The sequence below is a fragment of the Caldicellulosiruptor sp. F32 genome (genome assembly GCF_000404025.1).
Taxonomy (GTDB): Bacteria; Bacillota; Thermoanaerobacteria; order Caldicellulosiruptorales; family Caldicellulosiruptoraceae; genus Caldicellulosiruptor; species Caldicellulosiruptor saccharolyticus.
In genome coordinates this window covers 1-42,217 of sequence record NZ_APGP01000069.1, presented here as the reverse complement: position 1 = coordinate 42,217, position 42,217 = coordinate 1, and the positions used below count along the sequence as shown (strand labels likewise).

The following is a 42,217-nucleotide window of genomic DNA, read 5'->3' as shown; positions in this document are numbered from 1 at the left end:
TAATCTCAGGAAGAAAGCTTGCAATTGTCCCAATTTTGAGAGCTGGGCTTGGCATGGTTGACGGGCTTTTGAAACTCATTCCTGCAGCAAAAGTGGGTCATATTGGGCTTTACAGAGACCCACAGACTCTAAAACCTGTCGAGTATTATTGCAAGCTTCCTCAAGATGTGCATGAAAGAGACATAATTGTGCTTGATCCAATGCTGGCAACAGGAGGGTCTGCTTCTGCTGCGTTTGATTACATCAAAAGGTACAATCCACAGAGCCTGAAACTTATGTGCCTGATTGCAGCACCAGAGGGGATTGAAAGGTTGACAGCTGACCATCCCGAGGTTGAAGTGTACTGTGCAGCAGTTGATGAGAAGCTAAACGACCATGGATATATTGTACCAGGGCTTGGAGATGCAGGGGATAGGCTCTTTGGTACAAAGTAAAAAACAGAAGTTGGAGGAAATACAATGAGACCTACATGGGATGAGTACTTTATGCAGATTGTTGATATTGTGAAGGAAAGGTCAACGTGTTTGAGACGAAAAGTTGGAGCACTAATTGTTAAGGACAAGAGGATTTTAGCAACAGGCTACAACGGTGCACCAAGTAATCTGCCTCACTGTGAAGAAGTAGGTTGCTTAAGAGAAAAGCTTAATGTCCCATCAGGACAAAGACATGAGCTTTGCAGAGGACTTCATGCTGAACAAAATGCGATAATCCAAGCAGCTAAAATGGGCGTAAATATCGACGGCAGCGTTATTTACACAACAACCTATCCATGTGTGATTTGTGCTAAAATGATAGTGAATGCTGGTATCAAAAAGGTGATTTACAAAGGCTCATATCCAGATGAGATGAGCCAAAAGATATTTGAAGAAGCTGGTATAGAAGTTGTAAAATTTGAGGAAAATGAAAAAAGGTGATGGAAAATGAGCAAGAAAAGTACGTTTATAATTTTAGCTGCTGGCGAAGGAAAGAGAATGAAATCTAAATATTCCAAGGTTGTCCAAAAGATTATGGGAAAGCCCATGATACTTTATATAATAGACGAGATTGAAAAAAACTTTGAAGATGGTAAGATTGTGGTTGTTGTAGGAAATAAAAAAGAGGATGTGTATAAGGTTTTAGAAGGAAGGAATGTAAAGTTTGCATATCAAGAAAAACAGCTTGGCACAGCACATGCTGTGATGTGTGCTATGGATTATGTCTCAGATGATTCGAAGGATGTATTTGTTTTATATGGTGATGCACCTTTTATAAAGGCTGATACTTTAAAGAGGCTTTCTCAAAAGAGAGAAGAGGAAGCTGCAGCACTTTGTCTTCTGACAGCTATTTTTGAAAATCCATACGGTTATGGTAGGATAATTGCAGATGAAAATGGCAATGTAATAAAGATTGTTGAAGAGAGGGACGCAACTGAAGAACAAAGAAAAATAAGGGAGATAAATCCCGGATTTTATTGCTTTGAAAAACACGAGCTTGTGAATGTTTTGAGCAAGATTGACAATAAAAATTGCCAGAATGAGTATTATCTAACAGATGCCATTGAGATACTAAATAGAAGTGGCAAAAAGGTTGTAAAAGTAACTGTAGAAGACAATTTTGAGGTTATGGGAATTAACTCAAGGTATGAGCTTTTTGTTGCTGAGCAGGAGTTAAAACTCAGGATAAATAAAGAACATCTCTCAAGAGGCGTGCAGATAATAGACATATATAATACCTATATTCATCCAGATGTTCAAATTGGAAAGGATACAGTAATTTATCCGGGTACGTTTATCCTTGGCAAAACTTCAATTGGGGAGGACTGTGTAATTGGTCCACAGTCTTACATTGTAGACTCAAAAATAGGAAATAACTGTCATATCCAGTTTTCTGTGATAGAAAATTCTGAAATAAAGGATAATGTCAAGATAGGACCATATGCGCACTTGAGACCAAACAGCCTCTTAGAAGAAGGAGTAAAAATTGGAAACTTTGTTGAGGTAAAAAATTCTAAACTTGGCAAGAACACAAAGTCAGCCCATCTTACATACATTGGGGATGCTGATATTGGCGAGAATGTGAATTTAGGCTGTGGAACAATATTTGTAAACTATGATGGATATAAAAAACACAGAACAGTTGTGGAGAACAATGCCTTTATAGGTTGCAATTCTAATCTCATTGCGCCAGTTAAAATTGGAGAAAATGCCTACATTGCAGCAGGTTCTACAATAACAGAGGACGTGCCAGCAAATGCGCTTGCAATTGCGAGAGAGAGGCAGACAAACAAAGAGGGTTGGGTACTGAGACGAAAACAAATGTATGAGAGCAGGTAATTTTTTAAAGATGAAAAAAAATTTAAAAATATTTTAAAGATGGATTATTTTTTTGTGTTATAATATAGATTGCGCATAAAAGATGTTTAAATTAACTTTTGTGCTGGGGGTAAAAAAAGTGATAACACATGGCAAAGAGATAAAGATATTTGCTGGAAATTCTAACAGAGAGTTAGCAGAAGAAATAGCCAAAAAGCTCAACAAAAAACTTGGCGATGCAGAAATAGGCAGGTTTTCAGACGGTGAGATTTCAGTTAAGATTAATGAAACTGTACGTGGGGCGGATGTGTTTGTTGTTCAGTCAACATGCCACCCTGTCAATGAGAATCTCATGGAACTTTTAATTATGATTGACGCTTTTAAAAGAGCCTCAGCCGGAAGAATAACAGCTGTCATTCCTTACTATGGATATGCAAGACAAGACAGAAAAGCCCGAGCTCGTGACCCAATTACTGCAAAGCTTGTTGCGAATTTGATTACATCTGCAGGAGCAGACAGGGTACTTACCATGGACCTTCATGCGCCACAGATTCAAGGATTTTTTGACATCCCTCTTGACCATTTGATTGGTGTTCCGATATTGGCAAAATACTTCCTTGAAAATGTCAATCTTGAGAATGCAGTTGTTGTATCACCCGATTTGGGAAGTGTTACAAGAGCTCGCAACTTTGCAACAAAGCTTGATTTGCCGCTTGCTATCGTGGACAAAAGACGCCCCAAGGCAAATGTCGCTGAGATAATGAACATTATTGGTGATGTGAAGGACAAGACTGCCATAATGGTTGATGATATGATAGACACAGCAGGGACAATTGTTGCAGCAGCACAGGCTCTCATGGACTATGGCGCAAAAGAGATTTATGCTTGCTGTACACACCCGGTTTTGTCTGGTCCTGCTGTTGAGAGAATCCAAAACTCGCCAATTAAAGAGCTGATTGTGTTGAACACTATTCCTCTGCCACCTGAAAAGAGAATAGACAAAATTAAAGAGCTCTCTGTTGCTGACCTGTTTGCTGAGGCAATTAACCGAATATATGAAGATGTTGCAATTTCGACTTTGTTTGATGAATACATCAGCACAAAGCCAAATAGATAACTTATATAGAAAGATTTTCTGTAATAAAATGAATCTAAAGGCTGTCTTTTGCTCAAAATTTGAAAGGCAGCCTAATTTTTATAAAGAAGGAGTGAATTTGAGTTTGGATTACATCATTGCTGGGCTTGGGAATCCTGGAGAGAGATATACTTTTACACGCCACAACGCAGGTTTTTTGGCAATTGATTATTTAGCACAGGCCTTCAACACAAAAGTGGACAGAATAAAGTTCAAAGGACTTATTGGAAGTTTTGAGTATGCTGACAAGAAAGTACTTCTTTTAAAACCCATGACATACATGAACTCAAGTGGTGATAGTATTGTAGAGGCAGTAAACTTCTACAAAATAAAGCCTGAAAAGCTAATTGTCATCTACGATGACATTGCATTTGATGTTGGAGTTGTTAAGATGAGAAAAAAAGGCTCAGATGGTGGGCACAACGGTGTAAAGTCTATCATCCAGCGCCTTGGCACAGAAGAGTTTCCAAGGATTAGAATTGGCATTGGAGTGCCAAAGGAGGATATGGTAAAATATGTACTGTCAGAATTTGAAGATTTTGAGAAACAAAAGATCTTCAAAGCTATTGAAAAGGCAGCACAAGGTATTAAGATTTTACTCGAAAGTGGCATTGACAGAGCTATGAACTATATAAATGGAGATGTGGTGGTGTAGATTTGCTTAAAATTTTTGAAAAACTTGATGAATTTTTGAAAGTTGAGGAAGCAATTTTAAAAAAGCGCCTTCCCATACTTGTCACAAACCTTGGCGAAATGGGGAAGGCCCTCTTGGTCCATGCAATATGTCAAAAATTTAACAAAAAGGTTCTCTTTATAACGCATCAAAAAAGCAAAAGTGAGTGGGAAAAGAGGTTTAAAAATCTTTTTGACAAGGTAATAGTTTTACAAGAGAGAGAAAATCCTCTTATAAACTCATTTGCAAAGAGCAAGGACTCTGAGATCCAAAGGGCGGAGGAGTTTGTCAGAATTTTTGAAGAAGGATTTGATGTGCTTATTTTAAGCCCTCAAAATTTGCTTGAAAAGTATTCTGATTTTAAGTGTGAGTCTCTCATCCTTGAAGAGAACAAGGAGTTAGGCTTTGAAGAATTTTTAACCACACTTCCAAGGTATGGTTATGAAAGAGTTAAGGTTGTTGAGAAAAAAGGTCAATTTTCTCAAAAAGGTGGAATAGTAGATATATACCCTATTTTCAGCAAATACCCTGTTAGAATAGAATTCTTTGGTGATACAATTGACACTATAAGGTATTTTGACGTTGAGACTCAAAAGTCGTTTGAAAGGGTCTCTTGTGTAAAGATTTATAAAGCTTGTGAATGGGATTTAGGTATTGACTTTTCAGATGGTATTAAAAAGATAGTAGCAGATTTTAAAAAACTTCAAAACAAACTCAAAGGTGACGCAAGAAAAAACTTAGAAGAAAGTTTCAAAGATGTAATAGACAGAGTTGAACTAAAAATTGATAAACTATATCCTTACTATTACCAAAATTTTAGGTCCATTTTTGATATTTTCGGCGATTGCTTTGTTATAATTGACGAGTATACTCAGGTTTACAGCAGCTTGAAAACTTTTGAAGAGCAGACTGAAGATCTTTACAAAGACCTTTTAGAAAAAGGATATGTTCTGCCAAAAATGGCAGAGTGCTATTTCAAAGTCTATGATATATTGGAAAAACTTTCCTCTTCAATTATCCTTCAAACGTTTGCGCAAAGCATAAAAGAGATTCAAGTAAAAGATATCTTTTCTTTTAATAATCTCCGGGAGATTCCTTCGTACAATGGCCAAAAAGAACTTTTAATAGAGGATATAAGGTATTACCAGTCAAAGGGTTATTTGATAAATGTCTTTGCTGGAAGTGAGACTTCACTTGAGGATTTAAAATCAGAACTTGAAAAGGATAGAATAGAATTTAACGAAACAGATGAGGTTTCAGCAGGTAACCAGGGAGTTTATCTTCTTCCACGGTCGATTGAAAAAGGGATTGAAATACAAAACTTAAAATGGGTTTGCCTTAGCTTTTTCAATGTGGAAAAGAAAAAAGGAAGAGATGTCAAAAAAAGACCAAAATCAAAAAAAGAAACGTTTTATACAATTGAAGACTTAAAATACGGAAGCTATGTTGTTCATAGGACATATGGTATAGGAAAATTTTTGGGATTTGAGAAGATCACTGTTGAGGGTGTGACAAAAGAATATTTGAAACTTGAATACGCTAATAACTCTTACTTGTATGTGCCAACCACTAACTTGGATGTAATTGAGAAATATATAGGTACTGATGATTCAGAACCCAAACTCTCAAAGCTTGGAACTTTAGATTGGCAAAAACAAAAACAAAGAGTTAGAAAATCGCTTGAGGTTGTGGCAAAAGACATAGTTGAGCTGTATGCAAAAAGGCAGCTCAAAAAAGGTTTTAAGTTCTCGCCTGACACCATTTGGCAAAAAGAGTTTGAGGAAAAGTTTCCATACACCGAAACAGAAGGTCAGCTTCAGGCAATTGAGGAGATTAAAAAGGACATGGAATGCGAAAAGCCTATGGACAGGATACTTTGTGGTGATGTTGGATATGGCAAGACAGAGGTTGCAATGCGCGCAGCATTTAAAGCTGTGATGGACTCAAAGCAGGTAGCGGTGCTTGTTCCAACTACAATCTTGGCTCAGCAGCACTATATGACATTTGTACAACGGATGAAGGATTTTCCAATAACAATTGAAGTACTTTCGCGTTTAAAAAGTGAGAACCAGCAAAAGAAGATATTAAGAGGGTTAAAAGACGGTACAATTGATATAATTATTGGAACTCATAGACTTTTATCAAATGATGTAAAGTTTAAAGACTTAGGGCTTTTGATTATTGACGAGGAGCACAAATTTGGAGTTGAACACAAGGAAAAGATAAAAAAGTTGAAAGAAAATGTGGACGTTTTGACTCTTACAGCAACACCAATTCCAAGAACACTCAATATGGCGCTGTTGGGCATAAGAGATTTGAGTGTCATTGAAGACCCTCCAGAGGATAGGTTTCCTGTGCAGACTTTTGTCATGGAGTACAATGAAAAGGTGATAAAAGAAGCAATCTTAAAAGAGGTTTCAAGAGGAGGGCAAGTATTTTACCTTTACAACAGGGTAAAAGGTATAGAAGAAGTGGTAAATAGGCTTCAAGCACTTTTAGGGGAAGACGTCAAGATTGCATATGCGCATGGTCAGATGGATGAAAGACAATTAGAAGAGGTGCTTATTGACTTTATAAACGGTAAATATGATGTACTTGTCTGCACAACAATAATTGAATCAGGTGTTGATATGCCAAATGTTAATACACTCATTGTGGAGGATGCAGACAGACTTGGTCTTGCCCAGCTTTACCAGCTTCGTGGAAGGGTTGGGCGATCAAATAAGCTTGCGTATGCATATTTCACATTCAGAAAAGACAAAGTGCTTTCTGAGGAGGCTGCAAAAAGGCTTTCTGCTATAAAGGAGTTTACAGAGCTGGGCTCAGGTTTTAAGATTGCAATGAGAGACCTTGAAATAAGAGGTGCAGGCTCAATCGTGGGGAAGCTCCAGCATGGGCACATTAATGCTATTGGTTATGACATGTATATAAGACTTTTGTCAGAAGAGATTAGAAGGCTCAAAGGAGAAGATATCCAGCCGGAGATTGAGCCGCAGATAGATATAAAGGTAAATGCTTATATTAGTAGTGAATATATCGATGATGACAAGGAAAGAATTAACATGTACAAGAAGATTTCTTCTATTGATACAAAAGAAGATGTTCAAGAAATCTATGATGAGCTTATTGACCGATTTGGAGATATTCCAAAAGAGGTTGACAATCTCATAAAAATTGCTTATATTAAGTTCCTCTGCAAAAGATTAGGAATTCTCTCTATTTCACAAAACGATAGTGAAAAGGTTAAGTTGCAATTTGGGGCACAAGAAAACGTTACTTTGATCAAGACCTTGCTTTGTGAAAAAGGTATTTTGTACAGCGAAGGTAAAGATGGCACATTGATATTTTCTTTGTCGAAAGATTCTTTGGACTTTTTAGTAAATCTTTTGGAAGATTTAGCTGAAAAAGTTTGCTGAGGAACAGGTGCTTTAAAATAATCCTTCATTGTTTTATAATATTGTTATTATCAAAAAATACTTTAGACAAAGGAGAAGAGATAGATGACCAAAAAAACAAAGATTGCGATTTTTGCATCTGTGGCTGTTGTGCTACTGATAATCCTCATTGCCGTAACTCCAGAGATAGTAAAGTACATTGATGAGAACAGAGCTGTTGCCATTGTAAATGGTGAGAAGATTACTAAAAAGGAATTTTCTATCAACTACAAGTCTCAAATTGATTACTATGGACTTGACAAAGCTTTTTTGGCGCAGAAGGTTGGTAGCAAGACTTATGAGGAGCAGATAAAGGAGAATGTACTCGATGGTCTTATTGTAAGACAGATAGAACTTCAGCAAGCTAAAAAGAGAAATATCACATTAACTGCTCAGGAGAAAAAGGCAATAGAAGACCAAATTAACCAGTATAAAAATGACTCACAAAACGGACTGCAGTTTAAACAATATCTTCAAACCATTGGCGCAACAGAGGATGAGTACAAAGACCAGATTATAAAATCACAGATTGTCTCAAAGCTTTTTGATGAGCTAACAAAAAATCAAACAGCCTCTATGTCTGAGATAGAAAGCTACTATAATTCACATAAGTCTGATTATATCCAGGTAAAGGCAAGTCATATTCTATTTAAAGTTTCAGACTCAAAAGAGGAAGCTACAAAAAAGAAAAAAGCAGAAGAAGTTTTGCAGATGATTAAAAATGGGCAGAACTTTGAAAAACTTGCTAAAAAGTATTCTGAGGATGAGAATACAAAACAAAAAGGAGGAGACCTTGGGTATTTTAGAAAAGGTGAGATGGTAAAAGAATTTGAGGATGTAGCATTTTCTCTTGGCATTGGCGAGATAAGTGGAATTGTCAAAACAAGCTATGGGTTTCACATTATAAAGGTGACAGATAGAAAACAGCTTGCTTTGAACGATGTAAAGGACGAGATAAAATCAACAATAGAAACTCAGAAAAAACAACAATATTTCCAAAGCTTGCTTGAAAAGTGGAAAAAAGAGGCAAAGATAAAGAAGTTTGAAAATGTCCTAAAGAGCGTTTCTATATAAAAATCTTTTTAGAGGTTTGTGTTTGAGGTGCTTTGAAAGTGGACTTTTTAGAAAAGGTAAGATGGACAATTGAAAAACATAATATGCTCAAAAAAGGCGACAAGGTTTTAATTGGCTGTTCTGGTGGAATTGATTCAATGGTGCTTTTGGATTGTATTTACAGATTAAAGGATGAGTATGAACTTGATATTACTGTTGCGCACCTTAACCATATGCTAAGACAAGAGGCAATAGAGGATGAACTATTTGTAATTGATACTTGTAAGAGGTATAATATTAAATGTATAACAAGGTCAATTGATGTTAGAAAGATCAAGGAAGAACGAAAACTTTCAGAAGAGGAAGCAGGAAGACTTGCAAGGTACAATTTTTTTTATGAACTTGTAAATAGTTTAGGACTCAGCAAGATTTTATTAGGACATAATAAAAATGATGTTGTTGAAACCTTCTTTTTGAATCTATTCAGAGGAAGCGGACTTGATGGTCTTGCATCAATCCCGCCTGTGCGCGATATTGTTGCAAGACCACTTATATATATGTCAAGAGAAGAGATTGAAGAGTATGCGAAAGAAAATGGCATAAAGTATGTCATAGATAAGACAAACTTTTCATCAAAGTATAAGCGAAATGTCGTAAGAAACCAGATTTTACCGGTTATAAGAGAAAAATTTGGGGATGGAGTAATTGATACTATTTTCAGGACAATAAATATAATAAGAGATGAAAATATCCAGATAAATGAACTTGTTGAAGACGCTTTTAATGAGTGTGTCAGGAAAGAAGATTTTTACTATGTCCTTGACATAAAACACGTAATCACCTTACAACCTTTTTTACAGAGAAGACTTGTAAAAAGGACTCTCAAAGAGTTTGACATGCCAATTTCAGTTGAGATAGTTGAAGACGTATTAAAGCTCTTTTCACTTCCTTCTGGTAAAAAGAAGGTATTTGATGATTTGATTGTTGAGAAGCAAAATGAAGCTATTGTATTTTACAAAAAGGCAGAGGAGAAAACCTTTTGCTTTGAAATTCCATTAAAAGAGGAGTATGATATAAGATATAGAAATTTTGAATTCAAACTTAAAGTTACAAATGAAAAGGAAAAAGAAGATAGCATTTATATTGATGCTGAGCAAATAGTTGATGGGAAACTATTTTTCAGAACAAGAAGAGATGGTGATTTTATACAGCTAAAAGTGGGTAAGAAAAAACTAAAAGAATGGTTTATTGATAAAAAGATTCCGAAGCGTTGGCGAGATAATATTCCACTTATTACCAAAGACAGTGAAGTAATTGTCATATTTGATATATATTCAAATGCAGTAACAATAAATCAAAAATATAAAGTAAAACCACAAACAAGGCAATTTTTAAAGATAAAATTCACAAAACTGGAGGGAGTTTGATGGTAGTGAAAGACATAACAATGAAAGTAAAAGAGATTTTGATAACAGAAGAGCAGATTCGTCAAAAAGTAAAAGAGCTTGGTCAGAAAATATCTGAGGACTATAAAGACAGTGATGATTTCTTGATGGTGTGCATATTAAAAGGCGGAGTTGTGTTCATGGCAGATTTGCTGAGGCAAATAACAATTCCTGTTAAGATAGAATTCATGGCTGTTTCCAGCTATGGTAATTCAACCTCTTCGTCAGGTATAGTCAGAATACTCAAAGACCTTGACACGAGCATTGAAGGAAAGGACGTTTTACTTGTTGAGGACATTGTTGACACAGGCCTTACTCTAAAATACATCACGGAATACTTAAAAGGGAGAAGACCGCGAAGTCTCAGGATTTGTACCATGCTTGACAAACCAAGTAGAAGGAAGGTTGATGTAGAGATACATTATAAAGGGTTTGAGATACCAGACAAGTTTGTTATAGGGTATGGTCTGGATTATGCAGGTCTTTATAGGAATCTACCTTATATTGGTGTTTTAGAGTGAGAAAACCTTAAAGTTTAACTTTATAAATTGAAAGGAGTGCCTATCTACAATTGAGGAACTTATTCAAAACAGCAACAATTTACATTTTAATTGCTTTGGTAATTTTATTGCTGGTTGACATTTTAAGTGGTGGGCTTAGTTACAACCAGCTTTGGAATATGAGTGAAAAGAGAAACGTCATTTACTCAGAGTTAATAAATGACATCAATGATGGAAAAGTCTCACGAATAGTACTTAGTTATAACAATGTCTCTGGCCAGTATAAGGATGGAACAAAGTTTGACAATGTATTTGTGCCGTCACCTGACAAGTTTTTAGACCAGATACAGCCAGCAATTGAATCAAAGAAAGTAGAGATTGTGACAAAAGAACCTCCTCAGGTTCCATGGTGGCTATCAACGTTTTTACCAATGTTGATTTTTGCAGGACTTATGATTTTTGTATGGATCTTTATGCTCCAGCAGACACAAGGCGGCGGCAGTAAAATAATGTCTTTTACAAAGTCAAGAGCAAAGACCATTCAGGACTTAAAAAAGAAAGTGACATTTGCTGATGTTGCAGGTGCTGATGAAGAAAAGGAAGAGTTAAAAGAGGTTATAGATTTTCTCAAAAACCCGAGGAAGTATATAGAGCTTGGTGCAAGGATTCCAAAGGGTATTTTACTTGTCGGACCACCTGGCACAGGTAAGACGCTTTTAGCAAAGGCTGTTGCGGGTGAGGCAGGTGTTCCGTTTTTCAGCATATCTGGTTCTGACTTTGTTGAGATGTTTGTTGGTGTTGGTGCTGCAAGGGTAAGAGACTTATTTGACCAGGCAAAGAGAAATGCACCTTGTGTTGTATTTATAGATGAGATAGACGCAGTTGGTCGTCACAGAGGAGCAGGGCTTGGCGGAGGTCATGACGAAAGAGAGCAAACTTTAAACCAGCTTCTTGTCGAGATGGATGGTTTTGGAACAAATGAGGGAATAATTGTCATGGCAGCAACAAACAGACCCGACATCTTAGACCCTGCGCTTTTGCGACCTGGTAGATTTGACAGGCAGATTGTTGTAAACATTCCAGATGCAAAGGCAAGAGAAGAGATTTTAAAGGTCCACGCGAGAAACAAACCACTCGGGTCTGATGTTGACCTTTCTCAAATAGCAAAGATAACAGCAGGCTTTACAGGTGCAGACCTTGAGAACCTTTTAAATGAAGCTGCGCTTTTGGCTGCGCGAAAGAGCAAAAAACAAATCAACATGGAAGAAGTCCAAGAGGCTGTTGCAAAGGTTTTGATGGGTCCTGAAAAGAGAAGCAGAGTGTACACAGAAAAAGAAAAGAAACTTACAGCATACCATGAAGCAGGTCATGCGATTGTAAGAACCATGATTCCTGATGCAGAACCTGTTCATGAAGTTTCAATTATACCACGAGGATATGCTGGTGGGTACACAATGTATCTGCCAAAAGAGGATAAGTTTTATGCATCAAAGTCTGATATGATGAGGGAGATTATTACTCTTCTTGGTGGAAGGGTAGCAGAAAAACTTGTTTTGGAGGATGTATCAACTGGAGCATCATCAGACATAAAGCGTGCAACCAAAATTGCAAGGGATATGGTTACAAAGTATGGCATGTCTGATAAACTTGGTCCTATGACATTTGGGACAGAGCAGGAAGAGGTATTTTTAGGCAGAGACCTTGCACTTGCAAGAAATTACTCTGAGGAGGTTGCAGCTGAGATAGACAGAGAAATCAAGAGCATAATTGAAGAGGCTTATAAAAAAGCTGAAGAGATCCTCAAACAAAACATTGACAAACTACACAAGGTGGCGAATGCACTTTTAGAGAAGGAAAAACTAACAGGCGAAGAGTTCAGAAGGCTTGTATTCGAAGATGCACAGCCACAGCCTGCGTAATGTATAAGGTTTAAAGATATTTTGAGGTGGATAGAGTGAGTATGAAATTTAAAAATAGATATTGCAATTTTATACTGAATGTAATATAATAATGAACGTGAGGACAAAGGCGTTCTCAAGTGGAGTGGGATGCCTTTGTCCTTTTTTGTTTATAGAATCAAAAAAATCTAATAAATGGAGGGGAAGGTCGGATGAAGAACTACACCAAGGAAGACATTATTCGCATCTGCAAAGAGCAGGATGTTAAATTTATCAGACTCCAGTTTGTAGACATTTTCGGTATTTTAAAGAACGTTGCTGTTCCAGTTGAGCAGCTGGAAGCTGTACTGAACAATGAGGTTATGTTTGACGGCTCATCAATTGAAGGGTTTGTAAGAATTCAAGAATCAGACATGTATTTAAGACCAGACCTAAATACATTTACAATCTTTCCATGGAGACCAACACCAAACAAGGTCGCAAGACTTATTTGTGATGTATATCTACCAGATGGTACACCATTCCCTGGCTGTCCACGTGGTGTTTTGAAGAAGATGCTCAAAAAAGCAGAGGAAATGGGCTTTAAATTCTATGTTGGTCCAGAGATTGAGTTCTTCTTGTTCTTGACAGACGAAAATGGCAATCCAACTTTGCAGACACATGACAAAGGCGGATACTTTGATTTGGCCCCGGTTGATTTAGGCGAGGATGCAAGAAGAGATATGGTTTTGACATTAGAGGAAATGGGATTTGAGATAGAGGCATCTCACCATGAGGTTGCACCTGGCCAGCACGAGATTGACTTCAAATATGATGACGCACTCTACACAGCTGACAACGTTGTTACATTTAAACTTGTTGTAAAGACAATTGCACAAAGACATGGGCTTCATGCAACATTCATGCCAAAGCCAATATTTGGTATTAACGGTTCTGGTATGCACACAAATATGTCTCTTGCAAGGGTTTCTGATGGCAAGAATGCGTTCTTGGACCCAAATGACAAGCTTCAACTTTCAAAAGAAGCATACTATTTCATTGGTGGTCTTATGAAACACGCAAGAGAGTTTGCACTTGTTACAAATCCGCTTGTAAATTCATACAAGAGACTTGTGCCAGGTTATGAAGCTCCTGTTTACATTGCATGGTCACCAAGAAACAGAAGCCCACTTATAAGAGTTCCAGCAAAGAGAGGTCAAGCAACAAGAGTTGAGCTGAGATGTCCAGATCCATCAGCAAATCCATACCTTGCATTTGCAGCAGTTTTAGCAGCAGGGCTTGATGGAATAAAGAATAAGATTGAGCCACCAGAGCCAATTGAAGAGAACATCTTTATTATGACCGATGAAGAAAGGGCAAAGCGTGGCATTGGTAGCCTGCCAGGAAGCCTTGAGGAGGCAATTAAAGAGTTTGAGAATAGCCAGCTCATGAGAGAAACTTTGGGTGGCCATATATTTGAAAAATACTTGGAAGCAAAGAAACTTGAATGGGACGACTACAGAACAAAGGTACATCAATGGGAGATTGATGCATATCTTACAAAGTACTAATTACACACAAAAACGGGTGGAAACTGGAAGCAAGGTTGCCACCCGTTTTTTTATTTCCTTTCTTTGGTTTTTAAATAGTTGTCGGTGCTTCATGGTACCTTTTTAATCATTGCTATTTACAGATATCTTTGAAAATACCCTGTAAAGATTCAACAGAATGCCAACAGGATAGAAACTTTGGGTCAAACAAAAAAGTTTTGGTGCATATAATCCTAAGTAGAAAGCAATTTTGGAGGACAAGGTTTTGAAAGAGGATATAGAAAAAAGGGCGCTTTTAGCAGCTGAACTTTTAATTAGGTACAATTCAACTGTTAGAAAGGTTGCTAAGGTCTTAGGTGTGTCAAAGTCAACAGTTCACAATGATCTTACCTACCGCCTTAATAAAATAAACAAATGGCTTTATAAGCAGGTAAGAGCAATTCTTGAGAAAAACAAGCAAGAAAGACATATTCGAGGTGGTGAAGCGACAAAGAAGAAGTATTCTGCAAAAAAAGAGCAGCTTGTATCAAAAAATAGTGGTATAATATAACGTATAAATACCAAAGCACCTTTTAAATGTAGAGGAGAGAAATTAAAATGAGAGCAAACTTTGAAGAACTAGTCAAAATAATGGACATTCTTCGTGAGAAGTGTCCATGGGATAGACAGCAGACGCATAAAAGCCTAAAAAAATACCTGATTGAAGAGACATATGAGGTTATTGAGGCGATAGATGAAAATGACTACAGTAAACTTAAAGAAGAGTTGGGAGATTTGCTTTTGCAGGTTGTCTTCCACGCAAAGATAGCTCAGGAAAGAGGCGCTTTTGATATTTACGAGGTAATCTATGATATATGCCAAAAAATGAAAAAAAGACACACTCATGTGTTTGGAGAAGATAATTTTAAAACTGCCGATGAGGTTTTGCAAAATTGGGACAGAATAAAAAGTAAAGAGAAAGAAATCAAAACAGTGAGTGAGGCAATGCAAAGTATTCCAAAACACCTTCCTGCTCTTATGCGAAGCTATAAAGTTCAAGAGAAGGCAGCGAAAGTTGGTTTTGACTGGGAAGATTACAAAGATGCTTTAAAAAAGGTATATGAGGAACTTGGCGAGTTTGAGGAGAGTTTGTCGAAAAATAGCGCTCATGACAAGTTGGAAGAGGAACTTGGTGATGTTCTTTTTGCGGTTGTAAATGTTGCAAGGTTTTTTAACATAGATCCTGAAGAAGCACTTTCCAAAACAATACAAAAGTTTATAACCAGATTCTCTTATGTAGAGGAACAAGCAGAAAAACAAGGTAAAAAATTGAATGAGATGACGTTAAAAGATATGGACAAATTTTGGGAAGAGGCAAAAAAAATTTAAAAAAGGCTTGAAAAAAGAAGGATTTTTGATATAAATATAGAATAGAAAGATTTAGAACATTACAAAATACGCGAGGAGGTAAGAAGTAATGAACAAAACAGATTTAGTATCGGCAATGGCAGAGAAGAGTGGGCTTACCAAAAAGGACGCAGAAAAGGCACTCAATGCGTTTGTAGATGCTGTTACAGAGGCACTCTCTAAGGGGGAAAAGGTTCAGCTTGTCGGATTTGGTTCATTTGAAGTAAGAGAAAGGGCAGAGAGAGTTGGAAGAAACCCACAGACACAGGAAGAGATTAAGATTCCAGCAACTAAGGTTCCTGTATTCAAAGCAGGCAAGATGTTAAAAGACGCTGTTGCAAAGTAAGATTTTTAAAGAGGGGCTGTGAATTTTTAGTGTTAAGGCTGCAGCAAAAATGAGAAAATAAGAGCTGCAGCCCTAAATTTTTGTGTACAAAAAAGGGTGAGGGTTTGCAAGAATGCGGATAGACAAATATCTAAAAGTGTCGAGAATTATCAAAAGAAGAACGCTTGCTCAAGAAGCATGCAATAGTGAAAGAGTTTTTGTAAATGGCAAGGTGGCAAAACCTTCGACAGAGGTAAAGGTTGGCGATATTATTGAGGTGCGCTTTGGTGATAAGATTTTTAAATGCAGGGTTACAAGTGTGGATGAAAAGGTTCAAAAAAATCTTGCGAGCAATATGTATGAGGTGATTGAGTAGATTTGGGTCATATTTTGATAGTAAAGAGAATATAGTTTATTATGTAACTTGTATGTGTTTAAAAGGAAAATCAAAATGGTAGCTGATGATAGAAAAAATGTAAAGTCAAAGTTTCACAATGTTCTTATAGAGAACAGAGAAAAGATTACAATAAACGGCGTTGACGATGTTGAAAGCTTTGACGATAATAACGTCATGTTGGTGGTTGACGAAGAACTTCTCATCATCAAAGGATTTGATTTGAAGATAAACAAAATCAATACAGAGACAGGAGAGGTATTTATAGAAGGTCAAGTTTATTCACTTGAATATGGTGAGCCGCCCAAAAAAGGACTGATTGGAAGACTTTTTAAGTAAAGAGGCTGAAAAAATGCAGGGCGTTTTTGATCAGCTTTCAGACTTTCTTTCTTGTTTGATTATTGGGGCGGTAGTTGGATTAATATACGATACCTTCTTTTTCAAAAAAACCTTGAAAAGGCGCAAAAGAGATTTACTATTTTTTATGTCTTCTACTTTATCCACTATTGCAGTAATTTCATGTTTGTATTTTATAAACTACTATACTATTAGATGGTATACATTTTTGGCTATCGTGTGTGGTTTTTGGCTCTACAAAAATTCAATATCTTTTTTCTACAAAAGTATTTTAAGAAGCGTGAACAAAGTTTTATCTTTTACCAAGAAATAATTTGTGATAAAATATAACTACACTTTTTGGAATACTCAAAAGGAAGACAAGCTGTGAAAAAGATTTTTAAAGTAGTAAAAAGGCTTTTTGTACTTGCATTTGTAATACTTTTTTTAATATATTCTGTGACAACAGTTGTAAAACAACATATGATTTTACAACAGGTAAAAGCGCAGCAGTATGAGACAATCAAGCAAATTGAAAAACTGAAAAAAGAAAATGAATATTTAAGAAGACTTGCCCAGTATGTCCAGACAAAAGAATACATCCAGCAGGTTGCACGAGAGAAACTTGGGCTTGTAGGAAAGGATGAGATTGTGTTTATTGACAAGAATAAAAAGAGAAAGCAATAAAGGAGGCTTTTTTGTGTCGGTTAAAAAAGGCAGTATAGCGCAAGGCAAAGACAGCAACCAGAGACTTAAGTGAGTACAGTAGACGATTTGATGGCAGAAGAAATTAAAAGCCTGTTTTGAATTTAAAACAGGCTTTTAATTTAAGAAGGTATGTCAAAAAAATATCAAAGAGGATGAGGAGGATAAAAATTGTTTAAAAAAAAGAACGTCTCTCTTGCGGTTGTAAGAAGACTGCCAAGGTATTTGCGGTATGTAGAAGATTTGTTGAACCATGACATTACGAGGATTTCCTCATCAGAGCTAAGCCAAAGGATGGGGTATACAGCTTCTCAGGTAAGACAAGATTTCAACAATTTTGGCGGGTTTGGTCAGCAAGGGTATGGTTATAGCACTCAGGTTCTCTATGAGAACCTTGTTAAAATATTAGGGCTTGATAAAAACTTCAAGATGGTAATTGTTGGTGTAGGCAATTTGGGACAAGCTTTAGCAAATTACGCCAACTTTTATAAAAAGGGTTTCAGACTTGTGGGACTATTTGATGTCGACCCTCAAAAGGTTGGAAAAAGTATCAGGAATATAAAGATACAGCATATTGATGAGCTCAAAGATTTTATAAAGAAAAACGATGTTGACATTGGAGTTTTATGTGTGCCGTCAGAGGTTGCTCAAGAGGTTGCAAACCTCATGGTTGAAGGCGGCATAAAAGGAATCTGGAATTTTACTACAAAAGAGATTGAGGTAAAAGATGATGTTGTTGTGGAAAATGTCCATTTGATAGACAGCCTGATGGTACTATCGTATAAGTTAAATGAAAAACTGCTTGAAAAGCAGGAAGCAAGTCAAAAATAAATTCTATTGAGGTGGCAAAACATGGAGTTTGTGAGTACGCGAGGAGACCAGAAGGTGCTCTCAAAAGAAGCAATTTACCATGGAATAGCAAACAATGGAGGGCTTTTTACCCCAGTTAGTATACCAAAAATTGATTTTGAGCATTTAAAAGAGCTAAATAGTTACAAAGAAATTGCAAGGTGTATCTTTTCACTTTATCTTACTGACTTTTCTAAAGAAGAGATTGATGATTGCATAGAAAAAGCATATGCAACTGGTAAATTTGATACAAAAGATGTAGTTGAGCTAAAGAAGCTTGACGGTAACCTGTTTGCACTTGAACTTTGGCATGGGCCAACTTATGCTTTTAAAGATGTTGCGCTACAAGTGCTGCCACACCTTTTGATAAGGTCGATGCCAGATAGCTATAAAAAAGCACTCATATTGGTAGCAACATCAGGCGATACAGGAAAGGCTGCCCTGGAGGGTTTTAGAGATGTCGAGAAGACCAAGATTGTAGTCTTTTATCCTTCTGAAGGTGTGTCTGACGTACAAAAAAGACAGATGACAACTCAGGAAGGCAAGAACACTTATGTTGCAGGGATAATAGGTAACTTTGACGATGCTCAAAGTGGTGTAAAAGAGATCTTTACAAATCCAAGATATATAGAGACAATCAATAAAATGGGCTATTTCTTCACATCAGCAAACTCTATAAACTTTGGACGACTTTTGCCTCAGATTGTCTACTATATCTGGAGCTACTTAGAACTTTTGAGAAAGGGATTTATAAAGGAAAGCGAAAAGGTAAACTTTGTTGTGCCAACAGGGAATTTTGGGAATATCTTGGCTGGGTACTTTGCAAAGCGTATGGGCCTTCCAATAAATAGACTTATTGTTGCATCAAACATAAACTCTGTTGTTTCCGATTTTATTAAAACAGGTATTTATGACAGACGAAGAGAGTTTTACAAAACAATCTCACCATCTATGGATATATTGGTTGCCAGCAATTTAGAAAGGCTTTTGTACTTGGTCACAGGCAACTTTGAGATGGTGAAAAAATACATGTTAGATTTGAGAGAGAATGGGTATTTTAAAGTTGAAAATGATGTTTTAAAGTCAATACAATCAGATTTCTGGGGAGATTTTTCAACAGATATTGAAACTAAAAAGGCAATAAAACGAGTTTACAAAGAGTTTTCTTATCTTATTGACACGCATTCAGCAGTCGGATTTGATGTTTATAGAAAATACCACGATAAAACTTCTGATGTGACAAAGACAGTAATTTTGCAGACTGCAAACCCATACAAGTTTGCCAAGGATGTTCTCAACGCCTTGTTTGATGATGAATATAATAATATTGATCCGTTTGAAGCAGTCGAAGTTCTGTACCAAAAAACAAAGGTCGAGATTCCAGAGGGAATAAAGAGGCTTTTGTCAAAAGCAGTTTTGCACCCTGATGTGATTAAGAAAGACAAAATGTTTGACTTTATATTAGAGAAAATAAAAGATAACTGAAGATAGTTTAAAAAAAGTGTACAAAAATATAAAAATTTAAGCTAAAAAGGGTTGAAAAACGAATTTTTTGTGCTAAAATAGAAGTTGAAAAAAGTGAATATTGCAAAAATATCTCGGTAGGCGAGGCTCCTACAGGGATATAGGCTGCTGCCGCGAAAGATTGGAGACAATCTGAGCTGGTAAACAGGTTTTGCCGAATCCAAGGCATAACCTAATGCAGCTTTTTATGCCGTGTAGTGCCAAAGCTTGTACGAGGTAGCTAAAAAGGGTAAAGTGTGCTTTCACCTCGTTTTAAGCTTTGGGTGAAAGCACTTTTTGTTTGTATGCAAAATTTAAACTAGCCTCTAAAACTTTATGATTAAAGGAGATGAGAGGACAGATGGATTCTGGTCCTGTGAGTAGACAGGATTGGAGAAAGGAAAAAGTAAAAAGCTCTTTTTCAAAAGAGTGGAGGGGTGCTAACTTGTTGATTTGATAGTCGAAAGCAAGTAAACGAGGGCTTTTTGTCCCTTTTTGCAATAGATTTTGAAAACCTATTTAGCACCCCTCCACAAAAGGAAAAACTAATTTAAAAGGAGGGGTGCTAAGATGGCTAATGTCACAAGTTTTTACCTCAGCAGAGTTATTGGCAACAAGGTATACTCAGAAGACAAAAAAGTTCTGGGAAGACTCATGGACCTAATTGTTGACGCAAAGAACATCAGGCCCAAAGTAATTGCTGCAAAAGTAAAGAGAGGAAAGAGTATCCAAATAGTAGATTTTTCGTTCTTTATAATTTACAAGGAAAAAGGGCAATATGTAATTGAAACCAGGAACTTAAAGCCGATTGATGTTCAAAAAGAAGATACGATAATGCTTGTAAAGCATATCCTTGACAAGCAGATAGTTGATATGAACGGCAGAAAGGTTGTAAGGGTAAATGATATAAGACTTGCAATTTTATCAACAGGCGTTTATGTAATTGCAGTTGATATTGGATTAGAAGGGTTGTTGAGGAGGCTTGGCCTTGCAAAGCCTCTCAAAAAGGTATTAAAGCCTCTTGGCAAGAGCATCCCATCTCGACTCATCTTATGGGATGACGTTGAGCCTCTTGCATCACCGCACTCGGATTTAAAACTTTCAACCACATACTCAAAGCTCTCAACTTTGCATCCGTCGGATTTAGCAGATATCATTGAAGAGCTTGACAAAAAGACTCAAGCATATGTATTTTCAACTTTGGACGAGGAAAAGGCAGCAGATGTTTTGGAAGAGCTTGATGTTGAGGCACAGCGAAATGTCCTCGAAAGTCTTCCTGTTGAAAAAGCTGCAGATTTGCTTGAAAAGATGCCAGCAGACGAGGTTGCAGATATATTGGATGAAATAAAAGAGGAAAGAGCAGAAGAGCTTTTGAACGAGATGGAAAAAGAGGCATCAGAGGAAGTAAAAGAGCTGATGGATTATCCCGAGAATACTGTTGGAAGTATTATGACAACAGATTTTATCGCGTTCAAGACCCACTTTACAGTTGAGCAAACAATAGAAGAACTAAGACGTTTAAAGCCAGAGCCAGATGAGATTTACTATTTATATGTGATTGACAATGAAGAGAGGCTTTGTGGTGTTGTGTCTTTGCGCGACTTGGTAATTTCTGAGCCACAAACTCCACTTTATGAGATTATGAGTAGAAATGTTGTGTATGTAAAAGATATGGACAATGTAAACTCTCTTGTGGAGATTATTTCAAAATACAGCTTATTGGCTGTCCCTGTGGTTGATGATGACAAAAGACTAATTGGTGTTGTGATAATAAATGACATAGTTTATGAACTACTCAAAGTACGAAAAAAATTAGTATAGCCAAAGTTATTGACGGCAAATGAGGTGATAGAAGATGCCACAGATAGCAAAAGAGCAGCGTCTTAAAAGGATACTTTTCATATTAAGTGTTATTGGACCGGGGCTTGTGACTGCAACTGCTGATAATGACGCATCTGGAATTGCGACATACGCAATGGTTGGTGCAATGTTTGGCTATAAGATGCTTTGGGGATTATTTTTGATAACAATAAGTTTAGCAGTTATCCAAGAAATGGCTGCACGGATGGGCGTTGTAACAGGGAAAGGTCTTTCTGACCTTATTAGAGAACACTTTGGTGTCAAGATGACATTTTTTGCAATGATTACTCTGCTTATTGCTAATCTTACAACAACAATTGGCGAATTTGCAGGTATTGCAGCAAGTCTTGAGATATTTGGAGTCTCAAAATATATCTCTGTTCCTTTAACAGCTATTTTTGTGTGGTATATTATAAACAAAGGTTCATATAAGAAAACAGAGAAATTTTTTCTTGCTCTTATGGTAATATATATAAGCTATATAATTTCAGGTTTTTTAGCAAAGCCGGAGTGGAAAGAGGTATATAAAAATACATTTATTCCTTCTTTCAGTTTCAATTCAAGTTTCATTTTAATTTTTATTGCAATGATAGGAACCACAATTACTCCTTGGATGCAATTTTATCTGCAATCATCCGTGGTTGATAAAGGTGTTGATGTAAAAAACCTCAAATACCAAAGATGGGATGTGTTTTTAGGAGCGTTCTGGACAGATTTTATTGCATTTTTCATCATTGTAGCAACAGCAGCAACCTTGCACAAACATGGGATTGTGATTGAAACAGCAGAAGATGCAGCAAAAGCTCTTCAACCATTTGCAGGAAAATATGCATCAGCACTTTTTGCAGTTGGACTTTTTGGTGCATCACTATTGGGAGCTCATATTTTACCTTTATCTACTGCATATGCTGTAACTGAGGCTTTTGGGTTTGAAAATGGACTGAACAAGAAGATGAGAGAAGCGCCTGTTTTTTATGGTTTAATACTTTTGTTCATTGTCATAGGAGCAGGTGTTATTTTACTTCCAAATATTCCTTTAATAAAGCTTATGATAATCGCTCAAGAAATAAATGGTATATTGCTACCAATAATCTTGATTTATATGTTAAAGCTGACAAATGACAAAGAGATTATGGGGGAGTACGTAAATTCGAGGACATTTAATATAATTGCGTGGATAACAGTTGTATTTATAATAATTCTCACATTAATACTGCTTGTCGAGCCTTTCTTAGGTGTGTTAAAATAAATCAACATTTGATTTTTAAACTATTACACAAAACAAAAATGGCGGAGAGAGTGGGATTCGAACCCACGGTACCGCTTTTGGCGGTACGCGCGATTTCGAGTCGCGTGCCTTCGACCACTCGGCCATCTCTCCGCCTCTTTTTATTTTTGCACTATCGATTATAATCTATCTTTTGCTCATTTTCAAGACAAAGATTTTCATTTTGCAATTGACAATTCCACAAAATAGAAGTAATATATTTATTAAAGTGAATAATGTGAACAAAATTGTGCACCATAATAAAGTACTAATACATGAGAGACTTTATTACCCAACTTTAAGGAGGATGTTCACGAGAGGTTTATTTTAAATAAGGAGAGATTTTTGCAAAAGACATATAAAAAGGCAAGGTGATCTTGTTTGAAAAGCACATCAAAACTACAAGAGATGAAGTTAAAAAATATTACCGAGATAGCAGAAAGTGTAGGTCTGAGCGAAGATGACATTGAGCTTTATGGAAAGTACAAAGCAAAGATAAGTTTAAATGTTCTAAAGCGAAAACCCCAGCAAAGAGAAGGTAAAGTAATTTTGGTCACATCAATAAACCCAACGCCATACGGTGAGGGCAAGACAACAACAGCAATTGGTCTTTCGATGGCTATAAACAGGCTTGGATTTAAATCAATTGTAACACTGAGAGAGCCTTCCTTAGGACCATATTTGGGAATTAAAGGTGGAGCAACAGGGGGTGGAGTTGCTCAGGTTTTGCCGAGCACTGATATAAACCTTCACTTTACAGGCGACATTCATGCGGTAACAAGTGCAAATAATCTACTTTGCGCCGCGGTTGACAATCACATCTACCATGGAAATGAGCTAAATATCAATCCAAAAGCTGTAATGGTAAAAAGAGCAGTGGATATGAATGATAGGGCTTTAAGAAATATTGTCATTGGGCTTGGAGATGGGCAAAGAGGTGCTGTGCGTGAGGACGGATTTATCATTTCTGTAGCTTCAGAAGTGATGGCAATACTTTGCTTGTCAAATGATTTAGAAGACTTAAAAGAGAGGCTTGGGAACATCTTAGTAGGTTTTTCTTATGACAAAAAGCCTATATACGCCAAGGACTTGAAGGTTCATGGGGCAATGGCGCTATTGTTAAAAGACGCTATAAAACCAAATCTTGTTCAGACATCAGAAGCTACTGCTGCAATAATTCATGGAGGGCCGTTTGCAAACATTGCACACGGCACAAACAGCATAATTGCAATTAAGATGGCACAAAAGCTTTCAGATTATGTTGTTGTTGAAGCTGGATTTGGAGCAGACCTGGGTGCTGAAAAGTTTGTCAATATAGTATCAAGAAAAAGTGGTATATACCCATCAGCTGCAGTTATGGTTGTGACTACAAAAGCGCTAAAATACCATGGCAGCATGGGGGCAAAAGAGAATTTGACAAGTGAAAATATAGATACGCTAAAAAAAGGCTTTAAAAACTTAGAAAAGCACATAGAGAATTTAAAGCTATTGGGGCTTGAGACTATTGTAACTTTAAATAGATTTTCACATGATACTCCTGCCGAAATTTCAGAGATAGAATCTTTTTGCAACGAGTGCGGAGTTGAATTTGCTGTCTCCGAAGCCTATGAGCTTGGGTCAGAAGGTGCTTTGGATTTAGCACAAAAAGTTATTGAGGCAGTGAGCAAAAAAAGAAAAATAAACTTTGTTTATGAGGATTCAGACCCTGTTGAAGAAAAGATAAGAAAGGTTGCAAAGACAATTTATGGTGCTGCGGATGTGCAGTTTTCAAAATCAGCACTTTTGGGTTTAGAACTAATCAAAAAGCTCAATATTGATCATTTTCCCATTTGCATGGCAAAGACCCAGTATTCCTTGTCAGATGACCCAAAACTTTTAGGCAGGCCAAAGGACTTTGTTTTGAATGTGAATGAGATAAGGATTAACAATGGTGCACAGTTTATTGTAGTAATCTGTGGTGACATAATGACAATGCCAGGACTTTCAAAAGACTATGCTGCACTTCATCTTGACATTGATGAAGATGGAAATGTGGTGTGGGTGTGAATATTAATTTTTTAAACAATGTATGTGCACAAAATTGTGAGCAAGGAGGTTGAGATTGATATGATTGACACAACCAAATTTTCACTTGCTGATTTTATGAAGAGTGAAGACAAGAACATAATGGAGCTTGCAAAGGAGTTTTGGGAGTACAAAGAGGATTATATGAGAAGGAGGCATTATCAATACAGACGAGTTTCTATTACAGGTTCTGGGCCAACTATGAAGATAATTGACCACTATACAGGCGAAATTAGAGAAATGATAAACCTTGCGTCAAATGACTATCTAAATCTTACCAAACATCCAAGGACTATAAAGGCAGGGATTGAGGCGGTCAAAAAGTATGGAACGGGTGCTGGGTCTGTGCCACTTCTGGGTGGAACACTTGATATACATGTTGAACTTGAGAAGAAGATTGCAAAATTCAAAGGATGCGAAGATGCACTCATATACACAAGCGGATATGGTTCTAACTTAGGAACAATATCTGCAATTTTACATGAAAAAGATGTTGCTATCTTAGACATGTACGTTCATGCAAGTATAATTGACGGATGCAGAAATACAAATGTAGAGTTTTTTAGGCACAACAACATGGACTCGTTAGAGAAGGTACTTAAAAAAGTAAAAGACAAATACAATACAAAGCTTGTAATAGTTGATGGTGTTTACTCGATGGATGGTGACATTGCACCACTTGACCAGATTGTTGAGATTGCTCACGCTTATGGTGCTTTTGTAATGGTAGATGAGGCACATGCAACAGGTGTGATTGGCAAGAATGGGCGTGGTACACCTGAACACTGCAATGTTGAAGGAAAGGTTGACATAGTTGCAGGTACACTTTCAAAAGCTTTGGGTGCAGTTGGTGGATTTATTGCAACAAACAAGGAACTTGTGAATTATCTACACTTTTACTCAAGAGCGTATATGTTCTCAACAGCACCAACTCCACAAGCAACTGCTTCACTGATTGAGGCTTTGAATGTCATTGAAGAAGAACCAGAGCTAAGACAGAGGCTTTGGGATAATATAAGATACTTCAGAGAAAACTTATTAAAGCTCGGGTTTAATATTGGCAATCAGCAGACAGCAATATTCCCGATTATAATAGGTGATGATTATAAAGTGAAAGAGATGTGTAGAGAACTTCACGAGGCAGGTATCTATGTGAACCCTGTATTCTACCCGGCTGTTCCAAGAAGGTTGTCACGCATAAGAATTTCACTTACAGCAGGGCATACAAAAGAGCATCTTGACAGGACATTAGATGTTCTTGAACACTTAGGGAAGAAATACGGTATAATATAAATCAAGGCATGCTTTTAAGTTGCAAAGAGGCTGCAATTTTAATTGTTGCAGCCTCTAAAAATTTATCACTGATTATTTATAGGAAGGAGTTGAATTACGAAATGAAAGCAGTTGTCTTTGACGCGAGTGTAGGAAAATATATAAGAACCTTAGTTTTAGGGAAAATTTCAAAGAAATTTTTCTACAATAGGCTATCGTGTATCCAGCTCAAAGATATTCCCGAGCCAAAACTTCCATCTGAAAACTATGTCAAGATAAAAACAATGTACGCAGGGATTTGTGGTTCTGACCTGAACCTAATTTTTTTGCATGACTCGCCTTCAACCTCGCCATTTGCTTCATTCCCATTTGTAATTGGCCATGAAAACCTTGGAGTGATAGTTGAAAAGGGGGAGAATGTAACAGAATTTGAGATAGGTGACAGGGTGATTGTAGACCCGGTTTTGGACTGTGACGCAAGAGAACTTCAAAGATGTCCTTCATGCCAAGAGGAAGAGTTTTCAACCTGTTTAAATATTACAGAAGGCATGCTCAAGCCTGGTACCATAATGGGTGCATGCAGTTCAACAGGTGGTTCATGGGGAGAGTATTTTGTTGCTCACAAGTCACAAGTTATAAAGGTACCTGATTCTGTTAAAGATGAAGAGGCAATTTTGGTAGATCCATTAGCGTCTGCCCTTCATCCTGTTATGAGAAATTTCCCGAAGGATTCTGATATGGTTTTGGTATACGGTGCTGGGATAATAGGACTTTTGGTGGTCTGGAGTCTGAGAAAACTTGGTTGCAAAGCAGACATCACTACAATTGCAAAATATAAGTTTCAAGCTGACTTGGCAATGGAATTTGGCGCAAACAGGGTTGTAAGGCCGTCAGAAGATTATTTAGAAGAGCTTGCAAAGGTGTGCGGTGCTAAGATTTTCAAGCCAATGATTGGGGAGAAAGTCTTGCTTGGCGGGTTTGACAAGGTGTTTGACTGCGTTGGTTCAAAGAAAACTATTCGAGATGGTATGTGGCTAACAAAGCAACGCGGAAGCTATGTTCTAGTTGGCCTTGCTTCAGTTGTGAAGGATTTGGATTTGACTCCAATTTGGTTCAAAGAGCTAAATGTAAAAGGAGCTTATTGCTATAGTACAGAGAATATGAACGAGTATAGAATCTCTACTTACCAGCTTGCATTAAATCTTATACAGCAATTTGGAATTCCGTATGATAAATTGATCACTCATTATTTTAACATAAATGACTATCAAAAAGCGATAGAGGTAGCGTCTTCAAAGGGAAGTGAGAAGAGTATAAAAGTTGTGTTTAAATTTTTGTGATTTTTGTATAGATAAGAGGGTATTGATGAATACATTGAAAAGATATTAAAATTGAATTGATATGAAGTAGAGAATTTTTCATGTATCTTTACAAAAACTTAATGTGTATATTTATCAAGAAAATGGGTATATATTTAGAAGAAAACATGAAAGGAATTAGGTAGTTGGTGAGATGAATGAAAGAGAGATTCAATAGAGTATTTGTCATAGTGATATTTACAGAACTTTTATTATTTTGTGCGCTGGTTGCATATGTACAGTTTCAGACTAATACATATAATTTTCTTGCTTGGGTTCTCATATGTTGCAGCGCAGTTTTGATAAATATAGCGGGGTATGTGTTTGGAATACTTCCTTATGTCCAAGAGGTCTGTAATCGGGTTGATAAGATTCAAGAGGTATTAAGGGAGATAGACAATCATTTTAATTTGATGGTAGAGGACAATGCTGAATTTGAAAACTCTATAAATGTTCTCAAAAATCAATTAAAGATTTTAAAGGTTGAGAGTCAAAGAGAAGATGTCTTTTTTGAACAGTATAAAGAGATGATAATACCCAATGTAAAACTTATCTATGATATGGCTAAAAACAAAAACGACAGAGAGATAGAAGGGCTTGCAAAGTCTCTTTTAGACATTATTGATAAAAGCATATATTCAAGACGTACATTTGTTCCACTATGGTATGAAGTAATGTGTTTTCAGACAATTCTGTCAGAATATGTATACTCGGCGATGAATAAGCTCGAGATAGTAATAAATATCCAAGAGGAGGAGCTAAAACAATCACTTGTATTACATGGGATTTTGACATCAGTTGCAACGCTTTTTATTGACTGTGTTAGAAGGCAGCTGCCTATTAAGAATATCATTCAGCTTTCTATAATCAACTTGTCAGGGCATTTAAGCTTACGGCTATATTACAACAATACTATACAGGATTTAAATAAAGCAGAAGAAGTACTCAATATTCTAAAACAGCGATTTTCTCTTTATTATCCTGAAGGTACATATGCTGTAAATTATTCCTTAGGGGGAAATCACTTTATAATCGAGATGTCACTTCCCATAATTGAGTCTTTTGAGAAGTAAAAATTAATCGATATTCAGCATCAAAAGATATTTGAAATATTTCAGAAAATTTAGTATTATTGATATTAAGTTCAGAACAAGACAAGAAGGAATAGGATGAGAATGAAATGGTAACCATAAAGGATATAGCGAGAGAAGCAGGTGTGTCACCTTCAACAGTGTCACGGGTACTTTCAGGTAAGGCAAAGATCTCACCTGAGACAACAAAAAGAGTAATGGAAGCAATAGAGCGGCTTGGATACATTCCAAATGCGAGTGCCAAAAGCCTGGTGATGAAAAAGGCATATTCTATAGGACTTTTCATGCCACGAAGACTTGAACAAACACTTACAAGCACCTTTTTTGACCAAGTTGTATCTGGAATTTGCAGTTATATTAACAATACAGAATATGAAATTGTACTGACTATTGTGCCGCCAGAAAAGGAAAAAGAAAGCTTAGAAAGGCTCATAAAAAGTAGAAAAGTGGACGGCTTTATCCTGCTGACTTCTCGTATAAATGACTATGCTATTAAATATCTTCGATCTATAAAATTTCCTTTTGTCTTAATAGGCTCACCTGATAGGGATAAGGATTATGTGAACTGGGTTGACAATGACAACAAAAGAGCAGGGTTTGACGCAACAGAGTATTTAATCAAGCTTGGACACACTCAAATAGGTTTTTTGGGTGGTATGGAAAATCTTGTTTTGACTCAAGATAGGCTCTCTGGTTACAAAAGCGCTTTGAACAAATATAAACTTCCGATTGAGAGCCAGTATATAATGTTTACTGAGTTTGACGAGCAAAGTTCATATGAAAAGGCAAAGGAAATGCTGATGCTAAAAAACAGACCAACTGCCATTGTTTGTATTGACGAGGTTGTTGCCTATGCAGCAATAAAGGCATGCAAAGAGCTTGAATTGAAAGTAGGCTATGACGTGTCTGTAATTGGGTTTAATGAGTCCATCTTTTCTAAACTGTCTTCACCAAGGCTTACCACAGTTAATACAAACATATTTTATTTGGGCTATTATGCAGCTGAGATGCTGATAAAAGAATTGGAAGAACCTTACAAAACTTACAAGAGGCTCATTGTCGAGCACTCTATTGTAGATGGGGAGACATGTAGTGCTATATAGAACAAAAAAGAGGAGGGAATATTTAATGCAAAAGCATGTTGAGATCAAGAATAAGATTGGGCAGGTATTACGCGGGTACTTACATGTACCAAATGAGTATGAAGGAAAGATTCCTGCAGTTGCAATCTTTCACGGCTTTACAGGTAACAAAATGGAACCACATTTCATATTTGTAAAGTTATCGCGGCTACTTGAAAACCATGGCATTGCAAGTGTTAGGTTTGACTTTGCAGGGTCTGGTGAGTCAGATGGTGAATTTTATGACATGACTGTAACACGGGAAATTGATGATGCAAGATGTATACTTGACTATCTATTTTCACTTGACTTTGTTGACAAACAAAAAGTGTCAATTGTAGGACTCTCTCTTGGTGGAGCAATTTCCTCATATCTTGCTGGTGAGTATAGGGAAAAGCTTCACAAGGTTGTGTTGTGGGCACCAGCAGGAAATATGAAGGAAATTGCAAAGAATGTAGTTGAAAGTAATCCTCTAATAAAGGAGAAAGGATATATCGATTTAGGAGGTCTTCTTTTATCTGAGGATTTTTATTATGATTTACAAAAGTACGACTTTTTTGAAGCAATAAAGAAATATCCAAATAAAGTTTTAATTTTACATGGTACAAACGATACAGCAGTTTCGGTTGAAGTAGGAAGAAAGTACAAAGAGATTTTAGGTGATAGGGCAACACTTGTTGAAATAGAAGATGCAGATCACACGTTTAACAAATACGAATGGGAGAGGGTTGTTTTAGACAAGACAGTTGAGTTTTTAAAGGACTAAGAAAAAGCCAAAAAAGGGCTGGAAAATTAACACCTTTTAGAGTCCAAAAACATTCCCAGCCCTTTTTATTTTTATCACACCTCAAGTTTGTTGTGAATATAATAGAATAAAACCAGCTACAAAGAGAATATATTAAGTTATGAGCAAGCATTTTCATCATAAGAACAAAAAACAATTAGGTTTTGTTCTTTTATTACTTGGCTTTGGTATTTTAATTTCGATTATAACACCGCCATGGCTTTTTGCACTTATTATTGCTCTTGGGTTAATTACCGCTGGAATTTATATATTTTTTAAAGATGGGAGATGAAATAAAAATGAGGATAATGGTATTCAAAATGCCAAGGTTTTTAAGTAGAATAATTAAAAGGCTATTTAAAGTCAGTGATGAAAAATAAAGAAAAAGTTCAAGATAAACCTCTTTTGCTTATCTTGAACTTTTTTATTTTAAGCACGGACAACCTTGCCTGCCTTAATACAACTTGTGCAAACATAAATTCTTTTCCTTTGACCGTTTATAATTACTCTAATTTTCTTTACATTTGGTTTCCACGTTCTTCTTGACTTTTTGTTTGAATGGCTTACCTTGTTTCCAAATGACACCTTTTTATTACAAATTTCACACATTGCCATCTTATTTCCCTCCCTTTTATAAGAAGCAAGATAAAAAACCAAGCACTATTCTAACACAAAAAAGGGGAAAAGGCAAGCTACTTTATTCCTTGTACAAGATTGCCTCATTGTCTATATAAAGTTCACAGTTGATATACTCATTTACAATTTCAATGTCCTTTACAAGCTCAATTCTGTACATGCTGGATGTGTACCAGTTGAGTTTTGGCTGTACATTTACAAAATTGAGCTTACTGTCTAATGAAGGAAGGAGATAATTCCAGTTTACGTAATGATTGAAGTTCTCAATGATGTCTGTAATAACTGCATTGAATTTATTCAAAAGAAGTTTCTGAAATTCGTGCCATTTTGAAAGTGATGCCTCAATGTTTGTAAGACCAAAATATCCCGCACAGCCTGCTCCTTTTAAGCTTGATGTTGTCCTTGTAAAGCACAAATCCAAAGCTTCAATTGTCTCTGGTGGATCAATTGTGAATGTGTCAAAGCTCTTTACAAGCTCATCAGGAAGCTTGTTTCTAAAGTCATACTCAATTGCTTTCAAATTGAGATTATGTTCTTTTGCAGCTTGGTTTATAAAATCTACAAGCCTTTTATCGATTTCTAATACTAAAACCTCTTGTGGAAGTTTTGTCAAAGCTGCTGCGATTGATACCAAATCATCATCGCCAAATACAATAAGTCTCTTTCCAACAAGGTCTCCTTTTTTAATCATAAGAGCAATTCTTGAGAATGCTGTTTCTTCAGTAACATAACCTTGGTCATATTCAACTATAGCATCAGGTCTTGTCTTTACTATCTCTTTGAACTTCTCGTAAGCAACTTTTATTTCGTTAAATACAATGCCACGTCCTTCGCAGCATTGACATGTGTAGTTCTTTACCACAGGAATATTGTTCTTTTCAACAAATTCTTTTCCTTTTTGTGTGAGTTCTAAATTGCCGCTATCATCTGATTTTACGAAATCTATTGAAATGAGATAATTAATTGTTTCCCTCACAACAGCAAACGGCTTTTGTGAAAGAAATATCACTTCCCAAAAGTGATTTGTAGAGTTCAGTGCTGCCAAAACCTTTTCAATATCTCTTTCATTTACATTAACCTTTGTTTTGTTCTTTACAAATTCAACTGCACCCTTTAGTTCATCCACTTCTACCACCTCCTCATGAGTTTAAATGTAGCTTTTTAATAGTTTGTTGACAACAATATATAATAATATCATAATAAAATGAGGTGTCAATAAGAGCTTTACAAAAAGAGACTTTAAAAAGGGTGAGAAAAACTTGAAGATTAAAGTACTACCTGAAGATTTTATAGTCAAAGAGGAAATTGACATTGAAATAAAACCAAGCGGAAAATACAAGATTTATCTTTTGAAAAAGAAACACTGGAACACAGTTGATGCTTTAAGGTTTATATCAAGAGAGAACAAGATTCCGTTTGAGAAGATAGGCTGTGCAGGGAGAAAGGATAGACATGCTCTTACTTATCAATATATTTCTGTTCCCAGAGAATATGACATAAATTTCAATAAGGAAAATGTTAAACTTGAGTTTCTCGGATATTCGGATGATTTTGTTTCACCTATGACACTCAAAGGCAATTACTTTGAGGTAGTAATAAGAAAGATAAAAAACAAAGACGAAAGAATTTTTCAAAGGCTTGATGAGATAAAAAAATTCGGTTTTCCAAACTATTTTGATGATCAGCGTTTTGGAAGTGCTGAGAATGACCAAGAGTTTATCGGCGAGAAAATAGCAAAAAAACATTACAACGGTGCACTTAAACTCTATTTTACCACCATTCATCCTGAAGATAAAAGAGAAGAAAAGGAAAGAAAGAAAAAGATATTTGAGGTTTGGGGGGACTTCGAAAAGATACTTCCTCTTTGCAAAACAAAGGTTGAAAAGGATATAATAAAAACTTTAATGAAAGGAAAAAGCAGACATTATTTAATCGAGGCTGTAAACCTTATTCCAAAAGAAGAGATGTCAATGTTCTTCTCAGCTTACCAGAGCTATATTTGGAACAGGATTTTGAGCACAGTTTTACCATATTATACTGATTTGCTAAGACCTGTTAAGGGGAAGATTATGGAATATCTTATTTATAGAACGCTTTCTGAAAAGGCTTTGGAGGAATTAAAAAATCTTCAAATTCCGACCGTATCATCAAAAATACCTTACGTAAACAATTTTGTTAACAATACAATCTTGGAGGTTTTAAATGAACGAGGGCTTAAACCTTCAGACTTTGACCTCAAAAAGATAAAAAAATCTTTTTACAAATCATTTTTAAGACCTGCAATAGTCTTTCCAGAAAACCTTGAGGTTTCAAACTTTGAAGAAGATGACTTTTATAGCGGATATTTTAAACTAAAATTGAAATTTCATCTTCCAGCCGGCTCATTTGCCACAATGCTGATAAAGAGTTTAACGATTTTATACTAAGTAATTTCAGGTGTGGTGATATTAATGATAATACGTGAAATGAAAGTGGAAGATTGGCAGGAAATGAGGAACTTGTGGCAAACAACAGAAGGAATAGGCCTTGGCAGAAGTGATACTATAGAAGGATTGGAAAAATTCCTAAATAGGAATAAAGGTATGAGCTTTGTATGTGAGATTGACAGCAAAATAGTAGCCACCATTATGTGCGGACATGATGGTCGACGTGGCTTTATATATCATTTGGCAGTTGCTAAGGATTTTAGATCGCAGGGCATAGGAAGACAGTTGGTGGAGAAGGCGCTGCAAGAGTTAAAAAAGCAAGGAATACATAAATGCCATATTTTTGTAATGAAAGATAATGAAAAAGGGAAAAATTTTTGGTCTAAGATGGGTTTCCAAAAGCGGAATGATATAGAGGTATTCTCAATAGATATTTAGCAAAAAATAAAATGAATGTAATATAAAGTTACCTCAAATTTTCCACAAAACTGCGAACACATAATCGCTATTGACTGCCAATATGATTGTCTTTATAATATAATCTGCTTGCTAAAAAAGAGGCGGTGGATATAGCTCAGTTGGTTAGAGCGCCAGGTTGTGGCCCTGGAGGTCATGGGTTCGAGTCCCATTATCCACCCCATATATAAAATAAGTTGGGGTGTCGCCAAGCGGTAAGGCACAGGACTTTGACTCCTGCATTCCGGTGGTTCGAATCCACCCACCCCAGCCATTTTTGTTTTATGGAGTATTCTCAAGGGTTACAGAGGATTGCTAAAAAATGTAAATGCGAAATAAAATCATTAAGTCCTGCAGTGCTTTGAAACAACAGGATTTAAAAAAGAAAACAGGACTTACAAAATGATATCATACCCACCGAACGCAAAAAGAGTGCGTGAGGTGGTTTTTTATTATGTCCAATAAGGTATTTTTGAATTAGTGCAGAGAAAACATATAGAAAATTTAGGTTATTTGAGAGGTTAGGTGAAGTTTAAAATCCAAGAAGTTAGGTTGTTCAAAAAAATTTTCTTTGAGTCAATTCATTACAAGCATTTCACCTGATCTTTTCCCTTAGATTTATAACTGTTATAGCAGCATATAATTAGAATGTGAGAGATATGTAAAAATAGTCTACTTTCCCTTAATAAATTAAACAACAGCAATTAAATTTGAAGTGAATTTTTTTGCCATTTAACAGAGACAAAATAATCCAAATTTGAGTACAAAATATTGCAAAAAAAAACAATATTATTAATTGAAATTAAAAACCATAATTATAGACTATAACTAGAAGTTCTAAACTGAAAGTAAAATTAAGAAACGAAAGGGTGAGGAGATGTGGTGAAAGAATTTCTAAAAAAGGAAAGGTACAAAAGAATTATGATTAGTGCTATAGTTTTTTTTACATTGATCTTGCTAAACTACAGTAATGTATTTGCAGAAAATACAGTTACATATGTTGCACTTCCCGTTAAAGAAGTGAAGCAAGCATATTCAAATTGGTGCTGGGCAGCAGGGTGTGAGTCAATATTGTATTATTGTTCAAGGTATTTAGGTTTTGGGAGAGAGGCAACACAGTGGGATATAGTGAAATATATCTATGGAAGTTACGTAAATCAAGGCGCAACGCTTTCTGATATACAAAGAGCGCTCAGCTATTATGGTGTTGGTTCTTCGCGTATGTATCCTATAAGCGGTAATACAATAACCTACGGTCAAATATGTGAGCAGATAGTCAATTTAAGAAGTCCAATAGGAATAAATGTTGTTGTTGGTGCTGGTCATTTTGCAGTATTGTGTGGAATATGGCAATATTTTGATAATGGTAGTTTAAAAAATTTTGTATTGGTAATGGATCCAGCAGTTGGTTATACAAGAACTATACCTGATTCAGAATTGCGAGATAATGATTTTGATTGGGAATTATTAGATGCCATAAAAGTTTATAGGCCTTGATAAGGAGATGGAGAGGAGGGAAGAGATTATGAGAAGGTCTAGCATCTTTTTAAAAATACTTGTCTTTATATTGGTATGCTTACTTAACATGACAGTATCAGTGTTTGCTAATTCAAATTCTATTATAAACCATAACGAAGAAGTTATGAAACTTAAAAGACAGCTTGCGGCTGAACATCATTTGAACGCTCTGCTTGAACTTCTAAATAGAGATAGTTCTTTTAAAATGAAATTGGATGAACTTACTGGCAACAAAGGTTCTTATGATCTTAAGAAGTTTAAATTGAGTGATGAGTATGAACTCTATAGATTGTTTGTATTTCCTTTAGAATCGAAATTAGCGTCTAACGGGCACACAAGAATTTTATACTTAAAAGAGGGTTTCAAAAATAAAATAGAAAATTTAAAATTAGAAACATTTGAAGATGCACTCAATCCAGAATTTGTTCATAATATGTGGGCAAGAATAATCTATTACGATGGAAAACCTGTTGGATACATGTTAGTTGATTGGGATGAAAGTTGTAATGATTATATTATTTCAGAATCAACAATGGGATACAGTGGGCTAGGAGAAGCAATTATATTTATGAAAGAATTTTTAAGAAGCAAAGGACAACAACCAAATGTTAAAATTGTTGACGCTCGTGAAAAGTCATTATATGTTGTTTCTGAAGATGGCAACTGGTGGTGCACTGATGCTGCAGATTCTTCAAATCCACAAATGTATAGGAAGCAAATCTGGAGTTTTAAAGAAATTAAAGAGGGCTTAAAAAATAGACCTAAAGAAATGTTAAAACTGTTAGAAAATATGCAAAAAGATCCAGAAAATGTTCCTTTAGGTGGTAGTAGTTACAAGCCTTTGTATGAAACTGCAAATGAAATAAAAAAGAGGGAAAACATTTTAATAGCAATATTAATGCTGTTTATAACAGCCGTTTTTATTGTAGTTGTAAACTTAACTTCTAAAATAAGAAAGAGGAGTATCTAAAAATTGAGCTATTTGAATTTAAATTAAATTGAAACTGTAATGTTTGTAGTTTGAAAGAAAATTTTTTGTTTGATATTAAAATGAAGATAACAAAAAGAGGATGTGCTTTCAAGAGACATCCTTTTTTTATTGCACAACTTAGAAATTTTTAGTAAAATAATTCTAAAAATACTTTGAATCACTATAGGAGAGAACTGATAAAAAGTGGAACTCAGAAAAAGTGCGCTCTCTTATCTGTTGGGTGTTCTTATTATCTCATTTTTTCTTATATTTATAGTTGTGTTTGTATTTCAATATTCTAATAGTCATGGAACGGATTTTTTGTTGTCTTTGTTGGTTGCACATTATATCTGCAAGAGTATATTTTCGTTTGATGATTAGTTAGTAAGTTGTTGTATTCAATTTTTCTAAACTAAACTTGGGGATAAGACGAAGGTGAAAAAAGTTAAGTAGAACAAAAATTTGATAATAGAAGGTGCTTTGAAAGTGATAAGAAGAAATAAAATTGATATTGATCATGCTAAAAAAGTTATTAAAGATTTGGGTGCATTTTTCAGCAGGTTTGGGAACAAGGTTGTTGCTGCTTATCTTTTTGGCTCATTTGCACTGGGCACATATACTCCGCTTTCTGATATAGACATAGCAATTTTATTTGACAAGGAACTTTCCAAAGGAATAGTAGAAGAACTCGAAAATGAAATTCTTGATGGGCTTATGAAAATGCTTAAAACTGATGAAATTGATCTTGTTATTCTTAATCACGCGCCTTTGTCTGTGAGATACGGTGTATTAAAAACTGCAAAGATGGTGTACTGCAGCAATATTGAAAAAACGATTGACTTTCAAACAGAGGTCATATCAAAGTATCTTGATATAAAGCCTTATAGGGAAGAATTTTATAGGGAATTTTTGAAATCTTTGTAAAGATTTATTGAAAGGAGTTTGTTTTTAAGATATGGACGAAAAAATATTATTTCATTTAAAGCTCTTAAAAAAATATACAGAGTTATTAAAAGACATATCAAAAGTTGATTTCGAGGAATATATGAAAAATGAAATCTTAAAGGGTGCGGCTCAGAGGTATTTACAAAGAATCAGCCAGAAAGCACATCTCCTTTAGGGGATTGTGATGAATGGCTTGAAACCATTTTGAAAGTACAGGGTACAATAAAAGTGGCAAAAAGTTTTCGGTACTATTAGGAGAGTTGAAAAAATGACAAAGACAGAAATTGCGCAAACTTTGCAACAGACTAAAGAAAGAAGAAAAAGCCAGATACCTGTGGTATATCAACTGAAAATCAATCTTAACTCTGTTTCAAAAGAGACAAAAAACAAACTCTTTAGGTTGTTTTTAGAAGCGAAATGGTTGTATAACTACATAGTTGCCGATATTGAAAACAGACTTAATAGCAATGCAGACAAACTAAAAGAAGTTGAAATAAAGGTTGGGGAGAACTTTGAGAGAAGAAAAATTGAAAATCTCAGTTCACAGATGAAGCAGGCAATAAGAGAAAGAATAGAGCAGAATTTGTACTCACTCCATGTACAAAAAGAAAACGGATATAGAACAGGCAAACTGCACTTCAAACACTACGTTAATTCAATTCCACTCAAACAATTTGGAAACACTTTTAAGTTTGTTAACCAGCAAAAGACCAGAGTTAAAATACAGGGGATTAAAAAACCTTTGAGGGTTTTGGGGGGACATCAGATTTCAGAGAATAGCGAAATAGCAAAAGCAGAACTTGTAAGAAAACCAAGTGGTATTTATCTTTTTGTAACCTGCTACATAGATAGGGACAAATACACAAAAGTGTGGGAACAGAGAAAGAACAGAAAAGGTGTAATAAAACCAAGGGTATGGCAGACGTTTGATGTTGACGCTGGAATTGATTTTAAACCTGCCGGGCTGGTACTATCAAACACTTTCAAACTTGAATGGCAGATAAAAGAGACCAAACGGCTAAAGAAGTTGCAAAAGCAGTTTGCACGGCAGAAAAAAGGTTCTAAAAGATGGTACAAGACAAAAGAAAAGATTGCAAAGGAGTACGAAAGGTTAACAAATATCAAGTACGATGTGATAAACAAAGTTTGCTCATTTTTATACAGGTACAGGAAAATATGTTTTCAGGAGGACAGTATAAAGGGCTGGAAAGACGGACTTTTTTCCAGGTCTGTACACCACAGCGCAGTAGGAGCAATTAAAAGAAGACTGAGCGACAGTCTTCGGGTTTCTACTGCGGTGGTCAAAAGAAACATACCAACGACGAAGACATGTAGCAATTGCGGCAGTCGACGGGAAGTTTTGCTATCTGACAGAATTTTTAAATGTTCGGTGTGTGGACTGTCAATTGATAGGGATTTAAATGCGGCGATAAACATGTTGAAGGAAGTAGGGCTGGGCCGGTCCGAAGTTAAGCCCGTGGAGTGGGAGACCGCTGCCAGGATATTCAGGGGCAACCCCTATATCCTGGTAAGTCAAACCACGTAGAAGCGGGAAGCCCGATCCCCTGGGAACATGGGAATCCTATCCCCTTCAGGGGATTGGGAGGAGGTCAAAAGTTGCGATTGAGACATGTATTAACATTGGTAATAGAATAATTTCAATAGAACAAACAAAAGGCAAAAATATAAAAACTCCTGAAACATATGCAGATATATTTTTGGCATTGTCTCAATTAGATATTGTTAATGACGAATTTAGCACAAGGCTTTCTCAAATGGCAAAGTTTAGAAACAAACTGGTACATCTTTATTGGGAAATTGACGATAGTTTGGTTTATAGGTTTATTAAAGAAAATATGAAAGATTTTGGAGAATATATTTGTTGTATAAAAAAGTATCTCCAAAATAATTGATATTCACTGTAATGCTTTACAACATAATCATTTAGGTTAATTGTCCGAATATTTCGAACAAAAGTTTGGTATTGTAGAGTCAGCAGACATCAGCTATAATAACAATGCACCTTAAATACGGGCCATTAGCTCAGTAGGCAGAGCACCAGCCTTTTAAGCTGGGTGTCCCGCGTTCGAGTCGCGGATGGCTCACCATCTTCAAAAATATAAGCCCTTGAAAAAGGGGCTTTTTTGTTTATATTGAAAAATGAAGTTTGCTGTGATAAAGTTTTAATAAAAAAAGGGAAAGGAAAAGCTATATAAAAAATGCTTGCAAAAGTTTTGACATCTTCTTACCTTGGCATAAAAGGCTATATTGTTACAGTTGAAACAGACATGTCAAATGGCCTGCCGAGTTTTGATATAGTTGGCCTTCCTGATGTAACTATTAAAGAGGCAAAAGAAAGAATAAGGGTGGCAATAAAAAACAGTGGTTTTGAATTTCCAACCAGAAAAATAATTGTTAATCTTGCACCTGCAAGCACCAGAAAGGAAGGTTCATCTTTTGATCTGCCTGTGGCTATTTCTGTACTAAAGTCGTCTGAGCAGATAAACCCTAAAATCAGCCCATATGAGGTTGCAATAATTGGAGAGCTTTCTCTTGATGGAAGTGTCAAAAGAGTGGATGGAGCTTTACTTATGACAATTGCAGCTTTGGAAAATGGTATCAAAAAGATTATTGTTCCTTATGAGAACAGGGCAGAATGTAGCGTTGTGAGAGGAATTGATGTTTTTCCTGTGAAAACTTTAAAAGAAGCTGTGGAGATTTTGGATGACCCTCAGAGTGCCACACCTTATAAGGTTGAAATAGATGAGATGAATCTTCTTGAGGCTTTTAGATATGATGTTGATTTTTCAGAGGTAAAAGGTCAAGAGTATGTCAAAAGAGCAGTTGAGGTAGCAGTGGCAGGAATGCACAACCTACTTTTGATTGGCCCACCAGGTAGCGGCAAAACCATGATTGCTCAGCGTATTCCCACAATTTTACCTCCAATGACCTTTGAAGAGAGCTTAGAAGTGACAAAAATTTATAGCTGTGCAGGACTTTTGAAAGATGGTCAGGCACTTGTCACCGCAAGACCTTTTAGAAGTCCTCATCACACCTCTTCTTCGATTGCTATAATTGGCGGTGGTAAGGTTCCAAAACCAGGAGAGGTTTCACTTGCACACAATGGAGTTTTGTTTTTGGATGAGTTTCCTGAATTTGATAAAAAGACAATAGAGGTTCTTCGTCAGCCCCTTGAAGATGGATATGTAACAATTTCGAGGGTCAACGCATCAATTGAATATCCTGCAAGGTTTATGCTTGTATGTAGCATGAACCCTTGCAAATGTGGCTATTTTTTGTCAGATGAGAGGGAGTGCACATGCACACCTGCTCAAATTAAGCAGTATCTTGGAAGGATTTCTGGACCTATTTTGGACAGAATTGATGTTCAGGTTGAAGTAAAGTCTGTAAAGCTTGAAAACTTCAATTCCTCAATTTGCAAAGATTCAGCAGCTATGAGAAAAGAGGTTGAAAGAGCAAGACAAATTCAGCTTGAAAGGTTTAAAGGGCTTGGCATATTTTATAATTCTCAGATGAAAGGGTCACTTGTGAATAAATTTTGTAAACTTTCGAAAAAAGAAAAGCAGCTGCTTGAAAGAGCGTTTACTACTTTGGGGCTATCGTTAAGAGGATATACCAAAATTTTGAAGGTTGCAAGAACAATTGCTGATTTGGAAGGAAGCGAAGAGATAAAGGCAGAGCACCTGCAAGAGGCAATCTCTTACAGGCTGTTGGAAAGAAGACTTATTTAGAAGTTTTTTTAATATGTTTTTTTCTTGTAATATTGATGATTTCAGCTATAAAAAATATGACCAAAAATGTCAAAACTGTTGCACCGCCAGGTGGGATATCGATATAGTAAGAGGAAGTAAGTCCTGCTATTATTGCAATTAAAGATACTAAAAGTGAAACTACTTGAAGCATTCCGAAATTTTTTGAAAATCTCATCGCAATTGCTGTTGGGAAAACAATCATGCTTGAGATTAAAAGACCGCCCACAATCTTAAGTGAAACAGCAATTATTGTTGCTGAAACAATACTCAGCAAATAATCAAGTAGTTTTGTGTTTATTCCAGAGACCTTTGCGCTAACTTCATCAAATGTAGCAAGAATAAGTCTTTTTCTGAACATTGCTATAAAAGTGACTGTTACAAGGCATACTGCAAAGATAATCCATACATCTTCATTCCCAATTGCGACTATGCTTCCAAAAAGGAAGCTCATTAAGTTGCTACTGCTTTTTAAAATTCCAAACAGAACTGATGCAAGCCCTAAAGCAGTGATTGAAACAAGGGCAAGAGATACTTCTTCAAACCTTTTAAATCTTGATTTGAAATACTCAATAGCCAAGGCAAATGCAACGGTTGAGACAATTGCACCAATAGTTGGACTGAAATTAAATAGCAGTGCTGCTGCAACGCCAACAATTGCTGTATGTGAAAGAGAGTCTCCCATCTGTGAAAATCTCTTTAAAACAAGAAAGTTTCCTGCAAGTGAGGTCATGATGCTAACCAGCACACCTGCTAAAAAAGCCCTTTGCATAAATTCATATTGAAGCATAATATCACATCCTGTTATTTTGTTCTTTTTTGGTATAAGAGTGCCTGTGCTCAATTTTCTTTATCTTATATTTGTACACACTTTCAAATTTTGAGGGGGAAAACTCTTTTGCGCTGCAAGCAGTGTAAATCATACCATCCCCCATACAGATTATGGTATCAGCATGCTGAGTTACAGCATACACATCGTGTGTTACCATCAATATTGTTGTTCCTTCTTTCTTTTTCTCCCCAAGAATTTCAAAAAGAAGCTGCTCAGAGAGACTGTCTATCCCCACAGTTGGCTCATCTAAAAGAAGTATTTGTGGGTCGGATATGAGCGCGCGGGCTAAAAATACTCTTTGCTGCTGTCCGCCAGAAAGCTGACCTATCAGCCTGTTTTTGAGCTGCTTTATTTGAAGCTTTTCTAAAATGCTTTCAGCTTTTTCAAAGTC

Annotated in this window: 43 protein-coding genes, 4 tRNA genes and 1 riboswitch; of the genes, 41 read left to right on the top strand and 6 right to left on the bottom strand. The window is 36.1% G+C overall.

Translation table 11 applies throughout. The annotated features are described in order from the left end of the window. The 20 genes from upp to thrC form a co-directional block, all read left to right on the top strand. The coding region (upp, locus tag H964_RS06870; RefSeq protein ID WP_039766010.1) for a uracil phosphoribosyltransferase at positions 1–434 on the top strand (434 nt) is incomplete at its 5' end. Positions 435–458: 24 nt separating this feature from the next. Beyond that, complete coding sequence (locus tag H964_RS06865; RefSeq protein WP_011916741.1) at positions 459–914, top strand: deoxycytidylate deaminase; 456 nt, start codon at positions 459–461, stop codon at positions 912–914. Between the two features lie 6 nt (positions 915–920). Then, positions 921–2,312 (top strand): bifunctional UDP-N-acetylglucosamine diphosphorylase/glucosamine-1-phosphate N-acetyltransferase GlmU, encoded by a 1,392-nt coding sequence (gene glmU, locus H964_RS06860; RefSeq protein ID WP_039766008.1) that lies wholly within the window; start codon positions 921–923, stop codon positions 2,310–2,312. Positions 2,313–2,430: 118 nt separating this feature from the next. Next, positions 2,431–3,408 carry a ribose-phosphate diphosphokinase gene (locus tag H964_RS06855; RefSeq protein WP_039766006.1) on the top strand — a complete coding sequence of 326 codons (978 nt, stop codon included), beginning with the start codon at positions 2,431–2,433 and terminating at the stop codon, positions 3,406–3,408. 103 nt (positions 3,409–3,511) lie between these two features. Further along, positions 3,512–4,081 carry an aminoacyl-tRNA hydrolase gene (gene pth, locus H964_RS06850; RefSeq protein WP_039766004.1) on the top strand — a complete coding sequence of 190 codons (570 nt, stop codon included), beginning with the start codon at positions 3,512–3,514 and terminating at the stop codon, positions 4,079–4,081. Between the two features lie 2 nt (positions 4,082–4,083). After that, positions 4,084–7,515 (top strand): transcription-repair coupling factor, encoded by a 3,432-nt coding sequence (mfd, locus tag H964_RS06845; RefSeq protein ID WP_039766002.1) that lies wholly within the window; start codon positions 4,084–4,086, stop codon positions 7,513–7,515. 84 nt (positions 7,516–7,599) lie between these two features. Next, positions 7,600–8,607 carry a peptidylprolyl isomerase gene (locus H964_RS06840; RefSeq protein ID WP_039766000.1) on the top strand — a complete coding sequence of 336 codons (1,008 nt, stop codon included), beginning with the start codon at positions 7,600–7,602 and terminating at the stop codon, positions 8,605–8,607. A 38-nt stretch (positions 8,608–8,645) separates the two neighbouring features. Further along, positions 8,646–10,013, top strand: coding sequence for a tRNA lysidine(34) synthetase TilS (gene tilS, locus H964_RS06835; RefSeq protein ID WP_039765997.1), 1,368 nt, complete (start codon positions 8,646–8,648; stop codon positions 10,011–10,013). 5 nt (positions 10,014–10,018) lie between these two features. Next, positions 10,019–10,552, top strand: a complete 534-nt coding sequence (gene hpt, locus H964_RS06830; RefSeq protein ID WP_127351305.1) for a hypoxanthine phosphoribosyltransferase — start codon at positions 10,019–10,021, stop codon at positions 10,550–10,552. Between the two features lie 50 nt (positions 10,553–10,602). Next, on the top strand, positions 10,603–12,450 hold the full coding sequence (gene ftsH, locus H964_RS06825) for an ATP-dependent zinc metalloprotease FtsH (RefSeq protein ID WP_039765993.1): 1,848 nt from the start codon (positions 10,603–10,605) through the stop codon (positions 12,448–12,450). Between the two features lie 191 nt (positions 12,451–12,641). Then, positions 12,642–13,979: a type I glutamate--ammonia ligase gene (gene glnA, locus H964_RS06820; protein WP_039765990.1), complete on the top strand. Its 1,338-nt coding sequence runs from the start codon at positions 12,642–12,644 to the stop codon at positions 13,977–13,979. Between the two features lie 244 nt (positions 13,980–14,223). Then, positions 14,224–14,508 (top strand): sporulation transcriptional regulator SpoIIID, encoded by a 285-nt coding sequence (locus tag H964_RS06815; RefSeq protein WP_039765989.1) that lies wholly within the window; start codon positions 14,224–14,226, stop codon positions 14,506–14,508. Positions 14,509–14,555: 47 nt separating this feature from the next. Then, positions 14,556–15,326 (top strand): nucleoside triphosphate pyrophosphohydrolase, encoded by a 771-nt coding sequence (mazG, locus tag H964_RS06810; protein ID WP_039765986.1) that lies wholly within the window; start codon positions 14,556–14,558, stop codon positions 15,324–15,326. A gap of 88 nt (positions 15,327–15,414) precedes the next feature. Continuing rightward, complete coding sequence (locus H964_RS06805; protein WP_039765984.1) at positions 15,415–15,690, top strand: HU family DNA-binding protein; 276 nt, start codon at positions 15,415–15,417, stop codon at positions 15,688–15,690. A 112-nt stretch (positions 15,691–15,802) separates the two neighbouring features. After that, positions 15,803–16,045: an RNA-binding S4 domain-containing protein gene (locus H964_RS06800; protein ID WP_039765982.1), complete on the top strand. Its 243-nt coding sequence runs from the start codon at positions 15,803–15,805 to the stop codon at positions 16,043–16,045. 75 nt (positions 16,046–16,120) lie between these two features. Continuing rightward, a complete protein-coding gene (locus tag H964_RS06795; RefSeq protein WP_011916755.1) occupies positions 16,121–16,402 on the top strand; it encodes a YabP/YqfC family sporulation protein in 282 nt (93 codons plus the stop codon). Between the two features lie 13 nt (positions 16,403–16,415). Further along, positions 16,416–16,733 carry a spore cortex biosynthesis protein YabQ gene (gene yabQ / locus H964_RS06790; protein WP_039766017.1) on the top strand — a complete coding sequence of 106 codons (318 nt, stop codon included), beginning with the start codon at positions 16,416–16,418 and terminating at the stop codon, positions 16,731–16,733. A gap of 53 nt (positions 16,734–16,786) precedes the next feature. Next, complete coding sequence (locus H964_RS06785; RefSeq protein WP_011916757.1) at positions 16,787–17,086, top strand: FtsB family cell division protein; 300 nt, start codon at positions 16,787–16,789, stop codon at positions 17,084–17,086. A 189-nt stretch (positions 17,087–17,275) separates the two neighbouring features. Continuing rightward, positions 17,276–17,935, top strand: coding sequence for a redox-sensing transcriptional repressor Rex (locus H964_RS06780; RefSeq protein WP_039765980.1), 660 nt, complete (start codon positions 17,276–17,278; stop codon positions 17,933–17,935). Between the two features lie 21 nt (positions 17,936–17,956). Then, the gene (gene thrC / locus H964_RS06775) at positions 17,957–19,438 is read left to right on the top strand and encodes a threonine synthase (RefSeq protein WP_039765978.1); all 1,482 of its coding nucleotides are present in this window, start codon (positions 17,957–17,959) and stop codon (positions 19,436–19,438) included. A 41-nt stretch (positions 19,439–19,479) separates the two neighbouring features. Here the strand turns inward: thrC and H964_RS13525 are convergent, their stop codons facing one another. After that, positions 19,480–19,548 carry a hypothetical protein gene (locus tag H964_RS13525; RefSeq protein WP_408609369.1) on the bottom strand — a complete coding sequence of 23 codons (69 nt, stop codon included), beginning with the start codon at positions 19,546–19,548 and terminating at the stop codon, positions 19,480–19,482. Beyond that, positions 19,544–19,704, top strand: a riboswitch (M-box (ykoK) riboswitch). (Overlaps the previous gene by 5 nt.) Before the next feature lie 322 nt (positions 19,705–20,026). On the opposite strand from H964_RS13525, the gene H964_RS06770 reads away from it, so the two are divergent. Both H964_RS06770 and H964_RS06765 read left to right on the top strand, forming a co-directional pair. Beyond that, the gene (locus H964_RS06770; protein WP_039765975.1) at positions 20,027–21,277 is read left to right on the top strand and encodes a magnesium transporter; all 1,251 of its coding nucleotides are present in this window, start codon (positions 20,027–20,029) and stop codon (positions 21,275–21,277) included. A 34-nt stretch (positions 21,278–21,311) separates the two neighbouring features. Further along, positions 21,312–22,565, top strand: coding sequence for an Nramp family divalent metal transporter (locus tag H964_RS06765; RefSeq protein ID WP_039765973.1), 1,254 nt, complete (start codon positions 21,312–21,314; stop codon positions 22,563–22,565). Positions 22,566–22,604: 39 nt separating this feature from the next. On the opposite strand, the gene H964_RS06760 is transcribed toward H964_RS06765, so the two are convergent. Further along, positions 22,605–22,697 (bottom strand) — tRNA-Ser (locus H964_RS06760). Positions 22,698–22,991: 294 nt separating this feature from the next. Between H964_RS06760 and H964_RS06755 the strand changes: the two genes are divergently transcribed. The 7 genes from H964_RS06755 (at position 22,992) to H964_RS12375 (ending at position 30,565) form a co-directional block, all read left to right on the top strand. After that, positions 22,992–24,629, top strand: coding sequence for a formate--tetrahydrofolate ligase (locus H964_RS06755; protein ID WP_442855728.1), 1,638 nt, complete (start codon positions 22,992–22,994; stop codon positions 24,627–24,629). A gap of 60 nt (positions 24,630–24,689) precedes the next feature. Next, positions 24,690–25,940 carry an aminotransferase class I/II-fold pyridoxal phosphate-dependent enzyme gene (locus H964_RS06750; protein WP_039765964.1) on the top strand — a complete coding sequence of 417 codons (1,251 nt, stop codon included), beginning with the start codon at positions 24,690–24,692 and terminating at the stop codon, positions 25,938–25,940. Positions 25,941–26,041: 101 nt separating this feature from the next. Then, positions 26,042–27,259, top strand: a complete 1,218-nt coding sequence (locus H964_RS06745) for a zinc-dependent alcohol dehydrogenase (RefSeq protein WP_039766015.1) — start codon at positions 26,042–26,044, stop codon at positions 27,257–27,259. Between the two features lie 176 nt (positions 27,260–27,435). Next, positions 27,436–28,350, top strand: a complete 915-nt coding sequence (locus H964_RS06740; protein WP_039765962.1) for a hypothetical protein — start codon at positions 27,436–27,438, stop codon at positions 28,348–28,350. A gap of 107 nt (positions 28,351–28,457) precedes the next feature. Next, positions 28,458–29,471 (top strand): LacI family DNA-binding transcriptional regulator, encoded by a 1,014-nt coding sequence (locus tag H964_RS06735; protein ID WP_039765960.1) that lies wholly within the window; start codon positions 28,458–28,460, stop codon positions 29,469–29,471. After that, entirely contained in the window at positions 29,446–30,255 is an 810-nt protein-coding gene (locus tag H964_RS06730) for an alpha/beta hydrolase (RefSeq protein WP_156823671.1), read from the top strand. The genes H964_RS06735 and H964_RS06730 overlap by 26 nt, the downstream gene beginning before the upstream one ends. A 139-nt stretch (positions 30,256–30,394) precedes the next feature. Next, positions 30,395–30,565 (top strand): hypothetical protein, encoded by a 171-nt coding sequence (locus H964_RS12375; RefSeq protein ID WP_156823670.1) that lies wholly within the window; start codon positions 30,395–30,397, stop codon positions 30,563–30,565. Between the two features lie 137 nt (positions 30,566–30,702). On the opposite strand, the gene rpmB is transcribed toward H964_RS12375, so the two are convergent. Both rpmB and H964_RS06720 read right to left on the bottom strand, forming a co-directional pair. After that, entirely contained in the window at positions 30,703–30,888 is a 186-nt protein-coding gene (gene rpmB / locus H964_RS06725) for a 50S ribosomal protein L28 (RefSeq protein ID WP_011916769.1), read from the bottom strand. An 82-nt stretch (positions 30,889–30,970) separates the two neighbouring features. Further along, positions 30,971–32,035: a bis-aminopropyl spermidine synthase family protein gene (locus tag H964_RS06720; RefSeq protein ID WP_039765956.1), complete on the bottom strand. Its 1,065-nt coding sequence runs from the start codon at positions 32,033–32,035 to the stop codon at positions 30,971–30,973. Positions 32,036–32,168: 133 nt separating this feature from the next. Between H964_RS06720 and truD the strand changes: the two genes are divergently transcribed. The 12 genes from truD (at position 32,169) to H964_RS06665 (ending at position 40,976) form a co-directional block, all read left to right on the top strand. After that, complete coding sequence (gene truD / locus H964_RS06715) at positions 32,169–33,335, top strand: tRNA pseudouridine(13) synthase TruD (protein ID WP_039765954.1); 1,167 nt, start codon at positions 32,169–32,171, stop codon at positions 33,333–33,335. 24 nt (positions 33,336–33,359) lie between these two features. Then, positions 33,360–33,773, top strand: coding sequence for a GNAT family N-acetyltransferase (locus H964_RS06710; RefSeq protein ID WP_039765953.1), 414 nt, complete (start codon positions 33,360–33,362; stop codon positions 33,771–33,773). A 125-nt stretch (positions 33,774–33,898) separates the two neighbouring features. Continuing rightward, positions 33,899–33,975: transfer RNA gene (locus H964_RS06705), tRNA-His, on the top strand. A gap of 14 nt (positions 33,976–33,989) precedes the next feature. Next, positions 33,990–34,065 (top strand) — tRNA-Gln (locus H964_RS06700). Between the two features lie 608 nt (positions 34,066–34,673). Next, complete coding sequence (locus tag H964_RS06695) at positions 34,674–35,288, top strand: papain-like cysteine protease family protein (protein WP_039765952.1); 615 nt, start codon at positions 34,674–34,676, stop codon at positions 35,286–35,288. A 28-nt stretch (positions 35,289–35,316) separates the two neighbouring features. After that, the gene (locus tag H964_RS06690; RefSeq protein WP_039765950.1) at positions 35,317–36,279 is read left to right on the top strand and encodes a hypothetical protein; all 963 of its coding nucleotides are present in this window, start codon (positions 35,317–35,319) and stop codon (positions 36,277–36,279) included. 486 nt (positions 36,280–36,765) lie between these two features. Beyond that, entirely contained in the window at positions 36,766–37,203 is a 438-nt protein-coding gene (mntA, locus tag H964_RS06685) for a type VII toxin-antitoxin system MntA family adenylyltransferase antitoxin (RefSeq protein ID WP_039766014.1), read from the top strand. Positions 37,204–37,234: 31 nt separating this feature from the next. Then, positions 37,235–37,399 (top strand): hypothetical protein, encoded by a 165-nt coding sequence (locus tag H964_RS12370; RefSeq protein ID WP_237738230.1) that lies wholly within the window; start codon positions 37,235–37,237, stop codon positions 37,397–37,399. 93 nt (positions 37,400–37,492) lie between these two features. Continuing rightward, positions 37,493–38,770 (top strand): RNA-guided endonuclease InsQ/TnpB family protein, encoded by a 1,278-nt coding sequence (locus H964_RS06680; RefSeq protein WP_039765948.1) that lies wholly within the window; start codon positions 37,493–37,495, stop codon positions 38,768–38,770. A 19-nt stretch (positions 38,771–38,789) separates the two neighbouring features. Next, complete coding sequence (gene hepT, locus H964_RS06675) at positions 38,790–39,137, top strand: type VII toxin-antitoxin system HepT family RNase toxin (protein WP_083931469.1); 348 nt, start codon at positions 38,790–38,792, stop codon at positions 39,135–39,137. Between the two features lie 119 nt (positions 39,138–39,256). Then, positions 39,257–39,332: transfer RNA gene (locus H964_RS06670), tRNA-Lys, on the top strand. 111 nt (positions 39,333–39,443) lie between these two features. Continuing rightward, positions 39,444–40,976, top strand: coding sequence for a YifB family Mg chelatase-like AAA ATPase (locus tag H964_RS06665; protein ID WP_039765945.1), 1,533 nt, complete (start codon positions 39,444–39,446; stop codon positions 40,974–40,976). Here the strand turns inward: H964_RS06665 and H964_RS06660 are convergent. Further along, entirely contained in the window at positions 40,969–41,784 is an 816-nt protein-coding gene (locus tag H964_RS06660) for a metal ABC transporter permease (protein ID WP_039765944.1), read from the bottom strand. The genes H964_RS06665 and H964_RS06660 overlap by 8 nt on opposite strands. Before the next feature lie 4 nt (positions 41,785–41,788). After that, positions 41,789–42,217 (bottom strand): metal ABC transporter ATP-binding protein (locus H964_RS06655; RefSeq protein WP_039765943.1); only part of this gene is annotated, 429 nt, incomplete at its 5' end.

Excerpts from the sequence above, each read along its gene's own strand:
- H964_RS06765 (WP_039765973.1), top strand. The coding sequence starts at position 21,312 with ATGCCACAGATAGCAAAAGAGCAGCGTCTTAAAAGGATACTTTTCATA.
- H964_RS06800 (WP_039765982.1), top strand. The coding sequence starts at position 15,803 with ATGCGGATAGACAAATATCTAAAAGTGTCGAGAATTATCAAAAGAAGA.
- H964_RS06740 (WP_039765962.1), top strand. The coding sequence starts at position 27,436 with ATGAAAGAGAGATTCAATAGAGTATTTGTCATAGTGATATTTACAGAA.
- H964_RS06680 (WP_039765948.1), top strand. The coding sequence starts at position 37,493 with ATGACAAAGACAGAAATTGCGCAAACTTTGCAACAGACTAAAGAAAGA.
- H964_RS06750 (WP_039765964.1), top strand. The coding sequence starts at position 24,690 with ATGATTGACACAACCAAATTTTCACTTGCTGATTTTATGAAGAGTGAA.
- H964_RS06840 (WP_039766000.1), top strand. The coding sequence starts at position 7,600 with ATGACCAAAAAAACAAAGATTGCGATTTTTGCATCTGTGGCTGTTGTG.
- glnA (WP_039765990.1), top strand. The coding sequence starts at position 12,642 with ATGAAGAACTACACCAAGGAAGACATTATTCGCATCTGCAAAGAGCAG.
- H964_RS12370 (WP_237738230.1), top strand. The coding sequence starts at position 37,235 with ATGGACGAAAAAATATTATTTCATTTAAAGCTCTTAAAAAAATATACA.
- rpmB (WP_011916769.1), bottom strand. The coding sequence starts at position 30,888 with ATGGCAATGTGTGAAATTTGTAATAAAAAGGTGTCATTTGGAAACAAG.
- H964_RS06795 (WP_011916755.1), top strand. The coding sequence starts at position 16,121 with ATGGTAGCTGATGATAGAAAAAATGTAAAGTCAAAGTTTCACAATGTT.
- H964_RS06730 (WP_156823671.1), top strand. The coding sequence starts at position 29,446 with ATGGGGAGACATGTAGTGCTATATAGAACAAAAAAGAGGAGGGAATAT.
- H964_RS06865 (WP_011916741.1), top strand. The coding sequence starts at position 459 with ATGAGACCTACATGGGATGAGTACTTTATGCAGATTGTTGATATTGTG.
- H964_RS12375 (WP_156823670.1), top strand. The coding sequence starts at position 30,395 with ATGAGCAAGCATTTTCATCATAAGAACAAAAAACAATTAGGTTTTGTT.
- H964_RS06710 (WP_039765953.1), top strand. The coding sequence starts at position 33,360 with ATGATAATACGTGAAATGAAAGTGGAAGATTGGCAGGAAATGAGGAAC.
- H964_RS06770 (WP_039765975.1), top strand. The coding sequence starts at position 20,027 with ATGGCTAATGTCACAAGTTTTTACCTCAGCAGAGTTATTGGCAACAAG.
- H964_RS06735 (WP_039765960.1), top strand. The coding sequence starts at position 28,458 with ATGGTAACCATAAAGGATATAGCGAGAGAAGCAGGTGTGTCACCTTCA.
- H964_RS06660 (WP_039765944.1), bottom strand. The coding sequence starts at position 41,784 with ATGCTTCAATATGAATTTATGCAAAGGGCTTTTTTAGCAGGTGTGCTG.
- H964_RS06755 (WP_442855728.1), top strand. The coding sequence starts at position 22,992 with ATGAAGTTAAAAAATATTACCGAGATAGCAGAAAGTGTAGGTCTGAGC.
- yabQ (WP_039766017.1), top strand. The coding sequence starts at position 16,416 with ATGCAGGGCGTTTTTGATCAGCTTTCAGACTTTCTTTCTTGTTTGATT.
- thrC (WP_039765978.1), top strand. The coding sequence starts at position 17,957 with ATGGAGTTTGTGAGTACGCGAGGAGACCAGAAGGTGCTCTCAAAAGAA.
- H964_RS06665 (WP_039765945.1), top strand. The coding sequence starts at position 39,444 with ATGCTTGCAAAAGTTTTGACATCTTCTTACCTTGGCATAAAAGGCTAT.
- glmU (WP_039766008.1), top strand. The coding sequence starts at position 921 with ATGAGCAAGAAAAGTACGTTTATAATTTTAGCTGCTGGCGAAGGAAAG.
- mazG (WP_039765986.1), top strand. The coding sequence starts at position 14,556 with ATGAGAGCAAACTTTGAAGAACTAGTCAAAATAATGGACATTCTTCGT.
- H964_RS06805 (WP_039765984.1), top strand. The coding sequence starts at position 15,415 with ATGAACAAAACAGATTTAGTATCGGCAATGGCAGAGAAGAGTGGGCTT.
- H964_RS06745 (WP_039766015.1), top strand. The coding sequence starts at position 26,042 with ATGAAAGCAGTTGTCTTTGACGCGAGTGTAGGAAAATATATAAGAACC.
- H964_RS06690 (WP_039765950.1), top strand. The coding sequence starts at position 35,317 with ATGAGAAGGTCTAGCATCTTTTTAAAAATACTTGTCTTTATATTGGTA.